Genomic DNA, 47,702 nt, shown 5'->3' on the forward strand with positions numbered 1-47,702 from the left:
GGTGGGGAACACCCCTGCGGGCGTGGTCAGGTGCGGGCGATCGGGGCCCGTACCGCCTGTGTCAGGGTTGTGAGGGCCTCGGGGGTGAGTTCCACCTCCAGGCCCCGGCGGCCCGCCGAGACACAGATCGTGTCGTGGGTGTCCGCCGAGGTGTCCAGGACCGTGCGGAGTTTCTTGCGCTGGCCCAGGGGGGAGATCCCGCCCCGCACGTAGCCCGTCGTGCGTTCCGCCAGGGTGGGGTCCGCCATGGACGCCCGTTTGCCCGAGACCGCCGTTGCCAGGGCCTTCAGGTCCAGCTGGCCCGCCACCGGGACCACCGCCACCGTCAGCACCCCGTCCACGTCCGCCACCAGGGTCTTGAAGACGCGCTCGGGCGACACCCCCATCGCCTCGGCGGCCTCCTCGCCGTACGAGGGATGCGCGGGGTCGTGCTCGTACGCGTGCACCTTGAACGCGACGCCCGCCGCAGTCAGGGCCACCGTCGCCGGTGTTCCGCCCGGTTGCTGTTGTTTCTTTTTCGCCATCCTGGTTCCGCTCCCCTCAGTTGAGGCTTGTCGGGCTGCGTGTCAGTTCCGCCGCCGGGAGCGACGGGAGGTTGCGGATGATCGCCGTCTCCGAGCGCAGGAGCTTCAGTTCCTCGCGGAGGCGGGACGAGGTGTCCGGGGCCTGGAGCAGGCGCTGCTTCGACGGGGTGTCCAGCATCATCGCCGCCGCCACCAGGTACGACACCACCGACGGCTCGTCGGGCAGGTCGGCGCCCGTCGACAGGGAGCGTTCCCGGGCGCCCGCCAGGCGCTTCTGGTACTGGCGGAAGGCCCGCAGGACACCCTCGGCCAGCGCGCCGGCGCCGTCACCGGCGGACTCCTCCAGCTCCTCCAGTTCCGCCGTGAGGAACGGGCCCGAGGCCTCCACGGACACCAGCCGCACCCGGGTCGTACCGGTCGCCAGCACCTCGTACGTACCGTCGGCCCGTTCCCTGATCGTCGCCGCGTCCGCCACGCAGCCCACGGAGTGGAACGCCTTGGCCGGGTCGTCGCCGAAGCCCGCCGTGGGCCCGCGTTCGGGCACCGCCGTCTGGTCGGGCAGGCCCTGCGCGCTGGGTGCCACCTCGTGGCCGTCGCGGATCGTCACGACGGCGAACCTGCGCGGTTCGTCCTCGGGAGTCTTGAGGAGTTCGCGCATCATGGCGCGATACCGCTCCTCGAAGATGTTCAGCGGGAGGACGAGTCCCGGGAACAGCACGGAGTTGAGCGGGAAGAGAGGCAGCCGGACGGTGGTCACGACGGGCAAGCCTAGTGGTCGGCCGGGTGTGCGCGTCCGCCGTGCTCACTCCGTGGATGACACGTGCAGACCGCGCAGCGGGTGGCGGACGCGTTCCGGTGGATCTCCTCGCGCGCTTCGAGGAACCTGGCGAGCGGGTCGTCCGAGAACCGGTCCCAGGGGAACGACGAGGCGTACGGGCCGGTCAGGCGCAGTTGCTGGAGGGCGTCCTGCCAGCGGCCGAGTCCCATCAGGACGTAGATCAGCAGGTTGCGCGGCTCGGCCGCACAGGGGGATGCCGCCGGGTGCGCCGTCGACAGGGTGACGGCGGCGTCCGCCGCCGCGTCCAGACGGGCCCGGTCCACCGCCGTCCTGCCGTCGCCCTCGGTCAGCCAGGCGAACGCCGCGCGCAGGGGCAGTGTCTGGACGAGCGAGCAGGGCAGGGCGTCCTGGGCGGCCCGCTCGGCGAAGTCGAAGCACTCGCGGTGCGAGCCGAGGCCGTCCGAGGACCGGAAGCGGCGCGTGGACAGGTACTTGAGCGCCGCCGCATGGCAGCCGTAGTGGTGCGGGGAGCGGCGCACGGCCTCGCCCCACAGCCGCTCGAACTCGCCGTGGTCCGCGTCACTGCCCCGGGCCCGGTCCAGCGCGATGCGCCAGGGCACCGGGTCGCGCGGGTCGCCCGCCACGGCGGCCTCGACCAACGGGCCGGTCTGGAGCAGGAGTTCGGCCCGGGCGGGGGACTCCCAGGCGTGTGTCACCGCCAGCTCGGCCGCGACCAGCAGCGCGTCCGGGTCGTCGGGGGCGGCGGCGCGCCAGGACGTGAACCACTCGGCGCGGGAGTGCGCGAACGCGGCCAGCCGGATCACGTACCGGTCGCGGTTCTCCCACTCGGCCGTGCGGCGGGTGGCTGCCAGCAGGTCGGCCGCGGGCCCGTACTCGCCCCGGCCCGCCGCGACGAGCGCGGGGCCCAGGCGCGCGTCGGGCGCGTCGAGCAGGACCTCGTCGTCGGCGGGCAGTCCGGCGGCGGCGAGGCGTGGAGACGGCGGGATGTTCCGGACCGCCCTGCTGGAACGGAGGAACGCACGCAGCGAAGCCATGGTGTCGACCATTGAAAGGCGCAGGTCGGGGTCGCGCCAGCCCAAACACGCACCCTGTTTTTAGTTGTACGGTCCGAGGTGAGGAGATCGTGAAGAAATGAGCTTCGCTCAGTTTCTGCTCAGCAGCCGGGTGGCCCCCGCCGCCACCGTCGTCGCCAGGATCCAGCCCAGCATGATGATCGCCGCGGCCAGCCACTGCCAGCCGCCGCGTAACTGCCAGTAGCCGACCTGGCCCAGGTCGATCACCGGGAGAAGCAGGTCGAGGGCGAAGAGGGAGGGGTTCCACGGTGGGTGCTGCCCACTGTTCATGGGTGGGTGGCTGGCGTGCGCGAACGCCACCGAACTCGCCGCCCACAGCACCGCCATCCACACGGCGGCCCGGCCGGGCCGGTACCCGTAGGCGACCGTCCAGTCCTGCGCGTACCCCCAGAGCTTCGCCGCCGGTGGCAGCGTCTCGCGGCGCCGGCGCTGCTTGGCGAGCAGCACCTCGCGCGCGTCCTCGTCCTCGCCGCCGTTGCGCAGCACGGCGGCGAGCCGTTCGTACGGCTCCGGGCTGTACTCGGCGGTCGCCGCCGCCACCCACGCCAGCCGCTCGGCCGGCGGGAACGGCCCCTGCGGTACGAGGTTCTCGTACCCGAAGCCGCCCATGTGCAGGTTGCCCGGACCCGGCCAGCTGTCCGCCCGGTCCACGAGGTTGACGACCTTGGCGCCCGACAGCACCACCTTGCCGCGCTCCGGCCGCTCCCCGAGGAAGCGCAGCTCGGGCGTCTGCACCCGCAGCAGCGACACCTGCTGGTCGTCGGTGAGGACCAGGCAGGCGCGTTCGAAGTCGACGGCGTCGCCGAACCGGCCGTCGTCGAGCCGGATCCCGCCCTCGCACTCGAAACGCTGGACGCGGGTCCCGCGCGCGGGGGTCGTCCCGCTGGTCAGGACGGGGTTCCAGACGCCCGCCGGGGTCAGATACAGCGTGCGGCCCACCGTCAACTGGGGGGCGTTGAGCGCGAGCCGTCCGTACGGGTTGGCGAGCCTGCTGCCGCGCAGGCTCAGCGAGACGCCGATCGTCGCCCCGCGCAGGCTCAGCTCGCCGTGCGACTCCAGCATCTCCGCCTGGAGGTCCTGGCCGACGCTCATGCCGTCCGCGACGATCGAACGCCCGCGCCGGTCCCGGTAGACGATCGCCTGGTTGAGCAGCAGATCCGTACCGATCCGCGCGTCGGCGAGCCGGGCTCCGTTGTGGAAGCGGCAGCGGGGGAGGTGCAGATCGCCCTCGGTGTGCACCCGGGCCGCCTCCAGCCGGGGCACCGAGCAGTTCACCAGCCGTACGGTCGTGAAGTGGGCCTCCGGCACGAGGATCTCCTTCTCGAACCGGCAGCTCTTCAGCTCGACGTACGGCACGATCGTGCCGCCCGCCAGATCCAGCGTGCCGTTGATCTGCACGCCGGTGAGCTTGAGGGACGCCACGCGCCCGGCGAGCGCCGGCGGGCCGTCGAGGAGCAGCCAGCACACGATGCGGGCCCGTACGGTGCGTTCGGCGCCCCAGGGATGGCCGCCGTGCGGATCGTCGACGACGGTGTCGCCGCTGCTCAGGTCGTACGCACTGCCGTTGCGGAAGGCCAGCCACATGCCGAGTTCGGCCGCGCTCAGGTCGTCCGGTGGTTCCCCCGCGTTCGCCGAGCCCCCCGCGCGGATGCCGGCACCCTCTGTCACGACGTTCTCCCACTCCTCCCCAGGCCACCCGGTGTCACCAGGGGTTACCAACAGGTTTAGTACAACCGTTCTGCCCGCTCGGTAACCCTCTGAACTCAAAACGTGAAGCTGATCTTCCGGGTTCCCCGGGCGGCCCGTGGACGGGCGCCGCAACGCTCTGTATCAGCCACTGATACATGCGGACAGTGCCCGATCCCCGTCTGAGAGAATTGCGACGTGATCTCGCGAATCGATCTGCGCGGCGACGCCCTCCCCGAGGGACCCGCCCTGCGCGACCTGCTGCCCCGAGCCGACTTCGACGTCTCGGCCGCCCTGGAGAAGGTGCGCCCGATCTGCGAGGCCGTGCGTCATCGGGGCGACGCGGCGCTGATCGACTTCGCCGAGAGGTTCGACGGAGTACGGCTGGAATCCGTACGGGTGCCGGTGAAAGCCCTCGCCGACGCGCTGGAGGCGCTCGACCCGGCCGTCCGCGCGGCCCTGGAGGAGTCCATCCGCCGCGCCCGTCTCGTCCACCGCGAGCAGCGCCGTACGACGCACACGACCCAGGTCGCGCCCGGCGGCTCGGTCACCGAGAAGTGGGTGCCCGTGGACCGGGTCGGACTGTACGCGCCCGGCGGCCGGTCCGTGTACCCGTCCTCCGTGATCATGAACGTGGTGCCCGCGCAGGAGGCGGGTGTGGAGTCCATCGCCCTCGCCTCCCCGGCCCAGGCCGACTTCGACGGGCTGCCGCACCCCACCATCCTCGCCGCCTGCGCCCTCCTCGGCGTCGACGAGGTGTACGCGGCCGGTGGCGCCACCGCCGTCGCGATGTTCGCGTACGGCACCGAGTCCTGCGCGCCCGCCAACATGGTGACCGGCCCCGGCAACATCTGGGTCGCCGCCGCCAAGCGGTACTTCGCGGGGAAGATCGGCATCGACACCGAGGCCGGCCCGACCGAGATCGCGATCCTCGCCGACGACACCGCCGACCCGGTGCACGTCGCCGCCGACCTGATCAGCCAGGCCGAGCACGACCCGCTCGCCGCCGCCGTCCTCGTCACGGACTCCGTGGCGCTCGCCGACGCGGTCGAGAAGGAACTGGAGCCGCAGGTCGCGGCCACCAAGCACATCGAGGACCGGATCGCCCCGGCGCTGGCCGGCAGGCAGTCCGCGATCGTCGTCGTGGACGGCGTGGAGGAAGGGCTGCGGGTCGTCGACGCGTACGGCGCCGAGCACCTGGAGATCCAGACCGCGAACGCCGCGGCCGTGGCCGACCGGGTCCGCAACGCCGGCGCGATCTTCGTCGGCCCCTGGTCGCCGGTCTCCCTCGGCGACTACGCGGCCGGGTCCAACCACGTCCTGCCGACCGGCGGCTGCGCCTGCCACTCCTCCGGTCTGTCCGTCCAGTCCTTCCTGCGCGGCATCCACATCGTCGACTACACGCGGGACGCGCTGGCCGACGTGGCGCACCACGTGGTGACGCTGGCGGAGGCGGAGGACCTGCCCGCGCACGGCGCGGCGGTCAAGGCAAGGTTTGTCGGAGACGAACGAATGTCGCGTGGGTGGAAGGTGCCTGAGAGCAAGTGAACTTCGGAATCGACGATCTCCCCGTACGGGACGAGCTGCGCGGCAAGTCGCCGTACGGCGCGCCCCAGCTCGACGTCCCCGTACGGCTGAACACCAACGAGAACCCCTACCCGCTGCCCGAGGCGCTCGTCGAGCGGATCGCCGAACGGGTGCGCGAGGCGGCCCGCGACCTCAACCGTTACCCCGACCGGGACGCCGTGGAGCTGCGTACGCGGCTCGCCGAGTACCTGACGGACACCTCGGGCCACGAGGTCGGCCTCGCCAACGTGTGGGCCGCCAACGGGTCCAACGAGGTGATCCAGCAACTGCTCCAGACCTTCGGCGGGCCCGGCCGTACGGCCATCGGCTTCGAGCCCTCGTACTCGATGCACGGGCTCATCGCGCGCGGGACGGGCACCGGGTGGATCTCCGGCCCCCGCAACGACGACTTCACGATCGATCTCGCGGCGGCCGAGAAGGCCATCGCCGAGCACCGGCCCGACGTCGTCTTCATCACCACCCCCAACAACCCCACCGGGAACGCGGTCCCGCGCGAGACCGTCCTCGCGCTGTACGAGGCCGCGCAGGCCGCGAAGCCGTCGATGGTCGTGGTCGACGAGGCGTACGTCGAGTTCAGCCACGGCGACTCCCTGCTGCCGCTGATCGAGGGACGGCCGAATCTCGTCGTCTCACGGACCATGTCCAAGGCGTTCGGCGCGGCGGGCCTGCGCCTGGGCTATCTCGCCGCGCACCCGGCCGTCGTCGACGCCGTGCAGCTCGTACGGTTGCCCTATCACCTGTCGGCCGTGGCGCAGGCGACCGCCCTGGCGGCCCTGGAGCACACCGGCACACTGCTGAAGTACGTCGAGCAGCTGAAGGCCGAGCGGGACCGGCTGGTCGCCGAACTGCGTGCCCTCGGCTTCGACGTCACCGAGTCCGACGCCAACTTCGTGCAGTTCGGCACCTTCGCCGACTCCCACGAGGCCTGGCAGCGGATCCTCGACCAGGGTGTCCTGGTCCGGGACAACGGCGTCCCCGGATGGCTGCGGGTCACCGCCGGAACCCCCGCCGAGAACGACGCGTTCCTCGACGCGGTACGTGAACTGAAGAAAGAACAGGACCAGTAATGAGCCGCGTCGGACGCGTGGAGCGCACCACCAAGGAGACGTCGGTCCTCGTCGAGATCGATCTCGACGGCACCGGCAAGGTCGAGGTGTCGACGGGCGTCGGCTTCTACGACCACATGCTCGACCAGCTCGGCCGGCACGGTCTGTTCGACCTGACCGTGAAGACCGAGGGCGACCTGCACATCGACTCGCACCACACCATCGAGGACACCGCCCTCGCCCTCGGCGCCGCCTTCAAGCAGGCCCTCGGCGACAAGGTCGGCATCTACCGCTTCGGCAACTGCACGGTCCCCCTGGACGAGTCCCTCGCCCAGGTGACGGTCGACCTGTCCGGCCGCCCGTACCTCGTGCACACCGAGCCCGAGAAGATGGCGCCGATGATCGGCGAGTACGACACCACGATGACCCGGCACATCCTGGAGTCCTTCGTCGCCCAGGCCCAGATCGCGCTGCACGTGCACGTGCCCTACGGGCGCAACGCGCACCACATCGTGGAGTGCCAGTTCAAGGCCCTCGCGCGGGCGCTGCGGTACGCCTCCGAGCGTGACCCGCGCGCGGCGGGCATCCTCCCCTCCACGAAGGGCGCCCTGTAAGCCATGAACGGCCTGTCCACCATCCTGATCGTCTTCGGACTGTTCCTGCTCGGCGGGATCTACTCCTTCGTCAAGCAGAAGATGCCGATGAGCCTCATCGTGTTGCTGTCGATAGGCGCCGCGATGTGCCTGGTCGCCGGCGTGCTGAGGCTGGAGGTCTGGAATTGAGCACATCCAACCCGTCCAACTCGTCCAAGGCTTCGAACGGAGCCAAGAAGGTCGTCGTCTTCGACTACGGCTTCGGGAACGTGCGGTCCGCGGAACGCGCCCTCGCGCGCGCGGGTGCCGACGTCGAGATAACGCGTGACTTCGACAGGGCCATGAACGCGGACGGGCTGCTGGTGCCCGGCGTCGGCGCCTTCGCCGCCTGTATGCGGGGCCTGAAGGAGGCGCGCGGCGACTGGATCGTCGGGCGCAGGCTGGCCGGCGGACGTCCCGTCATGGGCATCTGCGTGGGCATGCAGATCCTCTTCGCGCGCGGTATCGAACACGGCGTCGAGACCGAGGGCCTCGACGAGTGGCCCGGCTCGGTCGAGCCGCTCCAGGCCGAGATCGTCCCCCACATGGGCTGGAACACCGTGGACGCCCCCGCCGACTCCCAGCTCTTCGCGGGCCTGGACGCCGACGCCCGCTTCTACTTCGTCCACTCGTACGCCGTCCACGACTGGACGCTGGAGACCGCGAACCCGCTGCTGCGCGCCCCCAAGGTCACCTGGTCGACGCACGGCAAGCCCTTCGTCGCGGCCGTCGAGAACGGCGCCCTGTGGGCCACCCAGTTCCACCCCGAGAAGTCCGGCGACGCCGGAGCGCAGCTGCTCACCAACTGGATCGGAACCCTGTAGATCATGGCCAAGCTCGAACTCCTCCCCGCCGTCGACGTCCGCGACGGCCAGGCGGTCCGCCTCGTGCACGGCGAGTCCGGCACGGAGACCTCGTACGGCTCCCCCCTGGAGGCCGCCCTCGCCTGGCAGCGCTCGGGCGCCGAGTGGCTGCACCTCGTCGACCTGGACGCCGCCTTCGGCACCGGCGACAACCGGAAGCTGATCGCCGAGGTCACCGGGGCGATGGACATCAAGGTGGAGCTGTCCGGCGGAATCCGCGACGACGACACGCTGGCCGCCGCCCTGGCGACGGGCTGCACGCGCGTGAACCTCGGTACGGCCGCCCTGGAGACCCCGGACTGGGTCGCCAAGGTCATCGCCCAGCACGGCGACCGGATCGCGGTCGGCCTGGACGTCCGCGGCACCACGCTCCGCGGACGCGGCTGGACCCGCGACGGCGGCGACCTCTACGAGACGCTGGAGCGCCTCAACGGCGAGGGCTGCGCACGGTACGTCGTCACCGACATCGCCAAGGACGGCACCCTCCAGGGCCCCAACCTGGAACTCCTGAGGAACGTCTGCGCGGCGACCGACCGGCCCGTGGTGGCCTCCGGCGGCGTCTCCTCCCTGGACGACCTGCGGGCCATCGCCGAGCTGGTACCCCTCGGCGTCGAGGGCTCCATCGTCGGCAAGGCCCTGTACGCGAAGGCGTTCACCCTGGAAGAGGCACTGGAGGCGGTGGCCAAGTGAGCGACGTACGGCGTGTCACGACCGGCGCCCCCTGGGAGGAGACCTTCGGGTACTCCCGCGCGGTGGAGCTGCCGAACGGCCTGGTCCTGGTCTCCGGCTGCACGTCCATCGTGGACGGCCAGATCGCCGGGGGCGGCCCGTACGACCAGACCGTCAACGCCTTCAACGTCGCCTTCGCGGCGCTGGGGCAGTTGGGCCTCGGCCGTGACGACGTGGTGCGCACGCGCATGTACATCACCCACGCGCGGGACGTGGACGACGTCGGACGCGCCCACAAGGAGCTGTTCGACGCCGTACGGCCCGCCGCATCCATGATCATCGTCGCCGGCCTCGTGGACCCCAGCCTCGTCGTCGAGGTCGAGGTGGAGGCATACCGAGGAGCGCCCGCAGCATGACCCTCGCCGTACGAGTCATCCCCTGCCTGGACGTGGACAACGGCCGGGTCGTCAAGGGCGTCAACTTCCAGAACCTCCGCGACGCGGGCGACCCCGTCGAGATGGCCAAGGTGTACGACGCCGAGGGCGCCGACGAACTGACGTTCCTCGACATCACCGCGTCCTCGGGCAACCGCGAGACCACCTACGACGTGGTCCGGCGCACCGCCGAGCAGGTGTTCATCCCGCTCACCGTCGGCGGCGGGGTGCGCGCGGCCGAGGACGTCGACAAGCTGCTGCGCGCCGGCGCCGACAAGGTGGGCGTCAACACGGCCGCCATCGCGCGTCCGGAGCTGATCCGCGAGATCGCCGAGCGGTTCGGGAGGCAGGTGCTGGTGCTGTCGGTCGACGCGCGTCGGACCGCGTCCGGGTCCTTCGAGGTCACGACCCACGGAGGTCGGCGCGGTACCGGCATCGACGCGGTCGAGTGGGCGCACGAGGCCGCCGAGCTGGGCGCCGGCGAGATCCTGCTCAACTCGATGGACGCGGACGGGACGAAGGACGGGTACGACATCGAGATGATCGAGGCCGTACGCAAGCATGTGCGGGTGCCGCTGATCGCCAGTGGGGGAGCGGGGCGGCTCGCCGACTTCGCCCCTGCCGTCGGGGCGGGGGCCGATGCGGTGCTCGCCGCCTCCGTCTTCCACTTCGGGGATCTGCGGATCGGGCAGGTAAAGGGTGCGCTGCGCGCGGCGGGACATCCTGTTCGCTGACGTGCGGTTCTTTGGGCGCGGGCCGGTGGGGGCTGGTCGCGCCCCGCGGCGGAGCCGCAGATCAGATACAGCCCCGCGCCCCTAAAAACAGCTCAGATGCCCAACTGCTTTGATTCGTGGAGCTTGGTGATCGCTTCCTTGTCGCCCTCCAGCTCCACGTCGGCGGCCGTCTGGCGGCCGAGCGCGAAGAGTAGGAGTTCGGACGGTTCGCCCGTCACCGTGACCACCGGGGTGGCGCGGTTGGCGACCGCCGTTCGGCCGTCCGGGCGGCGCAGTACCAGGCCCGTCGTGGCGCCGCGGCCCGCCAGGCGGGCGGTGCGCTCCAGGCGGGACCACAGGGCGTCCTGGAAGACCGGGTCCAGCTCGCGGGGCGTCCAGTCGGGGCGCGCCCGGCGGACGTCCTCCGTATGGACGTAGAACTCGACGATGTTCGACGCCTCGTCGACCTGCTTCAGCGAGAACGGCGAGAAACGCGGCGGGCCCGTACGGATCAGCTGGACCAGTTCCTCGTACGGCTTGTCGGCGAACTCCGCCATCACCCGCTCAAGCCGGGCACCGAGCTGCTTGATCACCAGCCCGCCGGCGGCGTCCGGACGGCGCTCGCGCACCACCACGTGCGCGGCGAGATCCCTGGTCCGCCAGCCCTCGCACAGCGTCGGGGCGTCGGGACCCTCGGTCTCCAACAGGTCGGCGAGAAGAAGTCGTTCACGCTTCGCGTAGGTAGACATAGCAGTAAGCGTACGACTGTTCACTTGGTCCGCCCAATGGACATCCAGGGGGACTGTCAGTGGGGCGCGGCACAATGGCCCCATGAGCAGCAGCACGCCCCCGCCCAGCACGACCGGCGGCCCCAGCCCCCTCGCCCCGGAGATCGCCGCGCGCCTGAAGCGGGGCCCCGACGGGCTCGTCCCGGCCGTCGCCCAGCAGTACGACACCGGTGAGGTGCTCATGCTCGGCTGGATGGACGACGAGGCGCTGCACCGCACCCTGACCACGGGCCGCTGCACCTACTGGTCGCGCAGCCGCCAGGAGTACTGGGTCAAGGGCGACACCTCCGGCCACTACCAGCACGTGAAGTCCGTCGCCCTCGACTGCGACGCCGACACCGTGCTCGTCAAGGTCGACCAGGTGGGTGCCGCCTGCCACACCGGCGCGCGGAACTGCTTCGACGCCGACATCCTGCTCGACGTGTCGTTCGAGGACGCCGATTCCGGCGTACTCCCTCAAGGTCAGTAAGGTCAGCGGCCATGGACCTCGAGACCTTCCGCAAGCTCGCCGTCGACCGGCGCGTCATCCCCGTCACCCGCAAGCTCCTCGCCGACGGCGACACACCGGTCGCGCTCTACCGCAAGCTCGCCGCCGAACGCCCCGGCACCTTCCTGCTGGAGTCCGCCGAGAACGGCAGGTCCTGGTCCCGCTACTCCTTCGTCGGCGTCCGCTCCAGCGCCACTCTCACCGCCCGCGACGGCCAGGCCCACTGGCTGGGCACCCCGCCCGTCGGCGTGCCGGTCGACGGCGACCCGCTCGCCGCCCTGCGCGCCACCATCGAGACCCTCCACACCCCCCACCAGGAGGACCTGCCGCCCTTCACCGGCGGCATGGTCGGCTACCTCGGGTACGACATCGTGCGCCGCCTGGAGAAGATCGGCCCCGGCGAGCGCGACGACCTGAAGCTGCCCGAGCTGACCATGCTCCTCACCAGCGACCTGGCCGTCATGGACCACTGGGAGGGCTCGGTCCTGCTGATCGCCAACGCGATCAACCACAACGACCTCGACACGGGCGTCGACGAGTCCTACGCCGACGCCGTGGCCCGTCTCGACGCCATGCAGGCCGACCTCGCGCGCCCGGTCTCCCAGCCGCCCGCCGTGCTCCCGCCCTCCGAACTCCCCGAGTACACGGCCCTGTGGGGCGGCCCGGACTACCAGGTCGCCGTCGAGGACATCAAGGAGCGCATCAGGGCCGGGGAAGCCTTCCAGGTGGTCCCCTCCCAGCGCTTCGAGACACCGTGCACGGCGAGCGCGCTGGACGTCTACCGGGTCCTGCGGGCCACCAACCCGTCCCCGTACATGTACCTGTTCCGCTTCGACGGGTTCGACGTCGTCGGATCGTCCCCCGAGGCCCTCGTCAAGGTCGAGGACGGGCGCGCGATGGTCCACCCCATCGCGGGCACCCGGCACCGAGGGGCCACCCCGCAGGAGGACCAGGCCCTCGCCGAGGAACTCCTCGCCGACCCCAAGGAGCGCGCCGAGCACCTCATGCTCGTCGACCTAGGGCGCAACGACCTCGGCCGGGTCTGCGAACCCGGCTCCGTCGAGGTCGTCGACTTCATGTCCGTCGAGCGGTACTCGCACGTCATGCACATCGTCTCCACCGTCACCGGCCGCGTGGCGTCCGGCCGCACCGCCTTCGACGTCCTCACGGCCTGCTTCCCGGCCGGCACGCTCTCCGGGGCACCCAAGCCGCGCGCGATGCAGATCATCGACGAACTGGAGCCGTCCAGGCGCGGGCTCTACGGCGGCGCCGTCGGCTACCTCGACTTCGCCGGTGACTCCGACACCGCCATCGCCATCCGCACGGCCCTCCTGCGCGACGGCACGGCCTATGTCCAGGCGGGCGCCGGCGTCGTCGCCGACTCCGACCCGGTCGCCGAGGACAACGAGTGCCGCAACAAGGCGGCGGCCGTCCTGCGCGCGATCCACACGGCGAACCGCCTCGGACAGTAGGGCGTTCCCCGCGAATGGGGCGCTTCTCACGTGAGCCCCGGGTGACGGTTCACCCGGGGTTCAGGCGATAGTGGGGTACGTGACTGCCGTACCCGTACCTCCCCCACGCTCCGAAGCCCCCCGTCCCGGCCGCGCCGGCCGGCTCAGCCTCGCCGTCGCCCTGCTGGCCGGTGCGCTCGGCGCGGCCGTCGCGCTGCTCGCCACCCGACAGCGCTGGTCGGCGGGCACCACGCCGGTCGCCGGCGGTGCCTTCCCACTGACCGTCAGCGGCAGCGACGTCACGGGCGTGCCCGCGGCGCTCGCCATAGTGGGCCTCGCCGCGCTCGTCGCCCTCTTCGCCGTCCGCCGCTCCGGCCGCCTCCTGGTCGCCGTCCTGCTCGCGCTGTCCGGCGCCGGGACGATCGCCGCGGCCGTCCTCGGCGCCTCCGACAGCTCCGCGCTCGCCGAGAAGGCCGCACAGGCCACCGGCGACACCGCCGCCACCGTGAACACCCTCAGCCACACCGCCTGGCCCTACGTGGCCGCCCTCGGCGGCGTGCTGATCCTCGTCGCCGGCCTCCTGGCCCTGCGCTACGGCCGTCTGTGGCCAGGGATGTCCGGCCGGTACGAGCGCGGCGGTGTCCCGCGCCAGCGCCCCCGGACCAAGGCCGTCGATCCCGACCGGCCCGAGGAGATCTGGAAGGCCCTCGACCGGGGCGAGGACCCGACGGGGGCTTAGCGCTCCGCTGGAAGGCGGCGCGTTTTCGGCCGCGGGCACGTCGTGGCCGTTCGCGCCCGGCGGCGGTGCCGCAGATCGATGTGGCCCCGCGGCCCTTCGGGGCGCTCGTGACGGTGCGACTCGCTACTGCGCCCCCCGGCGTCCGCCACACGTGCGCGTGCGGGACAATGGGCGACGAGCGTCCGGCTCACCACGTACTGCATTTCAACAACAAGCAACTCAGCAACGAGGAGCAAGTCATGGCGGGCAGCAGCCACGGTCACACTTTGGCCGCCTGGACCGGCGTCACCATCTCCATCATCGGCTTCTGCGTAGCGGGCGCCTTCATGGTGATGGCCGAGCCTCTTGGCTTCTGGGCCGGCATGGTGATCGCGGTCCTCGGCGGTGTCGTCGGCTGGATCATGGCCGCGATGGGCCTCGGCAAGCAGAAGCCGGCCACCCAGGGCCCCAAGGTCGCGGCCGAACCGGCGGGTGCCGGTAGCTGAACCCCGTAGGGGACCGGTTTTCGGACAGGCAGGGGCGGCCCGGCGACATCGCCGGACCGCCCCTCGCGCGTGTACGCCCCGCAGGGGGCAGAATGCGTGGGGTGAACACCGAGCGGGCTCAGCAGCGTGTGGCGTCGGGCGCCGGTGCCGTGGCGGGCCGGGTCGCCGTGCCCGCCGGGGTGCTCGCGGCCGTCGCCGGGGCCTTCGCCTACGTCGGGACGGTCGACCCCAACCAACCCGGCCACTACCCCGTCTGCCCGCTGCTACGGCTGACCGGCGTGTACTGCCCCGGCTGCGGCGGACTGCGCAGCGCCTACGCCTTCGTGCACGGGGACTGGGCGACGGCCCTTCAGGCCAACGCGCTCGCCGTGGCGGGATACCTGGCCTTCGCCGTCCTGTGGACCGTCTGGGTGATCCGCGCGGCGCGCGGACAGCCCCTGCGGATCGAACTCGGGCCGGTGCAGGCGTGGAGCCTGGGCGCATTACTGCTGGTCTTCACGGTTGTCCGGAACTTGCCGTTCGGTGGCTGGCTTCATCCTTGATCAAATGATGAATGTCCAGGTAATGGGACCGGCGTCAACCGAATGCGAGGCGCGTGCCCTCCTCCGGATACCATCGGAGTGACCGGCTTTGACAGTTTGTGCAGCTTCGACTGATGTGAATGGCTGGAACGGCCAGACGCCTACCGCCTGGACCAAACGCCTACCGCCTGGAAGGGGGCCGCTCGCGTGAGTGTGCTCGACGAGATCATCGACGGAGTCCGTGCCGACCTCGCGGAGCGACAGGCGCGCGTCAGCCTCGACGACCTCAAGGAGCGCGCGGCGAAGGCTCCCGGCGCCAAGGACGGGGTCGCCGCACTGCGCGGCGACGGAGTCAAGGTCATCTGCGAGGTCAAGAGGTCCAGCCCCTCCAAGGGCGCGCTGTCGGCGATCGCCGACCCCGCCGGTCTCGCGGCGGACTACGAGACGGGCGGCGCGGCCGTCATCTCCGTCCTCACCGAACAGCGCCGCTTCGGCGGCTCGCTGGCGGACCTGGAGGCGGTGCGCGCCCGGGTGGACATCCCGGTGCTGCGCAAGGACTTCATCGTCACGTCGTACCAGCTGTGGGAGGCGCGGGCGTACGGCGCCGATCTGGCCCTGCTGATCGTCGCCGCCCTAGACCAGTCCGCCCTGGAGTCCCTCGTCGAGCGCGCCGAGTCCATCGGGCTCACCCCGATCGTCGAGGTGCACGACGAGGACGAGGTCGAGCGGGCGGTGGACGCGGGGGCCCGGATCATCGGCGTCAACGCGCGCGACCTGAAGACCCTGGAGGTCGACCGCTCCACGTTCGAGCGGGTCGCCCCCGAGATCCCCGACAGCATCGTCAAGATCGCCGAGTCCGGTGTGCGCGGCCCGCACGACCTGATCGCGTACGCCAACGCCGGTGCCGACGCGGTACTGGTCGGCGAGTCCCTCGTCACGGGCCGTGACCCCAGGTCCGCGGTGGCCGACCTGGTGGCGGCGGGCGAGCATCCGGCTCTGCGGCACGGGCGCGGCTGATCCCCCGCTAGAGTTGGCCCCGATGACACTCACCCTGACACCCGTGGACCGGTACGCCCGCCTCGCGCGCGGCTGCCGTCCCCGTGGCTGCCGGGCGCCCGCGCGGCGGGTGCATGGCCGGCGGGTGCGGTATGTCATCGGTGACGAGCCCGGACAGGTCAACGGGATGCGATGGCCCTGCGGGGCTTGGCAGTAGGGGTGCGGTTCGGCTGATTCGCGCTGCGCCCTGGCTTTGCGCTTCGCGCGGGGTGCGTTTTCGGCTGCGGGTTTCGCTGTGGCTGGTCGCGCAGTTCCCCGCGCCCCTATCAGGCGCGTATTCGGCGTCGGAGATTCTGAGGCGCCGCTCTGCTCAGCCCCTCACGCTTCCCAAGTCCAGATCGAACCCGGGGCCTCCGCCCCTGTGAGGTAGTCGTATGTCCAGTGAGTTCTTCATTCCTGATCCCGACGGTCAGATTCCCAGCGCCGAGGGCTACTTCGGGGCGTTCGGCGGGAAGTTCATCCCGGAGGCGCTCGTCGCCGCCGTGGACGAGGTCGCCGTCGAGTACGACAAGGCGAAGTCCGACCCCGAGTTCGCCCGTGAGCTCGACGATCTGCTCGTCAACTACACCGGCCGGCCCAGTTCCCTCACCGAGGTGTCCCGGTTCGCCGAGCACGCCGGTGGCGCCCGGGTCTTCCTCAAGCGGGAGGACCTGAACCACACCGGGTCCCACAAGATCAACAACGTGCTCGGGCAGGCCCTCCTCACCAAGCGGATGGGCAAGACCCGCGTCATCGCCGAGACCGGTGCCGGTCAGCACGGGGTCGCCACCGCGACCGCCTGTGCGCTGTTCGGGCTCGAGTGCACCATCTACATGGGCGAGATCGACACCCAGCGCCAGGCCCTCAACGTGGCCCGGATGCGCATGCTCGGCGCCGAGGTCATCGCCGTGAAGTCCGGCTCGCGCACCCTCAAGGACGCCATCAACGAGGCGTTCCGCGACTGGGTCGCCAACGTCGACCGCACCCACTACCTGTTCGGCACCGTCGCCGGGCCGCACCCCTTCCCGGCCATGGTGCGCGACTTCCACCGGGTGATCGGTGTCGAGGCCCGCAGGCAGCTCCTGGAGCGGACCGGACGGCTGCCCGACGCCGCCGTCGCCTGTGTCGGCGGCGGATCCAACGCCATCGGGCTCTTCCACGCCTTCATCCCCGACGCCGGCGTCCGCCTCATCGGGTGCGAGCCCGCCGGGCACGGTGTCGAGACCGGCGAGCACGCCGCCACCCTCACCGTCGGCGAGCCCGGCATCCTGCACGGGTCGCGGTCCTACGTCCTCCAGGACGAGGAGGGGCAGATCACCGAGCCCTACTCCATCTCCGCCGGACTCGACTACCCGGGCATCGGCCCCGAGCACTCCTACCTCAAGGACAGCGGCCGGGCCGAGTACCGCGCCGTCACCGACGACGCCGCCATGCAGGCACTGCGCCTGCTGTCCCGCACCGAGGGCATCATCCCGGCCATCGAGAGCGCGCACGCGCTGGCCGGTGCCCTGGAGATCGGCCGGGAGCTCGGCAAGGACGGGCTGATCGTCGTCAACCTCTCCGGGCGCGGCGACAAGGACATGGACACCGCCGCCCGGTACTTCGACCTGTACGACACCGATGCGGCCGTCGCCGCCGACGCGGACAGCGCGGTCGCCGAGATCGAGGGGGACGTCAAGTGAGCGGCAACATCCAACTGCTGAGCGACACCCTCGCCGCCGCCAAGGCCGAGGGCCGGTCCGCGCTCATCGCGTACCTTCCCGCCGGGTTCCCGACCGTCGACGGCGGGATCGACGCCGTCAAGGCCGTGTTCGAGGGCGGCGCCGACATCGTCGAGGTCGGGCTGCCGCACAGCGACCCGGTGCTCGACGGCCCGGTCATCCAGACCGCCGACGACATCGCCCTGCGCGGCGGAGTCAAGATCGCGGACGTTCTGCGCACGGTCCGGGAGGCGTACGAGGCCTCCGGGAAGCCGGTGCTCGTCATGACGTACTGGAACCCCATCGACCGCTACGGCGTCGAGCGCTTCACCGCCGAGCTCGCCGAGGCGGGCGGCGCCGGGTGCATCCTGCCCGACCTGCCCGTGCAGGAGTCGGCGCTGTGGCGGGAGCACGCCGACAAGCACGGGCTCGCGACCGTGTTCGTCGTCGCGCCCAGCAGCAGGGACGCACGCCTCGCCGAGATCACGGCGGCGGGCAGCGGGTTCGTGTACGCCGCCTCGCTCATGGGCGTCACCGGGACCCGGGTGTCGGTCGGCGCCCAGGCGCAGGACCTGGTCCGGCGCACCCGCGCCACCGGCACCGACCTGCCGGTCTGCGTCGGCCTCGGCGTGTCCGACGCGGCGCAGGCCGCCGAGGTCGCCGGGTTCGCCGACGGGGTGATCGTCGGCTCGGCCTTCGTCAAGCGGATGCTGGACGCCCCGGACCACGCGGCCGGTGTAGAGGCCGTGCGGGAACTCGCCGCCGACCTCGCGAAGGGCGTGCGCGGCACCGCCTAGACAGGGCGGACACACCTGCGGGACGTACCGCTGGACGTATCGCCGGAACTACTGCCGGACATCCCGGCGGGATTTCGTACAGGTCGCCCGAACGGGTGGACCTGGGGCCGGGGGGACGCAATGCGTCTCCCCGGTTCGTTCTGCGGGTGTGAGCGAGAAGAATCGTGACGGAAAGCGCACCGCCCGCGAGCGGCTGGCGGTCGAGCGTGAGAAGCAGAAGTCCGCGGAGAAGCGGCGGCGGGTGCTGATCGTGGGCGCCAGTGTCGTCTGCGTGCTGGGACTCGCGGCGGTGATCGGCGTCGTCGCCGCGAACGTCGGGAAGGACGGCAAGAGCGAGAGCGCCGGCCCGGTCGTCGCGCCCTCGGGCGCGCAGGGCAAGGACAGCCTCGCGATCCCCGTGGGCGAGGACGGCGCCAAGTCGACGCTCACGGTGTGGGAGGACTTCCGCTGTCCCGCCTGCCAGGCCTTCGAGACCAACTACCGCTCGACCATCCATGAGCTGACGGCCGCGGGCAAGCTGAAGGTGGAGTACCACCTGGCGACGATCATCGACGGCAACATGCGCGGCAGCGGCTCCCACCACGCGGCCAACGCCGCCGCCTGCGCCCAGGACGCCGGCAAGTTCCCCGCGTACCACGACGTGCTCTACGAGAACCAGCCGCCGGAGACCGACGACGCCTTCGCCAAGAACAGCAGGCTGATCGAGCTCGCGGCGAAGGCCGACGGTCTCGACACGCCCGCGTTCCGGACATGTGTCGAGGACGGCAAGCACGACAGCTGGGTCGTGAAGTCGAACCAGGCCTTCCAGAGCGGCGGCTTCGGCGGCACACCGACCGTGCTGCTCAACGGGAAGAACATCTACCAGGACCAGACGATGACCCCGGCGAAGCTCAAGCAGATGGTCGAGGCCGCGGGCAAGGCGTAGGGCTTTCGGCCCCGGGCGTTCCCGGGGCGGGCTTCGCCAGTGCCTCCGGTTTCACCGTCGTGGGCGGAACCGGGGGCACGGCCCGTTATGGAGCCGTAGCCCGGGGCGGCTCACATCCGCCGCGTCCGTCAAGGTAGCGTCGGGACTGCCATGGAAATCGCCTACATTCCCAGTCCGTCGCGCGGGGTGCTGCACCTTGGACCCATTCCGCTGCGCGGCTACGCGTTCTGCATCATCATCGGGGTCTTCGTCGCGGTCTGGCTCGGCAACAAGCGCTGGCTCGCCCGCGGTGGCCGACCCGGCACGGTGGCCGACATCGCGGTCTGGGCCGTGCCCTTCGGCCTGGTCGGTGGCCGCCTCTATCACGTGATCACGGACTACGAGCTGTACTTCAGCGAGGGCCGCGACTGGGTGGACTCCTTCAAGATCTGGGAGGGCGGCCTCGGTATCTGGGGCGCGATCGCCCTTGGCGCGCTGGGCGCGTGGATCGGGTGCCGCCGGCGCGGGATCCCGCTGCCCGCGTGGGCCGACGCCCTCGCCCCCGGTATCGCCCTCGCACAGGCGATCGGGCGGTGGGGCAACTGGTTCAACCAGGAGCTGTACGGGCGGGAGACCGACCTCCCCTGGGCCCTGCACATCACCTCCTCGACCGACGGCCGGGTCCCGGGCTACTACCACCCGACGTTCCTGTACGAGTCCCTGTGGTGTGTCGGTGTCGCGCTGCTGGTCATCTGGGCCGACCGGCGCTTCACGCTGGGGCACGGCCGGGCGTTCGCGCTGTACGTCGCGAGCTACTGCGTGGGCCGCTTCTGGATCGAGTACCTGCGCGTCGACGACGCCCACCACATCCTGGGCATGCGGCTGAACAACTGGACCGCGATCTTCGTCTTCATCCTCGCGGTGATCTACTTCGTGCTCTCGGCGAAGAAGCGGCCGGGCCGGGAGGAAGTCGTGGAGCCGGATGTGGAGCCGGCGGCGGATGTCTCCGACGGTTCGGCGGCGGACGGCGCCGACAGCGACAAGGGTGACGGTGAATCGGCGGACGTGAAGGCCGACGCCGATACGGACGGCAAGGCCGACTCCGAGGACGGCGACAAGGCCGACTCCGAGGACGGCGCCAAGGCCGAGACGGAGCCGACCAAGAAGAGCTGAGTGCCGGCCGTACGACGATGAGGGCGCCCCCGGTCCGACCGGGGGCGCCCTCGTTCCTTGTGCCTTGTTCCTTGTGGCGGGTCAGGATCGGTCGCGGTGGCGGTCGGCCAGGGACAGGGTTCTGCGGGCCGATGTGACCACCGCCGCGTCGATGAAGCGGCCGTCGGGGAGAGCCTGGGCGCCCTCGTCCGTCGCCGCCGCCTTGACGATCTGCTCGGCCTCCTCGATCTCCTCCGGGGTGGGGAGGTACGCGCGTTCGATGACCGGGAGCTGGCGCGGGTGGATCGCCGCCCGGCCCAGGAAGCCCAGGGCGCGACCGTGGGCGCAGGACCCGGCCAGGGTGTCGAGGTCCCGGGTGTCCGGGTGGACCGACTGGGGCGGCGGGGCGAGACCGGCCGCCCGTGCGGCCACGACGACCCGGGAGCGGCACCAGTCCAGGCCGGTGTCCCCTCGTACCCCCAGATCGGCCCGGAGGTCGGCCTCGCCGAGCGCGATGCCGTGCAGGGCGGGGTGCGCGGTCGCGATGGCGAAGGCGTGTTCGATGCCGAGGGCGGTTTCGAGCAGGGCGTACAGCGGGACCCCGGTGCCTGTGCGGGCGGCCACGCGGACGACCTCCTGCGGTGTCGTCACCTTCGGGAGCCGTAGGCCCGAGACGCCGGGGAGGCGTTCGAGGGCACGCAGTTCGCGGGTGGCCAGGGGGCCGTCCAGGGCGTTGATCCGGACGTGGACCGGTACCGGCTGGGGGTCGGCCAGGCGCTCGGCGGTGGCCTCGCGGGCGTACTCCTTGCGGTCGGGGGCGACCGCGTCCTCCAGGTCGACCACGACCACGTCGGCGCCGGAGGCCAGCGCCTTGGACACCACCTCGGGGCGGTCGCCGGGGACGTACAGCCAGGTCAGGGGAGTGGCTGTCACAGGGCCCCCTCGGTGCGCAGGGTGTCGATCTCGGGTCCGGTCAGGCCGAGTTCGGTGAGGACGGCCGTGGTGTCCGCGCCGTGCGCGCGACCCGCCCAGCGGATCGCGCCGGGGGTCGCGGAGAGCCGGAAGAGGACGTTCTGCATACGGATCGGGCCGAGGTCGGGGTCGTCGACCGTGGTGATGGTGTCGAGGGCCTGGTACTGCGGGTCGGTCATCACCTCCCGTACGTCCTGGACCGGGGCGACCGCCGCCTCCGCCTTCTCGAAGGCCGCGATGACCTCGGACTGGGGATGGCGGGAGATCCACGTGCCGACCGCCTCGTCGAGGACGTCCGAGTGGCGGGCGCGGTCGGCGCCGGTGGCGAACCAGGGCTCGTCGATCAGCTCCGGGCGGCCGACCAGCCGCATCACGCGCTCGGCGATCGACTGGGCCGAGGTCGACACGGCGACCCAGGTGCCGTCGGCCGTGCGGTAGGTGTTGCGGGGGGCGTTGTTCTGCGAACGGTTGCCGGTGCGCGGCTGGACGTGGCCCAACTGGTCGTACCAGAGCGGCTGCGGGCCGAGGACGGTGAGGATCGGCTCGATGATCGCCATGTCGACGACCTGGCCCTCGCCGGTGCGGTCACGGGCGGACAGGGCCGTCATGACCGCGTACGCCGTGGCCAGGCCCGCGATCGAGTCGGCGAGGCCGAAGGGCGGGAGCGTCGGGGGCGCGTCCGGTTCGCCGGTGATCGCGGCGAAGCCGCTCATCGCCTCGGCGAGGGTGCCGAAGCCGGGGCGGTGAGCGTACGGGCCGAACTGGCCGAAGGCGGTGACCCGGGCGAGGACCAGCCGCGGATTGGCGGCGGACAGCTCCGGCCAGCCCAGGTCCCATTTCTCCAGGGTGCCCGGGCGGAAGTTCTCGATGACGACGTCGGCGGTGGCCGCGAGCCGGAGGAGGGTGGCCTGGCCGCTCCGCCGGGAGAGGTCGAGGGTCATCGTGCGCTTGTTGCGGCCCAGCAGCTTCCACCAGAGGCCGATGCCGTCCTTCGACGGGCCGTGGCCCCGGGAGGGGTCAGGTTTCACCGGGTGCTCGATCTTGATCACCTCGGCACCGAAGTCGCCGAGCATCGTCGCGGCGAGCGGGCCGGCGAAGAGGGTGGCCAGGTCGAGGACGCGGAGGCCGGTGAGGGGGGCTGTGGTCTTGATGGGTGCGGGTGCGGGTGCGGATGTGGACACGGATGTGGGTGCCGGTTCGGTCGTTTTCGGGGGGTTCATGATGTGTACCTGGCCTCGATCTCCGCGCGGAACGGCATCGACGCCGACGCGCCCGGCCGTTGTACGGACAGAGCGCCCGCCGCCGCGGCCCACGCCAGGGCGTCCGGCATCGGGCGGCCCTCGGCCAGGGCCACCGCGAGGGCGCCTACGAAGGTGTCACCGGCGCCCGTCGAGTCCACGGCGATGACGGGCGGCGCGGGGACGGTGACCGGTTCGGCGAGGTCCCGGGACGCGTACAGGCTGCCGGCCGCGCCGAGGGTGACGACGACCTCCGGCACCTGGTCGAGGAGTACTACGGCCGCCTTGTGCGGGTCGGTCAGACCGGTGAGGGCCGTAGCCTCGTGCTCGTTCGGCACCAACAGGTCGGTGACGGCGAGGAGTTCGGGCGGGAGCGGCTGGACGGGTGCCGGGGTGAGGATCGTACGGACGCCGTGGCGGCGGGCGGCCCGTGCGCCCTCGGTCACCGCCGTGAGCGGGATCTCCAGTTGGAGCAGCAGCGCGTCGGCGCCGGCGATCAGGCCCTCGTCGCCGGGCGCGAGAGCGGTGACGGTGCCGTTGGCGCCGGGGACGACGACGATCGCGTTGCCGCCCTCGTCGTCCACGACGATGTGCGCGCTGCCGGAGGCGCACTCGGCGGTGCGGAGGTGGTCGGTGCCGATACTCAAGTTTTCTAGGACCGACCGGAGTTGGGTGCCGTACGGGTCGTTGCCCACCGCGCCGATCATCGAGACGTCGGCGCCCGCGCGGGCCGCGGCGACGGCCTGGTTGGCGCCCTTGCCGCCGGGGATCGTACGGAACTCCCGTCCTGTCACGGTCTCCCCGCGCTGCGGGGCCTTGCCGACGTACGCGATGAGGTCCATGTTCGTGCTGCCCAGCACGACGATATGGGTCATGGGTGGACTGGCTCCAAGTGCGTGAGGGAGTGCGTCAGTTGGGCGAGTGTGTCGAAGCCGGTGCCGTTGAAGTCCGCGACGGAGGTGGCCAGTCGGTTCTTCAGAGGGTCCGTCCAGCGGCCCGGGAGGGCGGCGGGGGAGCCGGCGAGTAGCGCGGCGATGCTTCCGGCGGTCGCGCCGTTGGAGTCGGTGTCCCAACCGCCGGACACGGCACGGCAGATGGAGCCGGTGAAGTCGCCGTCGGCGTGGGTGAGGGCGGCGGCGATCAGGGCGGTGTTGGGGATGGCGTGGACCCAGTGGTAGGTGGTCGCGTGGGTGGCGTGGAGTTCGTCGACCACTGTGTCGAAGTCGGGGTGCGACTGCGCCAGTTGGATGCCGTGGTGGATGGCTGCGGCCAGGCGGGAGCGTGGGGGGACGACGGTCAGCCCGGTGCGCAGGCAGGCGTGGATGTCGTGGGTGCCGGTGGCGGCCCGGGCGATGGTGGCCGCCGTGAACATCGCCGCGTAGACGCCGTTGGCGGTGTGGGTGAGGGTGGCGTCGCGGTACGCCTGTTCGGCGGCGGCGGCCGGGTCGCCGGGGCAGGTCCAGCCGTAGATGTCGGCGCGGATCAGGGCGCCGATCCACTCCTGGTACGGGTTGTCGTACGTGGCTGTCAGCGGTGGCCTGAGACCGGCGGCGAGGTTGCGGTAGGCGGCGCGTTCCGCCGTGAACGTCTGGAGGAAGGGCAGTCGCAGCAGCCACAGCTCGCCGACCTGCTCGGTGCTGAAGTCGAAACCGTGCGTCTCCAGCAGATCCAGGCCGAGGATCGCGTAGTCGACGTCGTCGTCCCGGCAGCTTCCGTGGATCCGGCCACGCACGCACTGGCGCCACTCCGGGCGGAGCTCGAAGTCGTCGGACCCGTCCGCGCTGCCCGCGGGCGGCTCGGGCAGGTAGTCGGTGAGCGGGAGGGCGCCGGTGCGCCGCAGGTAGCGGTCGATGCGGTCGCGGGTCCAGTAGTCGCCGCGCTCGACCGGCTTGCCGAGCATGTTGCCCGCGATCCGGCCGAGCCAGCCTCCGAGAACGCGGTCGGCCTGTCCCGTGGCGGTGCCCGCAGCGGTCATCCCTCCGGTTTACCACCAACACGGGGCCCGCGGTGTCCCGGCGGTGCGCGGCCGGGGAGGGCATGGCGGGCCGGTCGTCCTGCGGTTAAGGTCGCAGCGGCGCGACTGCCCTGACGTGTGCGGGGCCGAGAGCAAGGGGAATACAGGGTGGCGGACGCTGCGGGTACGACCAGTACGACGGGTACGGCAGGTGTGCGGACGGCTCGGGTGCTGATCGCGGCCGACAAGTTCAAGGGGTCGCTGACGGCCGTACAGGTCGCCGAGCGGGTGACCGCCGGGCTGCGCAGGGCCGCCCCGGGCGTCGAGGTCGAGTCGCTGCCCGTGGCCGACGGCGGCGACGGGACCGTGGCCGCCGCGGTCGCCGCCGGATTCGAACAGCGTGAGGTGCGGGTCGCGGGGCCGCTCGGACACGAGGTGACCGCCGCGTACGCGCTGCGCGGTGACACCGCCGTCGTGGAGATGGCGGAGGCGAGCGGGCTCCAGCGGCTGCCCTCGGGCGTCCTCGCGCCGCTCACGGCATCGACGTACGGCTCCGGCGAACTGCTGCGGGCCGCCCTGGACGCGGGCGCGCGCACGATCGTCTTCGGGGTCGGCGGCAGCGCCACCAACGACGGGGGCGCGGGCATGCTGTCCGCTCTCGGCGCGCGCTTCCTGGACGCCGACGGAGAGCCCGTACCCCCCGGGGGCGGCGGTCTTGGCAGCCTCGCCTCGGTGGATCTCTCGGGCCTCGACCCCCGTCTCGCGGACGTCGACCTCGTGCTGGCCAGCGATGTGGACAACCCGCTGACCGGGCCGACGGGCGCGCCCGCCGTGTACGGCCCGCAGAAGGGCGCCTCCCCGGCCGACGTGGCCGCCCTGGACGAGGCTCTCGCGCACTACGCCAAGGTCATGGAGACGGCGATCGGCGTGAAGGCCGCCCAGTACGCCACCGCGCCGGGCGCCGGCGCCGCCGGGGGCATCGGCTACGGCGCCTTGGTCCTCGGCGCCCGGTTCAGGCCCGGCATCGAGGTCATGCTCGACGTCCTCGGCTTCGCGTCCGCCCTGGACCGCGCCACGCTGGTGATCACCGGGGAGGGCTCCCTCGACGAGCAGACCCTGCACGGCAAGGCCCCGGCGGGTGTCGCGGCGGCGGCCCGGGCCCAGGGCCGCGAGGTCGTCGCGGTCTGCGGACGCCTCGCCCTGCGCCCGGAGGCACTGGGCCGGGCCGGCATCCGGCGCGCGTACCCCCTGACGGAGATCGAGCCGGACCTCGCGAAGTGCGTCGCCGAGGCCGGGCCGCTCCTGGAGCGGGTCGCGGAGAACATCGGCAGGGACTTTCTGCTCTGAAGCCTGCTCCTGGGGGCCGCCACACGCCCAGGCCGGGCCCGTGCCAGGTGCCGGCAGCAGCGTGCCCACGCCCCCGTCGGCCCGCCTCCGCCGCCCGAACCGGTGTCCGGCTCCCGTGACGGCTGCTGAAGGCCTCCCACGGGTCCCACCGCTCCGCCTGCCCCAGCACCACCCGGCGTACGCGCTCCCACCGGGCGGGATGAAGGCCGTACCGGAGTCCGAGAGGCCGAGAGTTCGAGGAGGCGTCCGTCACGGCAGGCTGCCCGCGCGGGTGCGTGCGCCCGGAGATGAGCCCCGGGCGCAACGCGAAGGGCCCCGAACCGATCGGAATCCGGTTCGGGGCCCTCCGTACGAATACGTACGAATACGTACGAGCGCGTACGAGTGTGTCGCGCGACCGCTACGGCAGTTGTGCCGCCCGTGCCTCGCGGTTCTCGCGCCGGTTGTCGCGGAAGTTGTTCACCCGGCGGGCCGTGGCGAACAGCGGGATCGTCGCCGCCATCACGATCTGCAGCGCGCAGCCCGTCTGCAGCAGCACCTGGCCGCTCGGGGCGTCGAACGCCCACGCCGCCAGCATGCCCATGGCCGACACGATCCAGCAGAGCATCGCCACCGCGAGGACGCCCCGTGGCTTCGGGTACTCGACCCGGCTCACCATCAGCCACGCGGTACCGAGGACCGCCAGCAGTGTCGCCTCGAACGGCAGTTCGAGCAGCACGATCGAGACGACCGTGAGTGCGCCGAACGGCGAGGGCATGCCCTGGAACGTGCCGTCCTTCACGGTGACGCACGAGAAGCGGGCGAGCCGCAGCACCACCGTCAGCAGCACGACGATCGCGGCCACCGCCGCGACCCGCTCATGCGCGTCCCTCGCGACCATCCCGTACACCAGCACGAAATACGCCGGCGCCAGCCCGAAGCTGATCAGGTCGGAGAGGTTGTCCAGCTCGGCGCCCATGGGGGAGGAGCGCAGCTTGCGGGCGACCAGGCCGTCGAAGAGGTCGAAGACCGCCGCGCACAGCATCAGGATCACCGCGGTCGCCGCCGAGTGACGGGCCATGCCCGACTCGTCACTGCCGGTGAGGTGCGGGATCAGGATGCCGGTGGTGGTGAAGTACACGGCCATGAAGCCGCAGGTGGCGTTGCCGAGGGTGAGGGTGTCCGCTATCGACAGGCGAAGAGAGAGAGGCATCTCCTCCTCGTCGTCACCCACCTCGTCGGCCTCCGGAACCCACTGGGTCTCGGGATCAATCACGGTCAATGCGAGTCACCCCTGCCACTGTCTTCTGGCCGACCTCGACCGCGACCTCGACACCTTCGGGAAGGTAGATGTCGACGCGCGAGCCGAAGCGGATCAGGCCGATGCGGTCGCCCTGTTCGACCTTCGTGCCCTGCGGGACGTACGGGACGATGCGGCGAGCGACCGCACCGGCGATCTGGATCATCTCGATGTCACCGAGCTCGGTGTCGAAGTGCCAGACAACTCTCTCGTTGTTCTCGCTCTCCTTGTTGAACGCCGGTACGAACCCACCCGGGATGTGCTCGACGGACGTCACCGTGCCGGAGAGGGGCGCGCGGTTGACGTGTACGTTGAGCGGGCTCATGAAGATCGCGACGCGGGTGCGCCCGTCCTTCCACGGCATGATGCTCTGCACCACACCGTCGGCGGGGGAGATGACCCGGCCCTGGGTGATCTCGCGCTCGGGGTCGCGGAAGAACCACAGCATGCCCGCCGCCAGCGCGGTGGCGGGTACTGCCACGACCTTGGCGGCGCCGGACTTGCGCGCGCGTACCAGGCTGAGGGCTGCGGTGGCGACGGTCGGGAGGAGCCACGGCGATGCTCCGCGCGCCAGGCGTACGCCTGCCAGGCTGTCGCGAGGTGCAGAGGTTTGGCTGTGGGGCATGGATGACCTTCGTAGCGGACGATGCCGCGCTGTATCAGGGGACGGCGGCTTTCCGGCGATCGTAGCGGCTCGCGGCCACAACTGGGTAAGCCAGAAAGCCGAGTCGGCGGCTGAAGGGTGCTGACGGGGTGTGACGTTGTTCTCGAACAAAACACCCCGAAACGGAAAATCAGCCCTGGAATCGATACTCTTCGAGCAGCCTTCGCCCGATGATCATTTTCTGGATCTCGGCGGTACCTTCGCCGATCAGCAGCATCGGGGCCTCTCGGTAGAGGCGCTCGATCTCGTACTCCTTGGAGAAGCCGTAGCCGCCGTGGATCCGGAAGGCGTCTTCCACGACCTCCTTGCAGTACTCGGAGGCGAGGTACTTCGCCATCCCTGCTTCGAGGTCGTTTCGCTCGCCGGAATCCTTTTTGCGTGCCGCGTTAACCATCATCGCATGGGCGGCCTCGACCTTGGTAGCCATCTCGGCCAGCTTGAACTGGATCGCCTGGTGCTGGGCGATCGGCTTGCCGAAAGTGTGCCGTTGCTGGGCGTACTGGACACCCAGTTCGAAGGCGCGCTGGGCGACCCCGCAGCCACGTGCCGCGACGTTGACCCGCCCAACCTCCACTCCGTCCATCATTTGGTAAAAACCTCGGCCGGTGGTGCCCCCGAGGACGCGATCGGCCGGAATCCGCAGTCCGTCCATGATGAGTTCGGTGGTGTCGACCCCCTTGTAACCCATCTTGTCGATCTTGCCCGGGATGGTGAGTCCGGGCCGCACCTCACCGAAGCCCGCCTCCTTCTCGACGAGGAAGGTGGTCATCGACTTGTGGGGCGCCGTCCCCTCGGGGTGTCCTTCGTCACTTCGTACGAGTACGGCGACCAAATTGGACGTTCCGCCGTTCGTCAGCCACATCTTCTGGCCGTTGAGGACGTACTCGTCGCCGTCCCTGACCGCCTTGGAGGTGATGGCCGACACGTCCGAGCCGAGCCCCGGCTCCGACATCGAGAAGGCGCCGCGGACGTCGCCGGCCGCCATCCTCGGCAGGAAGTGGTCCTTCTGCTCCTGTGTACCGTGCTGCTTGAGCATGTACGCGACGATGAAGTGCGTGTTGATGATCCCGGAGACGGACATCCAGCCACGCGCGATCTCCTCGACGCACAGCGCGTACGTCAGGAGCGACTCGCCGAGCCCGCCGTACTCCTCGGGGATCATCAGGCCGAACAGGCCCAACTCCTTGAGGCCGTCGACGATCTGCTGCGGATACTCGTCGCGGTGCTCCAGCTCGGTCGCGACCGGGATGATCTCCTTGTCCACGAAGTCCCGCACCGTGGACAGGATCTCCCGCTGGATGTCGGTCAGACCGGCGGTCTGGGCGAGTCGCGCCATGGCTACTTCTCCTGCTCCCTGGGCTGGGGGCGGCCGGGCTGTTCGCCGCCGCGCTCCTTGATGTAGGTCTCGGTCGGCACCATCACCTTGCGGCGGAACACGCAGACCAGCGTGCCGTCCTGCTTGTAACCCCTGGTCTCCACGTACACGATCCCGCGGTCGTTCTTCGACCGGGAGGGCGTCTTGTCGAGGACCGTCGTCTCGCCGTAGACCGTGTCGCCGTGGAAGGTCGGCGCCACGTGCTTGAGCGACTCGACCTCCAGGTTCGCGATCGCCTTGCCCGACACGTCCGGCACGGACATGCCCAGGAGCAGGGAGTAGATGTAGTTCCCCACGACGACGTTCTTCCCGAAGTCGGTCGTGTTCTCCGCGTAGTTGGCGTCCATGTGGAGCGGGTGGTGGTTCATCGTCAGGAGACAGAAGAGGTGGTCGTCGTACTCCGTGACCGTCTTCCCGGGCCAGTGCTTGTAGACCGCCCCGACCTCGAACTCCTCGTAGGTGCGTCCGAACTGCATGGTGTTCAGGGCTCCTTAGTCGACGGGGGTCTCGAACTTGCTGGTGCGCCGCATACCCGCCGCCCGGCCCTTGCCCGAGATGACCAGCGCCATCTTGCGGCTGGCCTCGTCGATCATCTCGTCGCCGAGCATCGCGGAGCCCTTCCTGCCGCCGGCCTCTGACGTGCAGTAGTCGTAGGCGTCCAGGATCAGCTCGGCGTGGTCGAAGTCCTCCTGCGAGGGCGAGAAGATCTCGTTGGACGCCTCGACCTGGCCCGGGTGCAGCACCCACTTGCCGTCGAAGCCGAGGGCGGCGGCCCGCTGGGCGACCTCGCGGTAGCCGTCGACGTTGCGGATCTGGAGGTAGGGGCCGTCGATCGCCTGGAGGTTGTTGGCGCGGGCGGCCATCAGGATCTTCATCAGGATGTAGTGGTAGGCGTCCGCCGGGTAGCCGGGCGGCTGCTCGCCCACGACCAGTGACTTCATGTTGATCGACGCCATGAAGTCGGCAGGGCCGAAGATGATCGTCTCGACACGTTGACTGGCTTGAGCGATCGCATTGACGTTGTTGAGTCCCTGCGCGTTCTCGATCTGCGCCTCAATACCGATCTTGCCGACCTCGAAGCCCATCGTCTTCTCGATCTGCGTCAACAGCAGATCCAGGGCCACGACCTGCTGGGCGTCCTGCACCTTCGGCAGCATGACGCAGTCGAGGTTCTGGCCGGCCCCCTCGACGACCGTGACGACATCGCGGTACGTCCACTCGGTCGTCCAGTCGTTGACGCGCACGACCCTCGTCTTGCCCGTCCAGTCGCCCTCGTTGAGGAACTTGACGATGGTGTGCCGCGCCTCGGGCTTGGCGAGCGGGGCGCACGCGTCCTCCAGGTCCAGGAAGACCTGGTCGGCCGGCAGGCCCTGGGCCTTCTCCAGGAAGCGGGGGTTGCTCCCGGGGACCGCGAGACAGGAGCGGCGCGGACGCAGACGGTTGACGGGCGTGGTCATGCGGGGACCTCCAGGGGGTCGAGCTTGTTCGCTTTCCGGATCTCGTCGACGATGCGGCCGATGATTCCGGTGATGTCGAAGTCCTTCGGGGTGAAGACCGCGGCCACGCCCGCAGCCCTGAGCTGTTCGGCGTCACCATGGGGGATGATCCCACCGGCGATCACCGGAATATCAGTGGCACCCGCCACACGGAGCCGGTCCATCACATCCGGCACGAGCTGGGCGTGCGAGCCGGACAGGATGGACAGGCCGACCGCGTGCACGTCCTCTTCGAGGGCCGCGTCCACGATCTGCTCCGGGGTGAGCCGGATGCCCTGGTAGACCACCTCGAATCCGGCGTCACGGGCCCGTACGGCGATCTGCTCGGCGCCGTTGGAGTGTCCGTCGAGCCCCGGCTTGCCCACCAGGAAGCGGAGATTGCCGACGCCCATCTCCTTCGCGGTGTCCGCGACCCGGCGCCGGACCAGCGCCATCGCGGTGCCCTCCTCGGCGGTCACCGCGACCGGCGCGGACGAGACGCCGGTCGGTGCCCGGAACTCCCCGAACACCTCGCGCAGGGCCCCTGCCCACTCACCGGTCGTGACGCCGGCGCGGGCGCACTCCAGGGTGGCCTCCATGAGGTTGTCGGTGCCCTTCGCGGCCTCCTTCAGCCGCTCCAGCGCCTTGCAGGGGCGCGGGTGGTTGAACGGCGGCTGGTACCGCGTGTCGCGCCAGCCCCGCAGTGCCGTGGTCACCCGGGCCTCGACGGCCGGGTCGACGGTCTGGATCGCCGCGTCGAGGTCGGCCGTCAGCGGGTTCGGCTCGGTCGACTCGAAGATGTTGACGCCGACGATCTTCTCTTCCCCGGACTCGATACGGGCCCGCCGCTCGGCGTGCGAGGCGACGAGATGCGACTTCAGGTAGCCCGACTCGACGGCGGCCATCGCGCCGCCCATCTCCTCGATGCGGCCCATCTCGGCGAGCGACTCCTCGACCAGCTCGGCCACCTTCGCCTCGACGACGTGCGACCCGGCGAAGATGTCCTCGTACTCCAGCAGGTCGCTCTCGTAGGCGAGCACCTGCTGCATCCGCAGCGACCACTGCTGGTCCCAGGGCCGGGGCAGGCCCAGTGCCTCGTTCCACGCCGGGAGCTGCACGGCACGCGCGCGTGCGTCCTTCGACAGGGTCACCGCCAGCATTTCGAGCACGATCCGCTGGATGTTGTTCTCCGGCTGTGCCTCGGTCAGCCCGAGCGAGTTGACCTGCACGCCGTACCGGAAGCGCCGCTGCTTGGGGTTCTCGATGCCGTAGCGCTCGCGGGTGACCTGGTCCCAGATCCGGCCGAACGCCCGCATCTTGCACATCTCCTCGATGAACCGGACACCCGCGTTCACGAAGAACGAGATCCGGGCGACGACGTCACCGAACTTCTCGGCGGGCACCTGCCCCGAGTCCCGTACGGCGTCCAGCACCGCGATCGCCGTCGACATGGCGTACGCGATCTCCTGGACCGGGGTCGCCCCCGCCTCCTGGAGGTGGTAGCTGCAGATGTTGATCGGGTTCCACTTCGGGATGTGGTTGACCGTGTAGCAGATCATGTCCGTCGTCAGCCGGAGCGAGGGTCCCGGGGGGAAGACGTGCGTCCCCCGGGACAGGTACTCCTTGACGATGTCGTTCTGGGTCGTCCCCTGGAGCGTGGTGATGTCGACACCCTGCTCCTCGGCGACGACCTGGTAGAGCGCCAGCAGCCACATGGCGGTGGCGTTGATCGTCATCGAGGTGTTCATCTGGTCCAGGGGGATGTCCTGGAACAGCCGGCGCATGTCACCGAGGTGCGAGACGGGCACGCCGACCCGGCCGACCTCGCCACGGGCGAGGATGTGGTCGGGGTCGTACCCGGTCTGGGTCGGCAGGTCGAAGGCCACCGACAGACCTGTCTGGCCCTTGGCGAGGTTGCGCCGGTACAGCTCGTTGGACGCCTCGGCCGTGGAGTGACCGGCGTACGTGCGCATGAGCCACGGCCGGTCCCTGTCCTTGGGTGACTGACGCTCGTTCATTCGCGCCTCTCAGATGTTGCGGAAGCGGTTGATGGCGTCGATGTGCTGGGCGCGCTTCTCCTCGTCGCGCACCCCGAGACCTTCCTCGGGGGCCAGGCACAGGACGCCGACCTTGCCCTGGTGGACGTTGCGGTGCACGTCGTGGGCGGCCTGCCCGGTCTCCTCCAGGGAGTACACCCTGGACAGCGTCGGGTGGATCTTGCCCTTGGCGACCAGCCGGTTGGCCTCCCAGGCCTCGCGGTAGTTGGCGAAGTGCGAGCCGATGATCCGCTTCAACGACATCCACAGGTACCGGTTGTCGTACTCGTGGTTGAAGCCCGAGGTGGAGGCGCAGGTGACGATCGTGCCGCCCTTGCGCGTGACGTAGACGGAGGCGCCGAAGGTCTCGCGGCCCGGGTGCTCGAAGACGATGTCGACGTCCTCGCCGCCGGTCAGCTCACGGATGCGCTTGCCGAACCGCTTCCACTCGCGCGGGTCCTGTTGGTGCTCGTCCGCCCAGAACCTGTAGCCCTCGGCGTTGCGGTCGATGATCGCCTCGGCGCCCATCGACCGGCAGATGTCCGCCTTCTGCTCGCTGGAGACGACACAGATGGGGTTGGCGCCGCCGGCCAGCGCGAACTGTGTGGCGTACGAGCCGAGCCCGCCGCTCGCGCCCCAGATGAGGACGTTGTCGCCCTGCTTCATCCCGGCGCCGTTGCGCGACACGAGCTGCCGGTACGCGGTGGAGTTGACCAGCCCGGGTGCGGCGGCCTCCTCCCAGCTCAGGTGGTCCGGCTTGGGCATCAGCTGGTTGGACTTGACGAGCGCGATCTCCGCCAGGCCGCCGAAGTTGGTCTCGAAGCCCCAGATGCGCTGCTCGGGGTCGAGCATCGTGTCGTTGTGCCCGTCCGACGACTCCAGCTCCACGGACAGACAGTGCGCGACGACCTCGTCACCGGGCTTCCAGGCGTTGACACCGGGACCGGTGCGCAGGACGACGCCCGCGAGGTCGGAGCCGATGACGTGGTAGGGCAGGTCGTGCCGCTTGGTCAGCTCGCTGAGCCTGCCGTAGCGCTCCAGGAAGCCGAAGGTCGACAGCGGCTCGAAGATCGACGTCCAGACCGAGTTGTAGTTGACCGAGGAGGCCATGACGGCCACCAGGGCCTCGCCCGGGCCGAGTTCAGGCACCGGGACGTCGTCCAGGTGGATCGACTTGCGGGGGTCCTTGTCGCGGGTGTCGAGGCCCGCGAACATGTCCGTCTCGTCCTTGTGCACGGTGATCGCACGGTACGACTCGGGAAGCGGCAGAGCGGCGATGTCGGCCGGAGTCGAGTCCGGCGACTGGATCGCGTCCAGGATGTCCTTAACGGTCACGGTGTTGCCTCCGGCGAATGGCGCCCCGAGGGAAGGACGCTGAGGGTTACGTCGGTGCTGCTGAGGGTTGGTGAGAGACGTGCCGTCGGTTCGGCGGGTGGTGCTTCGGCAGCGCGTGGTGGCGCGGGAGGTTGCCTGTGACGCAGGCGTCCGGGCGCGCGAATCACGTGGATTGCGGGGACAGCCGACGTACGAAAGGTCTCTGCACGCCGGCCGCCCGGACACCTTCAAGGTATGGCACCGCGTGTCAGGTGACAAGGCACTGGGTGCCAGAATCTGCACTCAGATGAAATCTTTACGCAACAAATGAGCGATGATCGATCAAAAGCTACCGAGGAGTAGTCCTCGTGGGGCACGGAAAAGGCGGGCCTCGCTGTCCGCGACCCGCCTCTTTCCTGGGATTCCCGAGTTCTCTACGACCGTTCCTTCAGCGCCTGTTCGATGGTGCGCATCACCTCGTCGAGCGGGGCGTCGGTCCGGGCCACCGCGACCAGCACCTCTCCCTGCGAGGTCACCGAGGCGGGCATGGTGGTCCGGGGAGTGGTGTCGCGCCCGGCCCCGATGCCCGTACCGAAGGTCTTCCGCACGATCCCGAAGGCGTGGTCGAGCTGTGCCTCGACGTCACCCTGGCCGCCCGCCCGCAGCCAGCGCCGCAGGACGTGGTTGTGGGCGGTGACCACGGCCGACGCGGCGACCTCGGCCAGCAGCGGATCGTCGTTCGCGTCGTCGTCGTGGGCGTGCTCGTCGAAGTGGCCCAGGAGATAGCGGGTGAAGAGGCGTTCGTAGCGGGCGACCGACGCGATCTCCGCCTCCCGCAGGGTGGGGACCTCGCGCGTCAGCTTGTAACGGGCGACCGAGATCTCCGGCCGGGCCGCGTACATCTTCATGACTTCCTTGATGCCGCGGCACACGGTGTCGAGCGGGTGTTCGTGCGCGGGCGCCGCGTTGAGCACCGCCTCGGCCCGGATCAACGTGTCGTCGTGGTCCGGGAAGATCGCTTCTTCCTTGGAGCGGAAGTGCCGGAAGAAGGTGCGGCGGGCCACGCCGGCCCGGGCCGCGATCTCGTCGACGGTGGTGCCTTCGTAGCCCTTGGCCGAGAACAGTTCCATCGCCGCCGCCGCCAGTTCTCGGCGCATCTTGAGTCGCTGGGCGGCGGCACGACCGCCCGCGGCACTCTCCGGCGCGTCGGGCGTGGCAGGGGTACGGGAGGACTTGGCGGGCTGGGACATGACCCGAACGTACTGCATCCGTGCAGGGTGGCGCGCACGTCCGGGATCACCTTCGCCCAGGGCGGGCGAGGGCGGGGCGGCCGGATCGAGGAGGCCGCCCCAGTCCTCGTCGTGCCTCGGGCCGCGCCCGAACCCCAGTCCGAAGCCCGGTGGGAAGCCGGGCCCGGACCGGTCGCCGGCCCGGTCAGCGGCGGGCATACTCGCGGAAGCCGCGGCCCGTCTTGCGGCCGAGGCAGCCCGCGGCCACCAGATGCTCCAGGAGCGGCGCGGGGGCGAGTCCGGGGTCGCGGAACTCGCGATGCAGGACCTGCTCGATGGCAAGGGAGACATCCAGCCCGACCACGTCCAGGAGTTCGAACGGGCCCATCGGGTAGCCGCCGCCCAGCTTCATCGCCGCGTCGATGTCGTCAAGAGACGCGTAGTGCTCCTCCACCATCTTGATCGCGTTGTTGAGATACGGGAAAAGCAATGCGTTGACGATGAAGCCGGCTCGGTCTCCACAGTCGACTGCATGCTTCTTGATCCGTCCACAGACCTCGCGGACCGTTGAGTGGACATCGTCGGCCGTCAACACCGTACGGACGACCTCGACCAGCTTCATCGCCGGTGCGGGGTTGAAGAAGTGCATGCCGATCACGTCCTCGGGCCGCGAGGTGGCCCGCGCGCACGCGATGACGGGCAGCGAGGAGGTCGTGGTGGCCAGCACCGCGCCCGGCTTGCACACCTTGTCCAGCGCCGCGAACAACTGCTGCTTGATCTCCAGGTCCTCGGCGACGGCCTCGACGGCCAGCTCCACGTCCGCGAAGGCGTCGTACGAGCCCGCCGCAGTGATCCGGTCGAGGGCCTGGGCCGCGGCCTCGGCGGTCAGACGGCCCTTGTCGACGGAGCGGGCCAGGGACTTGCCGATCCTGGCCTTGGCCGTCTGGGCCTTCTCGTCGCTGCGGGCGGCGAGGACCACCTCGTACCCGGCCTTCGCGAAGACCTCGGCGATACCGGAGGCCATCGTGCCGGAACCGGCGACACCGACGGAGCGGACCGTGCGGCACGGGGTCCCGGAGGCGCCGGAGAGCGGGGTCAGCGCGTCCGGCACGACCGTCGCGCTGCCGGGCGCCTCGTACGAGTAGAAGCCGCGCCCCGTCTTCCTGCCGGTCAGGCCCGCCTCGCTGAGCTGCTTGAGGACGGGCGCCGGGGCGTGCAGCCGGTCGCGGGACTCGGTGTACATGGCCTCCAGGACCGTACGGGCCGTGTCGACGCCGATCAGGTCGAGCAGGGCGAGCGGACCCATGGGCAGCCCGCAGCCGAGCCGCATCGCGGCGTCGATGTCCTCCCGGGAGGCGTACCTCGCCTCGTACATCGCGGCGGCCTGGTTGAGATAGCCGAACAGCAGCCCGTCGGCAACGAAGCCGGGCCGGTCGCCGACCGCGACGGGCTCCTTGCCCAGCTCGACCGCCAGATCGGTGACCGCGGCGACGGCCTGCGGCGCGGTCAGCACCGAGGAGACCACCTCGACCAGCTTCATCGCCGGCGCCGGGTTGAAGAAGTGCAGGCCCAGGACGCGTTCGGGACGCGCCGAGTCGGCGGCGAGGCGGGTGACGGACAGGGCGTTGGTGCCCGTCGCGAGGATCGTCTCCGGGCGCACGACGGCGTCGAGGGCGCGGATGATCTGGTGCTTGATCTCGTACGACTCCGGCGCCACCTCGATGACCAGGTCGGCGTCGGCCGCCTCGTGCAGGTCGGTGGAGGTGCGGAAGCGGGCGAGCAGGTCCTCGCGCTCCCGCTCGGTGAGCCGGCCGCGTTCCACGGCCCGGGCGGTGGACGCCTCCAGTGCGGCGACGGCCCGCACGGCCGCGGCCTCGCTGATGTCGATGCCGACGACCTGACGGCCGGCGCGGGTGAGGATCTCGGTGATGCCGGTGCCCATCGTGCCGAGGCCGACCACGGCGACGGTGCGGAGCGTGGACGGAGAGGTGTGGGACAGGGGAGTGGCCATCGCGGGACTCCAGGAATGAGGGTGACGGCTGGGAACGCGCCCGGGTACGCCGGAGGGACGGAGCCCTGCGGAGAGGGAAGCCCTGGGAACGGTGCACCGGGTGCGGGAAAAGGGTGCGGAACGCGAACGCGGAGCGCTGATGCGGGTGATGCCGGGCTGCGAGGCGCACACGCCCGGTGCCGTGGTCGCGGGCGTGCACACGCCCGGAGAACGGTGAGGTCCGACCGGTCCTGTCCCAGACCGTGTCGCACTCACGACGGCTGCGTCACCAGGCCGTCGTCAGTAAGTACTGCCGGCGAGTGGGTAACTCGCTCGTCTGAGCTTAACCGGTGGGTAACGAGCGCGCCAGCCCCCGGTTTTGTGATGCGCGTCCCTGCATCCTGCCCACGCGGTCCCGCCCGCGCACCTAATCTCGGCACCATGGACGAAGAGTTGCGATCACTCACGGAACGCTTACGGCCGGAGGCGGGGCCGGATGCCCGGCAGGCGTACGAACGCCTGGTGGCGACCGGTGACCTCGACGAGTTGGCCGATGTCCTCACCGCCCCCGGACAGCCGCTGTGGACCAGGGAGTTGGCCGCCTTCCGGCTGGGACTCGCGGGGGACCGGCGGGCCTTCGAGGCGCTCGTACTGCTCCTCAACCACCGTGACCCGCAGCGCTGCGCCTCCGCCGCGTACGCCCTGGCCCGCCTCGGCGACCCGCGCACGGCCCGAGCGGCAGCCGCCCTCGCGACCAACGAACTGCGCGTCGCCTACGCCCTGCACCCGGTCCGGCTGCTGGCGCAGCTGCGCGCCCCCGAGTCCGTACCCGCGCTGATCACCACGCTGGCCCGCCGTCTGAGACCGCACGACCCCCACCGGCGGGTCGCGCTCGCCTGCGTCGAGGCACTGGGCACGCTGGGGGACCGGCGCGCGGCACCGGTGCTGAACGAGGCCCTGGCGCACCCGGCGCTCGCCGAGGCGGCGGTGCACGCGCTGGCCCGCATCCCGAAGCAGAGGTGAACCGGGGGAACCGTCAGCCGAGGAGCTCCCGGACATACCGCACCTCCGGTACGGCGACCCCGTCCACGTCGAAGGGCTCCTCGGCGCCGTCGGCCATGAACCCCGCCCGCTGGTAGAACCGCCGGGCCCGGTCGTTGCCCTTGAGCACCCACAGGAGCATGCGCCGGTGCCCGGCGAGGGCACACCGGCGCACCGCCTCGCCCAGCAGCGCCCGCCCGACTCCGGCACCGAACCGCCCGGCGTCCACGTAGATCGCGTACAGCTCGGCGTCGTCGGTGCGGAACTCGCCGTCCCGGTAGGGCCCGTGACAGGCCCAGCCGACGACCTCGCCGCCCTGCTCCGCGACCAGGTCGACGACCTCGGACCCGGCCCCCACGAAGAACGTCCGCCGCCGCTCGGCGTCCTCCGCCGCGCTGAGGGAGTCGAGATACGGCTGCGGTATCAGGCCCCGGTAGGCGTGCTGCCAGCCCCGGACACGTATCTCGGAGACGCGGTCGCAGTCGTCGAGGGTCATCTCGCGGACGAGGATCGGGTCGTTCATGGCGGCATCCCGGGCGAGTCGGCGTACGGAGGTGTTCGATTACTCGGGTGCCGGCTCGGGCAGTACGGCGAACGCCTCGATCTCGATCAGGAACTCCGGGCGCACCAGCGAGACCACCTGTACCGCCGACGCCGCCGGCAGCCGGTCGTCGGGTATGTGTTCCGCGCGAGCCGCGCGGACGGCCGGCATGTGGGCCATGTCCGTGACGAAGTAGGTGAGTTTGACGACCTGGCCGAAGTTCGCGCCCGCCGAGGCCAGACAGCGGCGCAGGTTCTCGAAGATCTGGCGTGCCTGCGCCGCCGGATCGCCCTCGCCGACCAGCTTGCCGTCCTCGTCCAGGGCGAGCTGGCCGGAGACGGCGACGAAACGGCCGCTGCCCGTGACGACATGGGTGTACTGGGAGGCGGGCGCGACGCCGTCGGGGGCGGGAATCCAGGTCAGCTCACTCATGGGCCCATGGTGGACCACGGGTCTGACAACGCCCCCGACGGGCTGCCGCTCCTGTCCCGGAGGCCTTCAGAGCAGCGTCAGTTGGACCGGCTCGGGGGTCTCGGCGCCGTGCCCGGCCGGGACGGGCGCCGGGATCCTGCGGGGCATTCCCGCGCGCGTGGGGCCCATCCCGTACTCCTGGGCCAGGTCGTGGACCTGGCGGGTGACACGGCGCTGGTACCACTTGGGGGCGTACGCGCCCTCCGCGTACAACCGCTCGTAGCGGTGTACCAGATGCGGATGGTGGTGCCCGAGCCAGGCCATGTACCACTCGCGGGCACCGGGCTGCAGATGCAGCACCAGCGGGGTCACGGAGGTCGCCCCCGAAGCGGCGATCGCCCTTACGGTGGCCCGCAGTTGCGCCGGGTCGTCGCTGAGGAAGGGGAGCACCGGCGCCATCAGCACCCCGCAGCCGATGCCGTGCTCGCCCAGCGCCCGTACGACGTCCAGGCGCCGTTCCGGGGCGGGTGTGCCCGGCTCGACCGTGCGCCACAGGTCGGGGTCGGTGAAGCCGACGGAGACGGAGACGCCGACGTCCGTGACCTGGGAGGCCTCGACCAGGAGGTCGAGGTCGCGGAGGATCAGCGTGCCCTTCGTCAGGATCGAGAAGGGGTTCGCGTGGTCGCGCAGGGCGGTGAGGATGCCCGGCATCAGCCGGTAGCGGCCCTCCGCGCGCTGGTAGCAGTCGACGTTGGTGCCCATCGCGATGTGCTCGCCGAGCCAGCGGCGCGAGCCGAGCTGGCGGCGCAGCAGCTCCGGCGCGTTCACCTTGACGACGATCTGTGAGTCGAAGCCGAGACCGGTGTCGAGGTCCAGATAGCTGTGAGTCTTGCGCGCGAAACAGTAGACGCACGCGTGCGTGCAGCCCCGATAGGGATTCACCGTCCATTCGAACGGCATGCGTGAGGCCCCGGGCACCCGGTTGATGATCGAACGGGCCCGGATCTCGTGGAAGGTGATGCCTCGGAACTCGGGGCTGTCGAAGGTACGGGTGGTCACCGCGTCCGCGCCGAACAACGCGGCGTCGGCCGGGCCGGAGCCGGAGCCCGACTCCACTGTGAGGTTCTCCCAGCGCATGACACCTCCTCGGTTGGTACTGACCACAGAATAGAACACATGTTCCCTTGATCGTGCGATCGTATGTTCGAGTCCTGTGAAGCTCCTGGACAGTGGTCGCCCCGATTTGGGCGGCCGGGCGGCGGGGTGGTTGGCTGAGCGCGAACCCCCGAAGAACCGAAGCTGCTGGAGGAACGCAATGGCGCAGGTCGAGGCCACCACGGAGCGCATCGTCGCGGCGGACGCGGAGACGGTGTTCGACGCCCTCGCCGAGTACAGCGGCACGCGCGCGAAGGTGATGCCGGAGCAGTACAGCGAGTACGCGGTGCACGAGGGCGGCGACGGCGAGGGCACCCTCGTCCACTGGAAGCTCCAGGCCACCAAGAAGCGCGTCCGGGACTGTCTGCTGGAGGTCACCGAGCCCACCGACGGCGAACTCGTCGAGAAGGACCGCAACTCCTCGATGGTCACCACCTGGCGCGTCACCCCGGCCGGCGAGGGCAGGTCCCGGGTCGTCGTCACCACCGTCTGGGACGGCGCCGGCGGCATCGGCGGCTTCTTCGAGCGCACCTTCGCCCCCAAGGGCCTCGCCCGTATCTACGACGCCCTCCTCGACAAGCTCGCCGCCGAGGTGGAGAAGTAACCCAGGGGGCAGCCCTCTGAAGGGCGTTGACTCCCGCCCTTCACCTCCCTCCGTCTCCCCCGTGCCTCACCGGTTCGAGTGGATCTCTCTCCCGTACCTCGGTACGCCGTAACTCGTCGCGCCTGCTCGCAGTTGTCGCCAAAGCGGGAATTGTCGGCAGGTGCGACGAGGGGAGCGGTACATGGGCGGGATCACTCTGGTGCAGGACGAACCGGTGACCGCGCTCGCCCCACCCCCAGCACAGCCTCCGCAACTGGGGCCGCGCCAGGTGCGGCTGGTGTTCTTCGGGCTCATGCTCGCGCTGCTGCTCGCCGCCCTGGAACAGATGATCGTCGCCACCGCTCTCCCGAGGATCGTCGGGGACCTGCACGGCCTGGACCGGATGTCCTGGGCGATCACCGCCTACCTGCTCACCGCCACCGTCGGACTGCCCGTCTACGGCAAACTCGGCGATCTGTTCGGCCGCAAGGGCGTCTTCCAGTTCGCGATCGTCGTCTTCGTCATCGGCTCCGCGCTGGCCGGCCGGTCACAGACCATGGACCAGCTCATCGCCTTCCGCGCCCTCCAGGGCGTCGGCGCGGGCGGGCTGATGATCGGCGTGCAGGCGATCATCGCGGACATCGTGCCCTCGCGCGAACGCGGGCGCTTCGGGGGCCTCATCGGCGCCGCGTTCGGCCTCGCCTCGGTCGCCGGGCCACTGCTGGGCGGCTACTTCACCGACCACCTCTCCTGGCGGTGGTGCTTCTGGTTCAACGTGCCGTTCGGGCTGCTGACCCTGGCCGTCGTCACCGTCGTACTCAAGCTGCCGAAGCCGACGGCCAAGGCGCGGCTCGACCTGCTCGGTGCGCTGCTGCTCGCCGCGGTCTCGGCCTGTCTGGTGCTGCTGACCAGTTGGGGCGGCAGCGAGTACGCGTGGGGCTCGCGCGAGATCCTCGGACTCGGCGCCGGAGCCGTCGTGGCCGCCGTGCTCTTCGTCGTCGCCGAGCACTTCGCGCCCGAACCCCTCATCCCGCTGCGGCTGTTCCGGGACTCCGTCTTCAACGTCACCGCCCTGGTGGGCCTGGTGATCGGCGTCGCGCTGCTCGGGGCCGCCGGCTATCTGCCGACCTTCCTTCAGATGGTCGACGGTGCCACCGCCACCGAGTCCGGGCTGCTGATGCTGCCCATGATGGCCGGCATCGTCGGCGCGTCGATCGTCTCCGGCCAGCTCATCAGCCACACCGGCCGCTACAAGGTCTGGCCCGTCCTGGGCACTGCCGTTGCCGCCGTCGGCATGTGGCTGCTGTCCCGCCTCGAAGCGGACACGCCCCGGCTGCACTACAGCCTCTGGATGGCCGTCCTCGGCACCGGTATCGGCATGGTGATGCCGGTCCTGGTCCTCGCCGTGCAGAACTCCGTGCGCCCCGCCGACCTCGGCACCGCCACCAGCGCCAACACCTACTTCCGGCAGATCGGCGGGAGCGTCGGCGCCGCCGTCTTCGGCACCCTCTTCGCGAACCGGCTCGCCGAGTCCCTGCGAAACAGCCTCCCCACGCGCGCGGGTGCCGCTCTCCCCGCCCCCGACTCGATCACCCCGCAGCTCGTCCACACGCTTCCCCCGGCGCTGCGCGACAGCTACATCAGGGCGTACGCCGACGCCATGCCGCGCGTCTTCCTGTACCTCGTGCCGGTGCTGGTCCTCGGCCTGTTCATCGCCTTCTTCCTCAAGGAGAAACCGCTGGTGTCCCACCACACCGCCCCCGACGACCTCGACACCGCGACGATGCCGGCCCCTCCGGCGGTCCCGGAGGCCCGCGCGTCGTACGCAGCCGGAGTCCCGGTGTGCGGCACCGTCCAGCACCCGGACGGGACCGTCGTCCCGCGCGCGGCGCTCACGCTGATCGATGTCACGGGAACGCAGATCGGGCGCGGCGCGAGTGCCGAGGACGGGCGGTACACGCTGGCCACGCCCGGCGCGGGGGCGTACGTCCTGATCGCCGCGGCGGGCGGCCACCAGCCGCAGGCGGTCACCGTGACCGTCGGCGAGCGGCCCGTCGAGGTGGACCTCGTCCTGGGCGGCGCGGGGCGCCTGGCGGGCCGGGTGCGGACCGCGGACGGCGCTCCGGTGCCGGACGCCACCGTCACGCTCACCGATGTGCACGGCGAGGTCGTCGCCACCACCCGCGGCGGGTACGAGGGCGGGTACGCCATCACCGAGCTGGTGGCCGGCGAGTACACCCTCGCCGCCAGCGCGTCCGGGTACCGCCCGGCCGCGCACCCCGTCACCGTGCGGGCCTCCCGGGAGACCCGCCTGGACGTCGAACTCGCGGGCGGAGCCGTCCTGAAGGGCACCGTACGGGCGAGTGGCGGGCGGCCCGTCGGGGACGCGCGTGTGACGCTGCTCGACCTGGCCGGCAACGTCGTGAACACACTCACCACGGCCGCCGACGGAACGTACCGGTTCGCCGACCTGTCCACCGGCGAGTACACGGTCATCGCCTCCGGCTACTCACCGGTCGCCACCGTCCTCCAGGTGGCCGGCGGCGGCCGTACGGAACGCGACCTCCAGCTCGGGCACGACGACTGAGCGGGCAGGGCGCGTGCGGCGCGCGCCGGAGCGCGACGGCCAAGACCAATAACCGGATTGCCACACATCGCGACCGGCCGACGCCGTACGGTTGTCGGACGGCACAGATCTTGTGGAGCCGTGGGAAGAAGGAGCCTGCGCCATGGAGCATGGCACCGAGACGGGCGTACCTCTCAGCGGCGGAGCTGAGGAGAGCGCGCCGGCGGAGCACGCCGTGGCGGGCCGTATCCCGCTGGCCGTGGTCGTGGTCGACCGCGAGGGCCTGGTCTCGCACTGGAGCAGGGGCGCGCGGCGGCTGTTCGGTGCATCCAAGGAGGAAGCCCTCGGCCGGCCCGCCGCCGACCTGCTGCCCGTCTCCGGCGCCCTCCCCGACACCGACGACGAGGGTGCGACGCCGTACTCGTCGTACGACGGCCTCGGACCCGACCTGGAGTCCTCCCTCGACGGCGGGCTGTCGTACCGGGCCGCCGGTCGCGCCCGCATCACGGTGCCCGGCGACGACGCCCGCGTCGATGTGCTGTGGTGGGCCTACCCTTTGGTGGGACCGGGCCACGAGCGCCTCCTCGTGCTGGCCGCCGACACCGACGTACTGCGCCAGGACGACGACGACGTCGCCGTCGAGCGCATAGCGCCCGGATTCGCCCTCCACACGAACTTCCCCGGCGCCGACGAACTCGCCCGCCGACTCCCCGAGATCCTGCCCAGCATGAGTGTCGGGGAGAGCGCCCGGATCGTCGCCCAGATCCTCGAACTGGGCTATCCCGTCCTGGAGTTCAGCCAGAACGAGCTGATTCCGGTCACTCCCGACTGGGGTGTGGCCCGACGCGCCGAGCGCAAGGCCCGCCGGGAGCGGGCGGCCCGTGCCGTCCTGGCCGGCGAGTCCCTGCCCGAGGACCTCCGGGACGACGTCGAGGACCTCGAACACGCGGCGGTGCGCGAGCGGCTGGAGTTCCTCAACGACGTCAGCGGGCGCATCGGCACCTCGCTCGACCTGTCCCGCACGATCATCGAGGTCAGCAAGGCCGTCGTACCCCGCTTCACGGACGTGGCGGGCACCTATCTGCGCGAACAGGTCGTCGCCGGTGAGGGGTTCCCCGACGGGGTGCCCGACACGACGACGATGTGGCACCGCGTCGCCCTCGAACACACCGACGAGCCGGGCCGCTGGGACGACGTCGTACCGGTCGGCGAGGCCATGCCGTTCCCGGCGCACACCCCGTTCTTCCAGTGCATGACCAGCGGTCAGCCCGTCCTCGTGCCGCGCATCAGCGAACAGATGGGGCACATGATCGCCTCGCAGTTCGAGAAGCGGGACATCCGGCCGCTGATCACCGGCCGCTCCATGCTGGTCGTACCGCTGAAGGCCCGCAACGTCGTCCTCGGCTTCATGATCCTGCTGCGCCACCCGGAGCGCGCCGAGTTCAACGACATGGACCGCGTCACCGGCGCCGAACTCGCCGCCCGCGCGGGCCTCGTGCTCGACAACGCGCGCATGTACACCTACCAGGAGAGCGTCGCCGAGACCCTCCAGGACAGCATGCTGCCGCAGATCCCGCCGCGCATGGCGGGCTGCGACATCGCCACCCGCTATCTGCCCGGCACACTGCTGGGCCGGGTCGGCGGCGACTGGTTCGACTCCGTGAAACTGCCGGGCGCCCGCACCGCCCTCGTCGTCGGCGACGTCATGGGGCACGGACTCAACTCGGCCGCGATGATGGGCCAGTTGCGTACGGCCGTCCAGACCATGGCCGCCCTCGACCTGCCGCCCGCCCAGCTTCTGCGCAACCTCGACGACCTCGCCCAGCGCCTCGGCGACACGTACCTCGCGACCTGCCTCTACGTCGTCTACGACCCGATCGAGAGCGAGCTGCACCTCGCCAACGCGGGTCACATCCCGCCGGTGCTGGTCCGCGCGGTGGACGGCCGGAGCGAACTCCTCGACCTGCCCACCGGCGCGCCGATCGGCGTCGGCGGAGTGCCCTTCGAGGCGGTACGCGTGCGCGTGGAGCCCGGCGACCGGCTCGTGATGTGCACCGACGGCCTGGTCGAGGTGCGCGGGGAGGACATCGGCGTGGGCCTGGCCACCCTCTGCGAGTCCGCCGCCCACCCGGCCGCCTCCATGGACGACGCCTGCGACACCATCATCCGCGCCCTCAACCCGCGCGGGGGCCGCAAGGACGACGTGGCGCTGCTGATGGCCCGGCTCAACGGGATCGAACCCGACGACGTCGCCGAATGGCGGCTCGCCCTCGACCCGGCCGAGGTCGGCCGGGCCCGTGCCGTGGTCCGCGAACAAATCCACGAGTGGGGCCTGGCGCGGCTGGTGGACAGCGCCGAGGTGCTGGTCGGTGAGCTGGTCACCAACGCCGTACGGCACTCCCACGGGCGGCCCGTCGAACTGCGGCTGGTGCGCGGCGAGACCCTGCTGTGCGAGGTGGACGACGACGATCACACCCTGCCCACGCTGCTCAGCGCCGGGCCCACGGACGAGTTCGGGCGTGGGCTGAGAGTGGTCAGCACGCTGGCCCGCGAGTGGGGCGCGAGCCGTACGGGCACCGGCAAGACCGTGTGGTTCGAACTCACGTTGCCGCGCCGCCGCTGACACCCCGGCAGGTGTCGCCGACGCCGCCCTTTGGCAGTGCCCTGTGCTTGGATTGCCGTTGCCACGGGGCCGGGGAGGCGCGCGAGGCGCACACCGGCGTACACCTCTCGAACGAGCCGTGAAGGTATGCGCGGTGCGCTTGTGGGCGTAACCGGGGCACGGTAGACCGAACTGGCCCGTCACCTCGGACGGGCAGCCGTCGCACCCTGGGGAGTTGGGTATGAGCGTGACGAGTCGGTACAGGGAGGCCTGGGAGGGCTTCTGGCGCGAGGTGCCCCATGAACAGGGGGCCGTCTTCTGGGACGCGGAGCCCGTGCTGACTGTCGGGCTCCACCTCGCCGTCTTCGAACCGCACCTCGCGGACTTCGAGTTGCCCCTGCTCGACCTCGGCTGCGGCAACGGCACCCAGACCCGGTTCCTCACCGACCGGTTCACCCGGGTCGTCGGCGCCGATCTCTCGGCCGCGGCCCTGGACCGCGCGCGCCAGGCCGACCCGGCGGGCGCCGCCGAGTACGAACTGCTCGACTGCGCCGAGAAGTCGGAGGTCGAGGAGTTGCACGCGAAGCTCGGCGACACCAACGTGTACATGCGCGGGGTGCTCCACCAGTGCGACGCCGACGACCGGCAGACCCTCGTCGACGGCATCGCGACCCTCATCGGGCAGCGCGGCAGGGCCTTCCTGGTCGAACTGTCGCAGGACGCACGCCCGATGCTGATGGGCCTCGCAGAGAACCCCGAGGGCCCGCCGCCCAAACTGCGCCCGGTCCTCGAACACGGCATCGCACCCGGCGAGGTGGCGGACTCGGCGGTGCCCGTCTATCTGAGCGCGGCGGGCCTCCAGGTCCTCGGGAGCGGTGAACTCCCGCTCACCACAACGGAGTACACACCGGAGGGAACCCGCGTCGTGCTGCCCTCGAAGTGGGTCGTGGTGGCGCGGCAGCGCTGAGGTCACGGCGGCGCCGGACGGACGCCGGAGGCCGCCGTAATCACATCGAAATGTGGAGAACTGGTGGAGGATTGACGGGAGTCGCCGATCGTGGCGAGAATGCGATCACTTCGCTGGGCCTGAAGCGAGTGAAGTGACGCTAGTGACCTGGTCGCGCACGCCCTCGTGCGTCCGCCCGCGCCGGTCGCTGGCACCCGACACACTTCCCACACATTTCGATCCACAGAGGCATATTTTGTCGCGTTCGCACCAGTCCAGAACTCTGACTGTCCTCGCAGCAACCGCTTTCGCCGCCGCTGTCGTGCCCGTGCTCGGGGCGGGCACGGCGAGCGCGACCGCCGGGTGCGAGTCCGCCACCGTCCAGTACCGCTTCGCCGGTGACACCGAATGGACGTCGCAGGGTGGGTTCCACTCCTGGAAGGACGCTCCCAGCGCCGTCGAGGTGCGGCTGGCCCCGGGTCAGAACGTCGGGGAGGGGTGCAAGTACCCCGTGTCCCTGGCCGAGTACGCGACCGAGGGCCCGTACTGGGCCAACTCCGGTCACCAGACCCTGGTCGACAAGGCCACCGTCTACCTCACCTCCGCCGACGTCGCCGATGCCGGTGGCGCCGACAAGGCCTACCAGAAGCTGAGCGTCAAGGCGCCCGACTGCTACGGCCAGATCGACCTGTACGGCGACGACATCTCCTACGACGGCCAGACGGGCGAGGGCCACGGCCCCGCGCCCTACGAGCCCGAGGGCGTGTTCACGCCGTACCACCTCATAGCCGCCTGGAACGGTGGCGACAAGGCGTGCGACAAGGGCTCCTCCGAGCCGCCCGCCCCCACGCCGTCCGAGCCGAGCACCCCGGAGACCCCGACCACCCCGGACACCCCGA

46 protein-coding genes and 1 pseudogene are annotated in these 47,702 nt (G+C 70.8%); 26 read left to right on the top strand and 21 right to left on the bottom strand.

Features of this window, described 5'->3' with window-relative positions; translation table 11 throughout:
- Positions 1-26: 26 nt before the first annotated feature.
- From ybaK to AOK08_RS13985, 4 genes are all read right to left on the bottom strand, one after another.
- Positions 27-524 carry a Cys-tRNA(Pro) deacylase gene (gene ybaK / locus AOK08_RS13970; RefSeq protein ID WP_055525863.1) on the bottom strand — a complete coding sequence of 166 codons (498 nt, stop codon included), beginning with the start codon at positions 522-524 and terminating at the stop codon, positions 27-29.
- A 16-nt stretch (positions 525-540) separates the two neighbouring features.
- Positions 541-1,281: an LON peptidase substrate-binding domain-containing protein gene (locus AOK08_RS13975; RefSeq protein WP_055525902.1), complete on the bottom strand. Its 741-nt coding sequence runs from the start codon at positions 1,279-1,281 to the stop codon at positions 541-543.
- 11 nt (positions 1,282-1,292) lie between these two features.
- Positions 1,293-2,369, bottom strand: coding sequence for a hypothetical protein (locus tag AOK08_RS13980; RefSeq protein WP_055525864.1), 1,077 nt, complete (start codon positions 2,367-2,369; stop codon positions 1,293-1,295).
- Between the two features lie 96 nt (positions 2,370-2,465).
- Positions 2,466-4,064, bottom strand: a complete 1,599-nt coding sequence (locus tag AOK08_RS13985; protein WP_055525865.1) for a hypothetical protein — start codon at positions 4,062-4,064, stop codon at positions 2,466-2,468.
- A gap of 216 nt (positions 4,065-4,280) precedes the next feature.
- Between AOK08_RS13985 and hisD the strand changes: the two genes are divergently transcribed.
- The 8 genes from hisD to hisF are packed head-to-tail and all read left to right on the top strand — an operon-like array spanning position 4,281 to position 10,047.
- A complete protein-coding gene (gene hisD, locus AOK08_RS13990) occupies positions 4,281-5,630 on the top strand; it encodes a histidinol dehydrogenase (protein ID WP_055525866.1) in 1,350 nt (449 codons plus the stop codon).
- Positions 5,627-6,736 (top strand): histidinol-phosphate transaminase, encoded by a 1,110-nt coding sequence (locus AOK08_RS13995; protein ID WP_055525867.1) that lies wholly within the window; start codon positions 5,627-5,629, stop codon positions 6,734-6,736. Before hisD ends, AOK08_RS13995 begins: the two co-directional genes overlap by 4 nt.
- Positions 6,736-7,329 carry an imidazoleglycerol-phosphate dehydratase HisB gene (hisB, locus tag AOK08_RS14000; protein WP_006377508.1) on the top strand — a complete coding sequence of 198 codons (594 nt, stop codon included), beginning with the start codon at positions 6,736-6,738 and terminating at the stop codon, positions 7,327-7,329. Before AOK08_RS13995 ends, hisB begins: the two co-directional genes overlap by 1 nt.
- A gap of 3 nt (positions 7,330-7,332) precedes the next feature.
- Complete coding sequence (locus AOK08_RS46425) at positions 7,333-7,497, top strand: hypothetical protein (protein WP_055525868.1); 165 nt, start codon at positions 7,333-7,335, stop codon at positions 7,495-7,497.
- Complete coding sequence (hisH, locus tag AOK08_RS14010; RefSeq protein ID WP_055525869.1) at positions 7,494-8,171, top strand: imidazole glycerol phosphate synthase subunit HisH; 678 nt, start codon at positions 7,494-7,496, stop codon at positions 8,169-8,171. The genes AOK08_RS46425 and hisH overlap by 4 nt, the downstream gene beginning before the upstream one ends.
- A 3-nt stretch (positions 8,172-8,174) precedes the next feature.
- Positions 8,175-8,900, top strand: coding sequence for a bifunctional 1-(5-phosphoribosyl)-5-((5-phosphoribosylamino)methylideneamino)imidazole-4-carboxamide isomerase/phosphoribosylanthranilate isomerase PriA (priA, locus tag AOK08_RS14015; protein ID WP_055525870.1), 726 nt, complete (start codon positions 8,175-8,177; stop codon positions 8,898-8,900).
- A complete protein-coding gene (locus AOK08_RS14020) occupies positions 8,897-9,295 on the top strand; it encodes a RidA family protein (RefSeq protein ID WP_055525871.1) in 399 nt (132 codons plus the stop codon). Before priA ends, AOK08_RS14020 begins: the two co-directional genes overlap by 4 nt.
- Positions 9,292-10,047 carry an imidazole glycerol phosphate synthase subunit HisF gene (gene hisF, locus AOK08_RS14025; RefSeq protein ID WP_055525872.1) on the top strand — a complete coding sequence of 252 codons (756 nt, stop codon included), beginning with the start codon at positions 9,292-9,294 and terminating at the stop codon, positions 10,045-10,047. Before AOK08_RS14020 ends, hisF begins: the two co-directional genes overlap by 4 nt.
- 92 nt (positions 10,048-10,139) lie before the next feature.
- On the opposite strand, the gene AOK08_RS14030 is transcribed toward hisF, so the two are convergent.
- Entirely contained in the window at positions 10,140-10,775 is a 636-nt protein-coding gene (locus AOK08_RS14030; protein ID WP_055525873.1) for a TIGR03085 family metal-binding protein, read from the bottom strand.
- Between the two features lie 82 nt (positions 10,776-10,857).
- Between AOK08_RS14030 and hisI the strand changes: the two genes are divergently transcribed.
- From hisI to lgt, 11 genes are all read left to right on the top strand, one after another.
- Positions 10,858-11,283, top strand: a complete 426-nt coding sequence (hisI, locus tag AOK08_RS14035; RefSeq protein WP_055525874.1) for a phosphoribosyl-AMP cyclohydrolase — start codon at positions 10,858-10,860, stop codon at positions 11,281-11,283.
- Between the two features lie 11 nt (positions 11,284-11,294).
- Positions 11,295-12,773 carry an anthranilate synthase component I gene (locus AOK08_RS14040; RefSeq protein ID WP_055525875.1) on the top strand — a complete coding sequence of 493 codons (1,479 nt, stop codon included), beginning with the start codon at positions 11,295-11,297 and terminating at the stop codon, positions 12,771-12,773.
- Positions 12,774-12,843: 70 nt separating this feature from the next.
- Complete coding sequence (locus AOK08_RS14045; RefSeq protein ID WP_055525876.1) at positions 12,844-13,491, top strand: TIGR02234 family membrane protein; 648 nt, start codon at positions 12,844-12,846, stop codon at positions 13,489-13,491.
- 239 nt (positions 13,492-13,730) lie between these two features.
- Positions 13,731-13,976, top strand: coding sequence for an HGxxPAAW family protein (locus AOK08_RS14050; RefSeq protein WP_055525903.1), 246 nt, complete (start codon positions 13,731-13,733; stop codon positions 13,974-13,976).
- A gap of 92 nt (positions 13,977-14,068) precedes the next feature.
- Positions 14,069-14,518 (top strand): DUF2752 domain-containing protein, encoded by a 450-nt coding sequence (locus tag AOK08_RS14055; RefSeq protein WP_055525877.1) that lies wholly within the window; start codon positions 14,069-14,071, stop codon positions 14,516-14,518.
- Between the two features lie 186 nt (positions 14,519-14,704).
- Positions 14,705-15,514, top strand: a complete 810-nt coding sequence (gene trpC / locus AOK08_RS14060; RefSeq protein ID WP_055525878.1) for an indole-3-glycerol phosphate synthase TrpC — start codon at positions 14,705-14,707, stop codon at positions 15,512-15,514.
- A 22-nt stretch (positions 15,515-15,536) separates the two neighbouring features.
- The gene (trpM, locus tag AOK08_RS48885; RefSeq protein ID WP_107100939.1) at positions 15,537-15,710 is read left to right on the top strand and encodes a tryptophan biosynthesis modulator TrpM; all 174 of its coding nucleotides are present in this window, start codon (positions 15,537-15,539) and stop codon (positions 15,708-15,710) included.
- Positions 15,711-15,927: 217 nt separating this feature from the next.
- Positions 15,928-17,214: a tryptophan synthase subunit beta gene (trpB, locus tag AOK08_RS14065; RefSeq protein WP_055525879.1), complete on the top strand. Its 1,287-nt coding sequence runs from the start codon at positions 15,928-15,930 to the stop codon at positions 17,212-17,214.
- Positions 17,211-18,029 (top strand): tryptophan synthase subunit alpha, encoded by an 819-nt coding sequence (gene trpA / locus AOK08_RS14070; protein WP_055525880.1) that lies wholly within the window; start codon positions 17,211-17,213, stop codon positions 18,027-18,029. The genes trpB and trpA overlap by 4 nt, the downstream gene beginning before the upstream one ends.
- 148 nt (positions 18,030-18,177) lie before the next feature.
- Complete coding sequence (locus AOK08_RS14075) at positions 18,178-18,954, top strand: DsbA family protein (RefSeq protein WP_055525881.1); 777 nt, start codon at positions 18,178-18,180, stop codon at positions 18,952-18,954.
- A gap of 150 nt (positions 18,955-19,104) precedes the next feature.
- Complete coding sequence (gene lgt, locus AOK08_RS14080; RefSeq protein ID WP_055525882.1) at positions 19,105-20,106, top strand: prolipoprotein diacylglyceryl transferase; 1,002 nt, start codon at positions 19,105-19,107, stop codon at positions 20,104-20,106.
- 81 nt (positions 20,107-20,187) lie between these two features.
- Here lgt and AOK08_RS14085 read toward each other — a convergent pair whose 3' ends face one another.
- The 4 genes from AOK08_RS14085 to AOK08_RS14100 are packed head-to-tail and all read right to left on the bottom strand — an operon-like array spanning position 20,188 to position 24,270.
- Complete coding sequence (locus tag AOK08_RS14085) at positions 20,188-21,018, bottom strand: HpcH/HpaI aldolase/citrate lyase family protein (protein WP_055525883.1); 831 nt, start codon at positions 21,016-21,018, stop codon at positions 20,188-20,190.
- Complete coding sequence (locus AOK08_RS14090; protein WP_055525884.1) at positions 21,015-22,277, bottom strand: CaiB/BaiF CoA transferase family protein; 1,263 nt, start codon at positions 22,275-22,277, stop codon at positions 21,015-21,017. The genes AOK08_RS14085 and AOK08_RS14090 overlap by 4 nt, the downstream gene beginning before the upstream one ends.
- The gene (rbsK, locus tag AOK08_RS14095; RefSeq protein ID WP_055525885.1) at positions 22,274-23,170 is read right to left on the bottom strand and encodes a ribokinase; all 897 of its coding nucleotides are present in this window, start codon (positions 23,168-23,170) and stop codon (positions 22,274-22,276) included. Before rbsK ends, AOK08_RS14090 begins: the two co-directional genes overlap by 4 nt.
- Positions 23,167-24,270: an ADP-ribosylglycohydrolase family protein gene (locus AOK08_RS14100; RefSeq protein ID WP_055525886.1), complete on the bottom strand. Its 1,104-nt coding sequence runs from the start codon at positions 24,268-24,270 to the stop codon at positions 23,167-23,169. The genes rbsK and AOK08_RS14100 overlap by 4 nt, the downstream gene beginning before the upstream one ends.
- Positions 24,271-24,477: 207 nt before the next feature.
- Between AOK08_RS14100 and AOK08_RS14105 the strand changes: the two genes are divergently transcribed.
- Positions 24,478-25,596: a glycerate kinase gene (locus AOK08_RS14105; RefSeq protein WP_055525887.1), complete on the top strand. Its 1,119-nt coding sequence runs from the start codon at positions 24,478-24,480 to the stop codon at positions 25,594-25,596.
- Between the two features lie 400 nt (positions 25,597-25,996).
- Here AOK08_RS14105 and pssA read toward each other — a convergent pair whose 3' ends face one another.
- From pssA to AOK08_RS14150, 9 genes are all read right to left on the bottom strand, one after another.
- Complete coding sequence (gene pssA, locus AOK08_RS14110) at positions 25,997-26,788, bottom strand: CDP-diacylglycerol--serine O-phosphatidyltransferase (RefSeq protein ID WP_055525904.1); 792 nt, start codon at positions 26,786-26,788, stop codon at positions 25,997-25,999.
- Positions 26,789-26,843: 55 nt separating this feature from the next.
- Complete coding sequence (locus tag AOK08_RS14115; RefSeq protein WP_055525888.1) at positions 26,844-27,500, bottom strand: phosphatidylserine decarboxylase; 657 nt, start codon at positions 27,498-27,500, stop codon at positions 26,844-26,846.
- Positions 27,501-27,669: 169 nt separating this feature from the next.
- On the bottom strand, positions 27,670-28,875 hold the full coding sequence (locus AOK08_RS14120) for an acyl-CoA dehydrogenase family protein (RefSeq protein WP_055525889.1): 1,206 nt from the start codon (positions 28,873-28,875) through the stop codon (positions 27,670-27,672).
- A gap of 2 nt (positions 28,876-28,877) precedes the next feature.
- Positions 28,878-29,390, bottom strand: coding sequence for a MaoC family dehydratase (locus AOK08_RS14125; RefSeq protein WP_055525890.1), 513 nt, complete (start codon positions 29,388-29,390; stop codon positions 28,878-28,880).
- A gap of 15 nt (positions 29,391-29,405) precedes the next feature.
- Positions 29,406-30,371, bottom strand: a complete 966-nt coding sequence (locus AOK08_RS14130) for an HpcH/HpaI aldolase/citrate lyase family protein (protein WP_055525891.1) — start codon at positions 30,369-30,371, stop codon at positions 29,406-29,408.
- A complete protein-coding gene (locus tag AOK08_RS14135) occupies positions 30,368-32,407 on the bottom strand; it encodes a protein meaA (RefSeq protein WP_055525892.1) in 2,040 nt (679 codons plus the stop codon). Before AOK08_RS14135 ends, AOK08_RS14130 begins: the two co-directional genes overlap by 4 nt.
- 9 nt (positions 32,408-32,416) lie before the next feature.
- A complete protein-coding gene (gene ccrA / locus AOK08_RS14140; RefSeq protein WP_055525893.1) occupies positions 32,417-33,760 on the bottom strand; it encodes a crotonyl-CoA carboxylase/reductase in 1,344 nt (447 codons plus the stop codon).
- A gap of 413 nt (positions 33,761-34,173) precedes the next feature.
- The gene (locus AOK08_RS14145; protein WP_055525905.1) at positions 34,174-34,989 is read right to left on the bottom strand and encodes a TetR/AcrR family transcriptional regulator; all 816 of its coding nucleotides are present in this window, start codon (positions 34,987-34,989) and stop codon (positions 34,174-34,176) included.
- 184 nt (positions 34,990-35,173) lie between these two features.
- A complete protein-coding gene (locus AOK08_RS14150) occupies positions 35,174-36,979 on the bottom strand; it encodes a 3-hydroxyacyl-CoA dehydrogenase family protein (protein ID WP_055525894.1) in 1,806 nt (601 codons plus the stop codon).
- A 420-nt stretch (positions 36,980-37,399) separates the two neighbouring features.
- Between AOK08_RS14150 and AOK08_RS14155 the strand changes: the two genes are divergently transcribed.
- Positions 37,400-37,981, top strand: coding sequence for an adenylosuccinate lyase (locus AOK08_RS14155; RefSeq protein WP_055525895.1), 582 nt, complete (start codon positions 37,400-37,402; stop codon positions 37,979-37,981).
- A gap of 13 nt (positions 37,982-37,994) precedes the next feature.
- Here the strand turns inward: AOK08_RS14155 and AOK08_RS14160 are convergent, their stop codons facing one another.
- The 3 genes from AOK08_RS14160 to AOK08_RS14170 form a co-directional block, all read right to left on the bottom strand.
- Complete coding sequence (locus AOK08_RS14160; RefSeq protein WP_055525896.1) at positions 37,995-38,522, bottom strand: GNAT family N-acetyltransferase; 528 nt, start codon at positions 38,520-38,522, stop codon at positions 37,995-37,997.
- Between the two features lie 39 nt (positions 38,523-38,561).
- On the bottom strand, positions 38,562-38,972 hold the full coding sequence (locus tag AOK08_RS14165; RefSeq protein ID WP_055525906.1) for a RidA family protein: 411 nt from the start codon (positions 38,970-38,972) through the stop codon (positions 38,562-38,564).
- 66 nt (positions 38,973-39,038) lie between these two features.
- Positions 39,039-40,088, bottom strand: a complete 1,050-nt coding sequence (locus AOK08_RS14170) for an Rv2578c family radical SAM protein (RefSeq protein ID WP_055525897.1) — start codon at positions 40,086-40,088, stop codon at positions 39,039-39,041.
- Between the two features lie 178 nt (positions 40,089-40,266).
- On the opposite strand from AOK08_RS14170, the gene AOK08_RS14175 reads away from it, so the two are divergent.
- The 5 genes and pseudogenes from AOK08_RS14175 to AOK08_RS14195 form a co-directional block, all read left to right on the top strand.
- Entirely contained in the window at positions 40,267-40,710 is a 444-nt protein-coding gene (locus tag AOK08_RS14175; RefSeq protein ID WP_055525898.1) for an SRPBCC family protein, read from the top strand.
- A 181-nt stretch (positions 40,711-40,891) separates the two neighbouring features.
- On the top strand, positions 40,892-43,276 hold the full coding sequence (locus tag AOK08_RS14180) for an MFS transporter (RefSeq protein WP_055525899.1): 2,385 nt from the start codon (positions 40,892-40,894) through the stop codon (positions 43,274-43,276).
- A gap of 142 nt (positions 43,277-43,418) precedes the next feature.
- Positions 43,419-45,878 carry an ATP-binding SpoIIE family protein phosphatase gene (locus tag AOK08_RS14185; protein WP_055525900.1) on the top strand — a complete coding sequence of 820 codons (2,460 nt, stop codon included), beginning with the start codon at positions 43,419-43,421 and terminating at the stop codon, positions 45,876-45,878.
- Positions 45,879-46,098: 220 nt separating this feature from the next.
- A complete protein-coding gene (locus tag AOK08_RS14190; RefSeq protein WP_055525901.1) occupies positions 46,099-46,824 on the top strand; it encodes a class I SAM-dependent methyltransferase in 726 nt (241 codons plus the stop codon).
- A gap of 301 nt (positions 46,825-47,125) precedes the next feature.
- A pseudogene (locus tag AOK08_RS14195) lies at positions 47,126-47,702 on the top strand (hypothetical protein); the annotation flags it as partial.

It is taken from the genome of Streptomyces graminilatus, assembly GCF_001418565.1.
Taxonomy (GTDB): Bacteria; Actinomycetota; Actinomycetes; order Streptomycetales; family Streptomycetaceae; genus Streptomyces; species Streptomyces graminilatus.

What these genes read in the sequence shown, in the direction of transcription:
- ybaK (WP_055525863.1), bottom strand. Translation starts at nt 524, where the DNA reads ATGGCGAAAAAGAAACAACAGCAACCGGGCGGAACACCGGCGACGGTG.
- AOK08_RS13980 (WP_055525864.1), bottom strand. Translation starts at nt 2,369, where the DNA reads ATGGTCGACACCATGGCTTCGCTGCGTGCGTTCCTCCGTTCCAGCAGG.
- hisB (WP_006377508.1), top strand. Translation starts at nt 6,736, where the DNA reads ATGAGCCGCGTCGGACGCGTGGAGCGCACCACCAAGGAGACGTCGGTC.
- AOK08_RS46425 (WP_055525868.1), top strand. Translation starts at nt 7,333, where the DNA reads ATGAACGGCCTGTCCACCATCCTGATCGTCTTCGGACTGTTCCTGCTC.
- priA (WP_055525870.1), top strand. Translation starts at nt 8,175, where the DNA reads ATGGCCAAGCTCGAACTCCTCCCCGCCGTCGACGTCCGCGACGGCCAG.
- hisF (WP_055525872.1), top strand. Translation starts at nt 9,292, where the DNA reads ATGACCCTCGCCGTACGAGTCATCCCCTGCCTGGACGTGGACAACGGC.
- AOK08_RS14030 (WP_055525873.1), bottom strand. Translation starts at nt 10,775, where the DNA reads ATGTCTACCTACGCGAAGCGTGAACGACTTCTTCTCGCCGACCTGTTG.
- hisI (WP_055525874.1), top strand. Translation starts at nt 10,858, where the DNA reads ATGAGCAGCAGCACGCCCCCGCCCAGCACGACCGGCGGCCCCAGCCCC.
- AOK08_RS14040 (WP_055525875.1), top strand. Translation starts at nt 11,295, where the DNA reads ATGGACCTCGAGACCTTCCGCAAGCTCGCCGTCGACCGGCGCGTCATC.
- AOK08_RS14050 (WP_055525903.1), top strand. Translation starts at nt 13,731, where the DNA reads ATGGCGGGCAGCAGCCACGGTCACACTTTGGCCGCCTGGACCGGCGTC.
- AOK08_RS14055 (WP_055525877.1), top strand. Translation starts at nt 14,069, where the DNA reads ATGCGTGGGGTGAACACCGAGCGGGCTCAGCAGCGTGTGGCGTCGGGC.
- trpM (WP_107100939.1), top strand. Translation starts at nt 15,537, where the DNA reads ATGACACTCACCCTGACACCCGTGGACCGGTACGCCCGCCTCGCGCGC.
- trpB (WP_055525879.1), top strand. Translation starts at nt 15,928, where the DNA reads ATGTCCAGTGAGTTCTTCATTCCTGATCCCGACGGTCAGATTCCCAGC.
- lgt (WP_055525882.1), top strand. Translation starts at nt 19,105, where the DNA reads ATGGAAATCGCCTACATTCCCAGTCCGTCGCGCGGGGTGCTGCACCTT.
- AOK08_RS14090 (WP_055525884.1), bottom strand. Translation starts at nt 22,277, where the DNA reads ATGAACCCCCCGAAAACGACCGAACCGGCACCCACATCCGTGTCCACA.
- rbsK (WP_055525885.1), bottom strand. Translation starts at nt 23,170, where the DNA reads ATGACCCATATCGTCGTGCTGGGCAGCACGAACATGGACCTCATCGCG.
- AOK08_RS14100 (WP_055525886.1), bottom strand. Translation starts at nt 24,270, where the DNA reads ATGACCGCTGCGGGCACCGCCACGGGACAGGCCGACCGCGTTCTCGGA.
- pssA (WP_055525904.1), bottom strand. Translation starts at nt 26,788, where the DNA reads ATGCCTCTCTCTCTTCGCCTGTCGATAGCGGACACCCTCACCCTCGGC.
- AOK08_RS14115 (WP_055525888.1), bottom strand. Translation starts at nt 27,500, where the DNA reads ATGCCCCACAGCCAAACCTCTGCACCTCGCGACAGCCTGGCAGGCGTA.
- AOK08_RS14120 (WP_055525889.1), bottom strand. Translation starts at nt 28,875, where the DNA reads ATGGCGCGACTCGCCCAGACCGCCGGTCTGACCGACATCCAGCGGGAG.
- AOK08_RS14125 (WP_055525890.1), bottom strand. Translation starts at nt 29,390, where the DNA reads ATGCAGTTCGGACGCACCTACGAGGAGTTCGAGGTCGGGGCGGTCTAC.
- AOK08_RS14130 (WP_055525891.1), bottom strand. Translation starts at nt 30,371, where the DNA reads ATGACCACGCCCGTCAACCGTCTGCGTCCGCGCCGCTCCTGTCTCGCG.
- AOK08_RS14135 (WP_055525892.1), bottom strand. Translation starts at nt 32,407, where the DNA reads ATGAACGAGCGTCAGTCACCCAAGGACAGGGACCGGCCGTGGCTCATG.
- AOK08_RS14145 (WP_055525905.1), bottom strand. Translation starts at nt 34,989, where the DNA reads ATGTCCCAGCCCGCCAAGTCCTCCCGTACCCCTGCCACGCCCGACGCG.
- AOK08_RS14150 (WP_055525894.1), bottom strand. Translation starts at nt 36,979, where the DNA reads ATGGCCACTCCCCTGTCCCACACCTCTCCGTCCACGCTCCGCACCGTC.
- AOK08_RS14155 (WP_055525895.1), top strand. Translation starts at nt 37,400, where the DNA reads ATGGACGAAGAGTTGCGATCACTCACGGAACGCTTACGGCCGGAGGCG.
- AOK08_RS14160 (WP_055525896.1), bottom strand. Translation starts at nt 38,522, where the DNA reads ATGAACGACCCGATCCTCGTCCGCGAGATGACCCTCGACGACTGCGAC.
- AOK08_RS14165 (WP_055525906.1), bottom strand. Translation starts at nt 38,972, where the DNA reads ATGAGTGAGCTGACCTGGATTCCCGCCCCCGACGGCGTCGCGCCCGCC.
- AOK08_RS14170 (WP_055525897.1), bottom strand. Translation starts at nt 40,088, where the DNA reads ATGCGCTGGGAGAACCTCACAGTGGAGTCGGGCTCCGGCTCCGGCCCG.
- AOK08_RS14175 (WP_055525898.1), top strand. Translation starts at nt 40,267, where the DNA reads ATGGCGCAGGTCGAGGCCACCACGGAGCGCATCGTCGCGGCGGACGCG.
- AOK08_RS14180 (WP_055525899.1), top strand. Translation starts at nt 40,892, where the DNA reads ATGGGCGGGATCACTCTGGTGCAGGACGAACCGGTGACCGCGCTCGCC.
- AOK08_RS14185 (WP_055525900.1), top strand. Translation starts at nt 43,419, where the DNA reads ATGGAGCATGGCACCGAGACGGGCGTACCTCTCAGCGGCGGAGCTGAG.
- AOK08_RS14190 (WP_055525901.1), top strand. Translation starts at nt 46,099, where the DNA reads ATGAGCGTGACGAGTCGGTACAGGGAGGCCTGGGAGGGCTTCTGGCGC.